Here is a 56,664-nt window from a genome sequence, read left to right as displayed (position 1 = left end):
AGTGCCGCGCAACATGGTGACCACCAGCCGGCGGCCGTCGCGTTCGGCGGCGCCGACAAAGGTCTGTTGCGCGTCGTCGGTGTATCCGGTCTTGCCGCCGAGCGCGCCGGGGTAGTTGTAGAGCAGCTTGTTGTCGTTCGTCATCTCGTATGCCGGATGGTTGTCGGGCTCACCGGGTTTGGCGGGATGACCGGGGAACGTGGCCTTCGGCTCCGATACCAGATCGGCGAAGGTGGGGTCGGCGAACGCGTATTTGTAGAACAGGCCGAGGTCGTAGGCGGAGGTGCTCATGCCGGGGCCGTCGAGGCCGGACGGGGTGGCCGCGCGGGTGTCCCGTGCGCCGAGTTTCTGCGCCATGTCGTTGATCTTGGCGACGGTCTCGTCCATCCCGCCGAGCTGTACCGCCAGCGCGTGCGCGGCGTCGTTGCCCGAGTTCATCAGCAGGCCGGTCAGTAGCTGCCGGACCGTGTAGGTGCCGCCGACATCGACCCCCACCCGGGTGCCTTCGCTGTTCGCGTCATCCTGGGTACCCACCACCGCTTGGTTGAGGTTCAGGTTGTTGATGGCCTCCATGGCGACCAGCACCTTGATGACACTGGCGGGACGGTGCCGGGCATGAGGGTCCTTGGCGGCCACCACATTGCCGGTGTTCAGATCGGCGATGAGCCACGATTCCGCGGAGACGTCATTGGGTACCGGGCCGGCCCCCTCCGGAGTGATCACATCGCAGCGTCCGAGCATCTCGCCGCCGATGGGCTTGGCCGGTACCGGCAGTGGAGCGGGCGGGTCGCCGCCGGCCTTGGGTACCTCGGAGGTGTCGACGGCGGGCGGGGTCACCACCTTGTAGGGGCAGCCACTGGTGTCGGGCGGCGTGAATCCGGGCTCGGCGCTGGCGAGTGGAGTGCTCAGCGGCAGGGCGGCAACGATCAGCCCGGCGGCGGTGGCAGCGGCAAGACGAGTCGCAGCTGATCGCATGGCCTGGCGGCGCTGTGGCACTGAGGTCCGGGTGGTCATCGCTTCGTCACAGTAAGCGAATGCCACCCTGAACTGGGGGATGTTACGGCTGTGTCGGATGTGACTTACTGGCTTAGCGCCCCGCCGGTGCGATATCGGCCAGGCTGATGTGACCGACGGCGGCCGACCCGATGCAGCCCATCCACAGCCGCCCGCCCGATTCGACGACGCCGGTGACGGTGCGCAGGTCCCGCGACGCGCCGCTGACGTTGGATACCACCTCGCCGGTGTCCGGGTTCACCGCGATGACCCACGGATCGGTGTCCGTCCCCGGCAGCAGGGCATCGGGCAGCTGCCACAGCGCCTTTCGGATGGCGGGCGAGCGAGGGAGTAGCCATTCGGCGAGCGCATTGCGCGGGCTGGCCAGGGTGACCCAGATGCGGCCGTCCGCGCCGGTGCTGATGTTGTCGGGCATGCCCGGGATCTCGTCCAGAATCGGCGTCAGCGTGCCGGCACCCGCGCCGGTGAGCGGATACCGGCTTATCCTGCGGCCGACGGTCTCGGCCACGATCAAGGCGGACTCGTCGGCAGTGAGCGTGACCCCATTGGTGAAGGCCAGTCCGGTGGCGATGGTTGTCACGGTGCCGTCCGGGTCGCGCCGGAACACCCGTCCGGTGGGGCGGCCCTCCAAGATAGCCGCCATGAACTGCTCGAACGGGAAACGCGCCGTCGATTCACTGAAATATATTGTCCCATCCGATGATTCGGTGACATTGGAGCAGAAGATGAGCGGTGGCCCGTCGACCGTGGTGACCACTGGCTCGATATCGCCGGTGGCCGGATCCAGGGCCAGTAGCTTGTCGCGGCTGCATATCAGTAACCGGCCGTCGCGCGCGACGTGCAGGCCCAGGGGCGGATGCTCGGTGGTGGCGACATGCGTGACCTCCGCGCCGTCAGTGCCGCGGGGTGAGATACGAAAGATCCTTCCGTCCGCCACCCCCGCCCAGATGTTTCCCGCGGCATCGGCCACCACGTCTTCGGGGCCGTGCCCGGGCAGCGCCACGATGCTCAGCGGCGGCAGCTGCTGAGCGTTCAGGGAAAGCGCCCGCACTCCGGGCGGTTGCCAGCGGATGGGATCGATCGACGGCTTGGCCATGGGGATGATTATGGCCCCAGCAGATGCTCTCGAATCCGCCAACAGGTGACCACTAACCGATTGATCGTGTACATATCTGAGGTGTGTGGGGGTGGGTTCTTTCGAATGTTCTCGAGATGCCGGATGAGCGATTCCGGGCATGAGCGGCCATCAGCACATCGAGGCGTTGCTCGACATCGGCCGTCCGGCGGACGCGAAGCGTCTTGTCGAAGAGGCGTTGGCGGCCGACCCGGACGATACTCCGCTGCGGATTCTGCTGCTCCGCTGTTTGATCGCCATGGACGACATGGAGACGGCCCTGTCGCTGGTGGACACACTGGGCGCCGAAAATCCGGATTGGGACTGGCTGTACCGGATGCGCGCCGTCGTGCTCATCGGATTGGACAAGCCCATAGCGGCCACGAAGGCCGCCAGGCACGCGGTCGCCCTGGACCCCGAGGACGCCTGGAACCACTACCAGCTGGCCGTCGCACTCAATTCCGCCGCCAGCCGACAGCCCCCGGGCTCCGAAGCCGGTGAGAAGAAAAAAGACGCGGCGCGTAAGGCGGCCGAGCACGCGGTGGCACTGGAGCCGCAGGAACCAGCGCTTCATCGGCTGATCGGCTATCTGCACAGTGAGCCCGAGCATCGCGAGATCCGGGAACGGGCGTGGCGCAAGGCCCTTGAGCTGGATCCGGAAGACACTGCCGCGATGACCGAGCTTGCGGGAGACGAAGCCGTCCGGTCTCTTCGAAGCTCCGGTCTTGACAAGTTGGGTCAAGCGTTGCGCATTGACCCGCAGGGCGCTCCGCATGCCCGCCAGATCGTGGCCGATGCGTTCAAGCGTGCCCTCATGCTTCCGCTGCTGCTCACCGTGCCCAGCGAAATCGCCACCATCGTGTTGGCCCTCGGCTGGGTTCCCGAGACCTGGTGGTCCAGAGCCGTGCCCATTGGATTCGCGGCAGCAAGCCTGATGCTGCTGGCGGAAGCGTTGTTGCGGGTGCGGACCTCGCTCCGCGCGATGGTCATGGGGACGTTGAAACTGACCGGCTGGTTGGTGGCATGGGTTGTGGTCGCCGGCTTGTTGCCGATCCTGTGGTTGGTGACACGCCATTTGATCGTCATGGTTTGTCTGGTGCTGGTACTCATTCCGGGTGGATGCATGGCCGCGGTACTGGCCTGGACCTGGGTCAAGTGGGTGTTCACGCTTGGATGGCGCACCGCGTCGAGCGAGCCGGCGCCGGCGTGGGACGTATATCTGGACAATCAGCTGGGTTCAGCCGGAGGCGCGACATCACAGACGCGGAATCAGAAGTCGCAGAACCGGAATCAGAAGTCGGGGCGGAAAAAGTCCGGAAATTGGCTGGTGTACGCCACGGTCGTCTTCGTCCTTTCGCGGGTTGTTTCCTGTATCGCGCACTCGGGTGACGATCCGTCTCCTCGGCCCCACAGTTCCTATGACGCCGCCCATTTCTCAGCCAGGGATTTCCGGGTCGGTGAGTGCGTCAAGACGGTCGGTGGATATCTCTGGGCGCCGATCACGGTCACGGATTGCGCCGACCCGCGTGCGATCTTCCGGGTCGCCTCGTTGTCCGGGCGGGTCTGTCCGAATGCGGACTATCACCGGTATCAGCCGGTAGCGGTCGAGGTTTCGACAATCTGCCTGGCGAAGAATCTCGGCCAGGGACTGTGCTACTCCTGGCCGGGCTACCGATCAGACCCCGCGGCGCATGTGGCCGCGAAGACGGCGTCGTGTACGGATCCCCGGGTGCATCTCAAAGTGGATAAACGAGTCGACGGCGAAGCGTCGCCGCTGGTGTGCGCGCCAGGTCAGTCTGCGGAGACGTTCCCGATACCGGCGCCGGGCGTCGCCTATTGCTTGAGTGATCCCAATCCGTAGTCGCGGGCTGGCCTAGGCTCAGGTGATGGCGGTTCACGCTGGCGATCGCACCAGTGAGTTCGAGGCGCTGCGCCCGCGACTGCAGGCGGTGGCATACCGGCTCACCGGGAGCGTGGCCGATGCCGAGGACATTGTTCAGGACGCTTGGCTGCGTCTGCATTCCGCGACCGCCGAGATTGAGGACTTGCCGGCCTGGCTGACCACCGTTGTCTCGCGGCTTGGGCTGGATCGACTACGGTCGGCCGTGTACCGCAGGGAAACCTATGTGGGGGAATGGCTTCCGGAGCCTGTGGTGACCGGTTTGGACGGCAGTGACCCGCTGGCCGTGTTGGTGGCCGGCGAGGACGCGCGTTTCGCGGCCATGGTGGTGCTGGACCGGTTGGCGCCCGATCAGCGCGTCGCCTTTGTGCTGCACGACGGATTCTCGGTGCCGTTCAAGCAGATTGCCGAGATTCTCGGCATCGGCGATGCGGCCGCGCGCCAGCTGGCCTCGCGTGCCCGGCGAGCGGTGACGGCCACCCCCGAACCGGCGGCCGATGCCGAACACAACGAAGCGGTGGGTCAGCTGTTGGCGGCCCTCATCTCCGGGAGTATGGAAGCGGTTGTGCGGGTGCTGCATCCGGACGTGACGATGACGGGAGACTCCGATGGCAAGGCGCCGACGGCAGTACGCGTCATCCATGGCCCCGACAAGGTGGCCCGTTTCCTGCTGGGCTTGATGGAGCGTTACGGGCCGCACATGACGCAGGCCATGAACCCCGCACTGGTGAACGGGCAGTTCGGCATGTACCTGACCGCGACGCCGGCAGATACGGCCGACTCCGGTTATTGGCCGGTGCTGCCCCGGGTGAGCGCGTTCACTGTGCACGACGGCAGGGTGCTGGCGGTCTGGGATGTGTGTAATCCCGACAAGTTCACCGGTACCCCGCTACGTAACGCCTAGGCGCCCGGTGAGTCCTGGGAGGTGGCCCACGGAACGCGGCAGGCGTCACCGGAATTGAAGCCCTGCTCGGTGATTCCCAGTGCGGCATAGGTGCGGGCGCGCATGTTCTCGACGCCGATCTGGTAGGACAGCTCGATCACCCCGGCGTCACCGAACCGCCGTCGCAGATCGGCGACCTGCTCGTCGGTGATGTCGTGCGGATTTCCGGTCATCGCATCGGCGTAGGCGATCGCGGCGCGCTCGTCCCCGGTGAATAGCGGGGAAGTCGCGTAGTCGTCGATGGCCTTGAGGCGGTCCACGTCCAAGCCGTCCAGGCGTTGCAGCATGGAGCCGAAGTCGACGCACCACGAGCAGCCCACGGTGCGGGCGGTCCAGAACACCGCGAGTTCGCGCACGCTGGCCGGTAGGACCTGCGAGGCGCTGCCCAGCATCTGCTCGTGCACCGCGGCCGCGACCATCAGCTTGCGATGGTGGGCGATGACGGTAAAGGGCTCGGGCACTTGACCGAAACGACGCTTGGTCATCCGGTACATGATGCGGGTGAGCAGTGAGGCGTTCGGCGGGGCGATGGGTGCGATACGTGATGTGGTGGTCATACCCCTATGACGGGGCAGCGCCCGGATGTGTGACAGGGCCGGGGAGTCTGGTCATCGAGTGTGAGTGCCAGTGCGACAAAATCGCCGAGTGTGAGCAGCAGGGCTCACACTCGGCGAAAGGGTGGGGCAGGAGGGGTCAGCGCGCGAACATCAGGGCGCGCTTGACCTCTTGGATCGCCTTGGTCACCTCGATACCGCGCGGGCAGGCGTCGGTGCAGTTGAACGTGGTGCGGCAGCGCCACACCCCGTCGACGTCGTTGAGGATGTCCAGGCGCTCGGCGGCAGCCTCGTCGCGGCTGTCGAAGATGAACCGGTGCGCATTGACGATCGCGGCCGGGCCGAAGTAGCTTCCGTCGCTCCAGAACACCGGGCAGCTGGTGGTGCAGCAGGCGCACAGGATGCACTTGGTGGTGTCATCGAAGCGTGCGCGGTCGGTCTGGCTCTGGATGTACTCACGCGTCGGCTGGTTACCGCTGGTGATCATGAACGGCTTCACGGCGCGGTAGGCGTCGAAGAAGGGCTCCATGTTGACCACGAGGTCCTTTTCCACGGGCAGGCCGCGGATGGGCTCGATGGTGATGGTGAGCGTCTTCTTGGGGTTCTTGGGCAGCAGGTCGCGCATCAGCACCTTGCACGCCAACCGGTTCACGCCGTTGATCCGCATGGCGTCCGAACCGCACACACCGTGTGCGCAGGACCGGCGGAAGGTCAGCGTGCCGTCCAGATAGCCCTTCACATACAGCAGCAGGTTCAGCAGCCGATCCGTCGACAGGCAGGGCACCCGGAACGTCTGCCAGCCCGCCGCGTCGGGGTCTTCGGGGTTGAAGCGCTGGATCTTCAGATCCACCATGACCGCACCCTCGGGGACCGGAGGCAGCGGCGGGTCGCCTGCTTCGGCTTTCTCGATAACCGCAGTCATCTCAGTACTTCCGTTCCATCGGCTCGTACCGGGTCTGGACAACGGGCTTGTAGTCCAGCCGGATATCGGACAGCAGCTCGGCACCCTGCTTGTACGCCATGGTGTGTCGCATGTAGTTGGTGTCGTCGCGGTTCGGGTAGTCCTCACGGGCATGTCCGCCGCGCGATTCCTTGCGGTTGAGCGCGCCCACCACGGTCACCTCGGCGAGCTCCAGCAGGAAGCCCAGCTCGATGGCCTCGAGCAGGTCGCTGTTGTAGCGCTTGCCCTTGTCGTGCACCGTGATTCGGCTGTACCGCTCCTTGAGCGCGTGGATGTCGTTGAGCGCCTGCTTGAGAGTGTCCTCGGTACGGAACACTGCGGCGTTGTTGTCCATCGACTGCTGCAGCTCGGTACGGATGTCGGCCACCCGCTCGTCACCGTGCTCGGAGAGGATGTCCGCCACCCACTGGGTGACCATCGTCGCCGGGGTCTCCGGCAGGTCGATGAAGTCATGGGCCTCGGCGTACTCGGCCGCGGCGATACCCGCCCGGCGACCGAACACGTTGATGTCCAGCAGCGAGTTGGTGCCCAGGCGGTTGGCGCCGTGCACCGAGACGCAGGCGCACTCGCCGGCCGCGTACAGGCCGGGGACCACGTTGTCGTTGTCGCGCAGCACCTGGCCCTTGATGTTGGTCGGAATGCCGCCCATCACGTAGTGGCAGGTGGGGTACACCGGAACCAGCTCGGTCACCGGGTCGACACCCAGGTAGGTACGGGCGAATTCGGTGATGTCCGGGAGCTTGGCCTCCAGCACATCGGCACCGAGGTGGCGCACGTCGATGTAGACGTAGTCCTTGTTCGGTCCGGCGCCGCGGCCTTCGAGTACCTCGAGAACCATTGACCGGGCCACGATGTCGCGAGGCGCGAGGTCGACGATGGTGGGCGCGTAGCGCTCCATGAAGCGCTCGCCCTCCGCGTTGAGCAGGCGGCCGCCCTCACCGCGCACGGCTTCCGAGATCAGAATTCCCAGCCCGGCCAGGCCTGTCGGGTGGAACTGGTGGAATTCCATGTCCTCCAACGGAAGTCCCTTGCGGAACACGATGCCCAGACCATCGCCGGTCAGGGTGTGCGCGTTGGATGTGGTCTTGTACATGCGTCCGGAACCACCGGTGGCGAAAACGATTGCCTTGGCGTGGAACACATGGATATCGCCGGTCGCCAACTCGTAGGCGATGACGCCGGTGGCCACCGGGCCGTTCGGCGTTTCGGTGAGTGCGATGTCCAGTGCGTAGAACTCGTTGTAGAACTCGACATCGTGCTTGACGCAGTTTTGGTACAGGGTCTGCAGAATCATGTGTCCGGTGCGGTCCGCCGCGTAGCAGGCCCGGCGCACCGGCGCCTTACCGTGATCGCGGGTGTGACCACCGAAGCGGCGCTGATCGATTCGGCCCTGGGGTGTCCGGTTGAACGGCATACCCATCTTCTCGAGATCAAGGACGGCGTCGATCGCCTCCTTGCACATGATCTCCACGGCGTCCTGGTCGGCGAGGTAGTCGCCACCCTTGACGGTGTCGAAGGTGTGCCATTCCCAGTTGTCTTCCTCGACATTGGCCAGCGCGGCGCACATGCCGCCCTGGGCGGCGCCGGTGTGGCTACGCGTCGGGTACAGCTTGGTCAGCACCGCGGTACGGGCCCGGGGTCCGGCCTCGACGGCGGCGCGCATACCCGCGCCACCCGCGCCGATGATGACGACGTCGTACCGGTGTTCCTGGATGGTTGCCTCAGATTTAGGCGAAGACATTAACGAAGCCCCTAACCGATGTTCGGGTTGAAGGTCAGCAGGACGTAGGTGCCGAGCACCACGGTGAAGATGATCGACAGTGCCAGCAGGCAATTGAGCCAGAACCGGGTCGAGTCCTTGCGGGTGTAGTCGGCAATGATCGTGCGCATCCCGTTACCGCCGTGCAGCTGCGCCAGCCACAACATCGTCAGGTCCCAGGTCTGCCAGAACGGGCTGGCCCAGCGCTGCGCCACGAAGTTGAAATCGAGGCGGTACACGCCGTTGTCCCACATCAGCATGATGAACAGATGGCCCAGAGCCAGGAAGATCAGGACGATGCCGGAGAGTCGCATGAAGATCCACGCGTACTTCTCGAAATTGGGCATGCCCGACCCGCGCCGGGGGGCACGTGGATTGTCCAGTGCGGCAGGGCGGTCGTAGTTGCGCTCCATCACGGGAGCGGGGCGGCCGCTGGCGCGAACGCTCGTGTGCGAACCGGTCTGAGGAGATGTCATAGGAAACGCTCCGCCATGTGCATGAGGATTCGGGTCACTGCGGGAACCATCACCACGAACCAGACCGTGCCGATGATCCACAGCATGAGGCGCTGATAACGCGGGCCCTTGGACCAGAAATCGACGAGGATGACTCGGACACCGTTGAGCGCGTGGTACAGGACCGCCGCGACCAGGCCGAGCTCCATCAGACCCACGATCGGGGTCTTATAGGTCTCGATCACCGAGTTATAGGTCTCGGGGCTAACCCGCACCAGGGCGGTATCCAAGACGTGGACAAAGAGGAAGAAGAATATCGTGGCACCGGTAATGCGATGCAGGACCCAGGACCACATTCCTGGATCACCACGGTATAGCGATCGCTTGAGGCGATTACCTTCGCGGCCAGAGCTGGCCGTATCGGGCGTCGCAGTCGTCACGTGGGCCTCCAACACCAATGGTGGACTGGGGCCAAACGGTGCGGTAAATGGGGGCGTCCATGACGCGCATCCGATGGCCCAACGGTGGTCGGCGAACCGTCATCCGAACTCTAAACCCAATCCGAGGTGGCGCCGAAATCGCATGAGCGCGAAAAGGCGCCGAAATGCACCGTACTCCAAAGTAAGTTAGGTAAACCTTGCACGAGCAAATGATGAGCCGATGCGATTCTCATGGGGTCGACAAGGAGGTCTCCGGGTTATGAAAATCAATTGGAATGAATTGCGGGACAACGCATACGCGATAACCAAGCACGCGTATGCGCCGTACTCGAAGTATCCGGTGGGGGCCGCCGCGCTCGTTGATGACGGCAGGGTGATCGCCGGCTGCAATGTGGAGAATGTCTCATATGGGCTAGGTCTCTGCGCGGAGTGTTCTGTGGTGTGCGCGCTGTTCTCCACCGGAGGCGGCCGGTTGGTGGCGCTGTCCTGCGTCGATTCCCGGGGTGAGCCGCTGATGCCGTGCGGCCGTTGTCGCCAGTTACTTCTTGAGCATGGCGGCCCGGAGCTGCTGATCGATCACGCCGACGGGCCACGAGCCCTTGCGCAGCTGCTCCCGGAGGCATTCGGGCCCGACGACTTGGACCGGGGGCGCATCTGATGGCAAACACATATCGGTTCGATATGCCCTCGATCATCGCGACCAAACGCGACGGCGCAGAGCTGAGCCCGGACGCCATCGATTGGCTGATCGAGGAGTACACCGGCGGCAGCATCGGCGAGGAACAGGTCGCGGCCTTGCTGATGGCGATCTATCTGCGCGGGATGAACAGCGCGGAAACGGCGGCGTGGACGGCCGCGATGCTGGCTTCCGGCGAGCGGCTGGACCTGTCCGGGCTCTCCCGGCCGACTGTCGACAAGCACTCCACCGGCGGGGTGGGCGACAAGATCAGCCTGCCGTTGGTCGCGGTCGTCGCCGCGTGCGGCGCGGCGGTGCCGCAGCTCTCGGGCCGGGGTCTCGGACACACCGGTGGCACCCTCGACAAACTCGAATCCATCGCGGGCATCCGCGTCGATCTGACCAATGACCAGATACGTCAGCAGCTTTCCGATGTCGGGGCCGTGATCTGCGCGGCCGGAGCGTCACTGGCGCCCGCCGATCGCAAGCTGTACGCGCTGCGCGATATCACCGGCACCGTCGAGTCGATACCACTCATCGCCGGGTCGATCATGAGCAAGAAGCTGGCCGAAGGCACGGCCGCACTGGTTCTGGATGTGAAAGTCGGTGCGGGCGCGTTCATGAAATCTGAACAGCAGGCCCGCGAATTGGCCTTGGCGATGGTTGATCTGGGCACCGCGCACGGGGTCGCCACCCGCGCCCTGCTCACCGCGATGGACACGCCGCTGGGGATGACCGCGGGTAACGCGGTCGAGGTGGAGGAATCACTCGAGGTGCTGGCCGGGGGAGGGCCCGAGGACGTGGTCGCCCTCACCGTGGCACTGGCCCGCGAGATGCTTGCCGCCGCCGGTATCGACGCCAAGGACCCGGCCGCGACGCTGACCGACGGCACGGCCATGGATGTGTTCCGCGCGATGATCCGCGCGCAGGGCGGTGACCTTTCGGTGCCGCTGCCGCTCGGACAGTGCCAGGAGACGGTGCTCGCCCCGGCCGGCGGGGTCATGCGCCGCATTGACGCGATGCCCGTCGGGATCGCGGCTTGGCGTCTCGGCGCCGGACGCAGCCGTCCCGGAGAGACGGTGCAATACGGCGCCGGGGTACGTATTCACCGTCGGCCCGGAGAGTCGGTTGTCGCGGGAGAACCGCTGTTCACGCTGTATACCGACACCCCGGAGCGAATGCCCGCCGCGCTCGCTGCCCTGGACGGTGGCTGGGAGATCGGTGCGGCGCCCACCCTTACACCCCTCATCGTCGATAGACTTTCGGTGTGACGGCCGAACTTGATTTGGTGTCAATCACCCAGGCTCCCAAGGCGCTTCTGCACGACCATTTGGACGGGGGGCTGCGCCCCGGCACCGTCCTGGATCTGGCGCGAGAATCCGGGTACGAGAACCTGCCGGCCGACGATGAGATCGCGTTGGCGTCCTGGTTCCGTACCGCCGCCGACAGCGGTTCCCTGGAGCAGTATCTGGAGACCTTCGCGCACACCGTGGGGGTCATGCAGACGGCTTCCGCGCTGCACCGGGTGGCCGCCGAATGCGTGGAAGACCTTGCCGCCGACGGCGTGGTGTACGCCGAGGTGCGTTTCGCGCCGGAACTTCACATCGACGCGGGACTGAACCTCGATGACGTCATGGATGCGGTGTTGTCCGGGTTCGCCGACGGGGAGCGGCAGGCGAGTGCCGCGGGCAAGCGCATCACGGTGCGCACGCTGGTCACCGCGATGCGGCATGCCGCACGGTCGCGAGAGATCGCCGAGCTGGCCGTGAGGTTCCGCGACCGGGGTGCCGTCGGGTTCGATATCGCGGGAGCCGAGGCCGGATACCCGCCCAGCCGCCACCTGGACGCTTTCGAATACATGCGGAATGCCAACGCCCGGTTCACCATCCATGCCGGTGAGGGATTCGGATTGCCCTCGATCCACGAGGCGATCGCCTTCTGTGGGGCCGATCGGCTGGGGCACGGGGTACGCATCGTCGAGGATATCGACATCGACCCCGACGGCACGGCACACCTGGGCAGACTGTCTTCGCTACTGCGCGACAAGCGGGTACCACTGGAGTTGTGCCCGAGTTCGAATGTGCAGACCGGCGCCGTCGACAGTCTCGCCAATCACCCCTTTGATCTGCTGGCGCGGCTGCGCTTTCGGGTGACCGTCAACACCGACAACCGGCTGATGAGCGACACCTCGATGAGTCGCGAGATGCTGCGCCTTGTCGAGACGTTCGGATATGGCTGGAGCGACCTGCAGCGATTCACCATCAACGCCATGAAGTCGGCCTTCATCCCGTTCGACGAGCGGTTGGCCATCATCGATGACGTGATCAAGCCCGGGTACGCGATCCTGATCGGCTAGCCGCGGGCTTACTCGCGCCGGAGCCGCGCCTCCATCGCGCGCTCCAGGGTCCGCCAGCGCTCGGCGGCGTCCGCGAACGGGCCCTTGGGCTCATCGTGCTGTTCCGGCTCGAGCAGATGCCCGACCAGCTTGCCCAACGGGGTGTCGCTGTCCAGCTCTGCGTCGACGCTGTCGTCCTCTGAGTATTCGGCGACGTCGGTCAGCAGCTCGACAGCCAGCTCCAGCTGATCGCGGTCCACCTCGTCGACGCCGTCCTCCAGGTCGTCGGCGAGCCCGGTGAACACGTAGATGTTGTCGTCGGTGATGTCGATGCGCAGCGAGCCATCGGTGGCGGCGGTGCGGATGTCGTCGTAGGTGCTCAGGTCGGCCAGATCGTGATCGTGCTCATCCGCCAGATACCGGGCCAGCGCCCGCTCGGAGCCGAACACGCTGATTCTTCCGTTGCGTCCCAAGAAGATCGGCTCGTCGTTCAGATAGCAGCGCAGCGTGTAGAAGGTTCCCGAGTTGGTGATCATCTGAATCGGGTCGATGCCGACCTCCAGCCAGAAGTCCTCGTCACCGCCGAGAACGACATCGTCGTCCGCGGTCTCCTCCTCCTCGCCGTCCTCTTCGTCCTCGTCTTCGTCTTCGTCGGTGGAGTCGTCTTCGGCATCCTCGGAGCTCTCGTTGTCCGAGCCAGAGTCCTCGTCGAGCAGATCGAGTTCGTCGTCGTCTTCGAGGTCGTCCTCGTTGTCGACGGCGTTCTCGGCGGCAGCAAGCAGTTCGGCGTCCGCGGCGGCGGAGAGCTCCTCATCGACGTCGGGAGTGGCGGCGATCTCGTCGATGGCGTCGATGACGGAGTCCCACGACTTGCCGACGATGGCGCCGATCTGGTTCCACCGCTTCAATCCGTCTTTACCCGTGAAGCTTTCGGCCCCTCCCGACAATGTGCCGAGCACCGGGTTGCCGTTGATGAGTTTGTTGATGGCGGGCAGTTCGCACACCGCGCCGATGGAGGCCACGATCGCCAACGTGGCGCGCAAGGTATCGACAGCATCCTCGCTGGGCTTGTCGGCTACCAGCTCGGGGACGCCGATCAGGTCGTAGCGGTTGTCGTCGTCCGGCTCCAGCTCGTCCGCCGACAGCGACGCCAGCGTGGACCACGCCGGGTGATCGACAAGATCGTTGTCGTTGTCGGTCCGCACGAAGGCCACCAGATCGGCCACCGACTCGAACACGTACAGGTCGTCGTCCTTGCCCAGAAACGCTTCCCATTCGTCTCCGGCGTCGCGCCACCGCGGGGCCCACAAGGTGACCACGTCACCTTCGGTGAGCCCGAGTTCGATGGGGACGATGTCAGCAGCCATGCGGCAAGCCTAGCCAGAAGGCAGGGCGTGAGGGAAAGACCCACCGCCAGAATCGGCGTGACCGAGGCAACAAGAGTCTTCCGCGTGCGGGTGCGCTATGAATCCGGGTCCGCCGCCGTCACCGGTGTCAGGGTGACGAGTGCGGCGAAAGCGTTGTCGCGCAAAGCAAATTTTGTCGCAGCTGCGTGCAGGCGGAGCCACCCGCCGGAGATGGCCCGTACCCGCAATATCCCGGCGGTCGAGCCGGCCCGCAATTCATCGCGCATCGTGCGTGCGGTCGCTTCGTCGTCCGGGTGGATGCCGTCGGGCCGATCCGGGTCGTAACGCCAGGCCAGATCCGGAAATGGCTCGTCGATCCACTTCAGGACGGCGAAGGTGTCGACGTTCATCAACAGCCGGTGCACGCCGGGGGCGGCCACCGCTTCCAGGATCTGCTGCGCCAACCCCGCCTGAGGCTCGGCGGGACGGTTCTCCACCCGGGTGCACACGATCCTGTTGATGCGCCGCACTGCCCCCAAGGGATCTGTTTCCTTGGATGCTCGTCCGGCATAGTGCACTTGGAGGGTGTTCCCTTGATGGTCGGCCGCCAGGCAGGTCCCGCTGTATGTGGAATCAAGCTCGGGACTCACCACGTGCGCCATCAATTCGGCGTTGCGCGGGCTCGGCAGCACCGGCGCGAGCCCTTCGGCGATGGCTTGCCGTTCGGATCTGTTCTGTGGGTCGAAACCCATCACCTCGAAGTACTCCGGGGTGAGCGTGGTCAGTGAGGTATCCAGGTCTCCCAGGCAGGCCCCGGCGATGGGCCGGGGTGGCGGCTCGGCCTCTGCCGGTCCGAACCACACATGCACGCCATGGATCTTCGTCGCGCTCATGGCTATCGGATGGACGCGTACCACGCGGTCGCGCGCGGGGGTGTGGGCCACGGTGAGTTCACCCGTGCGCCGGCAGTCGGCGATCGCCGATTCGATCAGGGGCCGATGCCGATTGCGGCGCAGCACCGACTCCAACGGCGTCAGGTTGCGTGCCTGCGATCCGATCGCTATCACCGTGGGCTCGTCTCCCAAGGTTTCCAGCAGCATCCATTCGCGCGACATGCGCGGATGTTAGCAATTTACGGCGATGTCGCGCCGCGCCATGTTTGTTCCCGCCGCGGCCAGCTAACGGCGCCGGAAGGTGACCAGTGCGACGGTGGCATTCTCGTTGAGCTTGACTACCTGAGTGGCGCAGTGCAGTGATTCCCAGCTGTCGTCGTGGCAACGGAACCTAACTACCGCTTCGGTGGCGCCGAATACGGAATTGTCGAGCATGAAATTCAGATTCGCCTCGTCCTCGGGGTGAATCTTGGCGCGTCCCAGCGGGTCGTGTTCCCAATGCCATTCGGGGGCAGGCGGGTCGATCCACTTGATCAGCCTGCGTGCCGCGATCATGACCAGTGCGCGATATGCGCCGGGTTCGGCGGCGGCTTCGAGGACCTGTTGCTCCAGCAGCGGAACCGGTGGGGCGGGCTGGCCGACGCGCAGATTGATCGCGCGTCCCAGACGCTCGGGGACGCCGTCGTTGTTGGGCTCGAGAACCAGCCGGCTGGCGAAGTGGCACAACGTGGGGTTTCCGTCGCTGTCGACGCCGGGCCAGGTCGCGCTGTAGGTCATGCCTTCCGTCGCCGTCACGATGAGCCCCAGGACGTCCGTTTCGCCGGGGTTCGGCGACAGGTATCGGTAGAGCTCCGGCATGCTGATTTCGGCGTGCGGTTGGCCCGCGGCCATTCCCATTGCCGTTGCGGCGCCGTCGCTGATGTACAGCAGACCGGTATCGGCGTTGAGAACCACCGCTCCGCCCTCGGCAGGCGGGTCCGAGGGCGGGGGAGTCGAACCTGTCCACAGCCAGACGCCATGCACCCGACCGTCGGGCATGGCGACGGGGCGGACGTCGATGAACGAATCTGAATCGGGTGGGCCGATCGTGCCGGCTTTGTTTGCTTTGGTCGCGGCGGTGATAACTCGGCGAAGCAGGCCGAGATTTCGATTGCGCCGAAGGAACGTACTCAGCGGAACCATGTTCCGCGGCTGATTGCCGGACGCGATGACGGTTGGCTCGTTGCCGAGTGTTTCCAGGAGAAGCCACTCGCGCGCCACCTTCGGATGCTATCAGCGGTGTACCGGCGGTACGCATTCGGCGAGACGGCGCTGGACACCGTTGCGAGTATTCGTAAAAGGTTGCGAAGACCAGGTCAGAAGCGATATTTTCGGCTGGCTCCCGCGATCGGCGGGCTAAGTACGGACCCTGTCTCTTCGGGCCGTGCCCGCAGCGTTGATGAGCCATGTCTGACGGTTGAACTACCCCACACGCAACTCATCGCGCTGGTCGCCGCGAGCACCTACCGGTGCATAGACGAGGGGTCGGTAGGTGTGACGGTGACCGTAAATAGTGGTGGCGCTAATCTGCCCACGTGGGCATGCCAGCGCTGAGGTCGGCGCAAACCTATCTACCGTTTCTGCGGCCGCTCAAATTCGGTGCGTACAACCTGGGCACCCGCCTCTTCGGATGGCGCGTCGACCCTGAGTTCCATCTCCTGAAACGGGTCGGCCCGATATCGGTGGCGATCGATGTCGGGGGCAACTGGGGCCAGAGTATCTGTGCGCTACAGCGCACGGTGTCGCCCGGGCAGATCGTCAGTTTTGAGCCCAATGCCATTCTGGCGCAACGACTCAAGCGTCGATTCGAAGGCGATGCCGTACGGGTGCACGCGTGTGGCCTCTCCGACGCGGACGGAACCTTCGATCTGTTCATTCCGCGATATCGCAACTTTGTGTACGACGGTTTGGCCTCGCTCGACGAGAACGAGGCGCGCGACTGGCTCAACGCCGAAACGATGGCCCGCTTCGACGAATCCAAACTGACGATCGAACGGCACCCGGTGCAGGTTCGCCGGCTGGACGATTTCGGGCTGGAGCCTCAGGTCATCAAGATCGATGTGCAGGGGATGGAGGCAGCGGTGATTCGCGGCGGGCTCGCGACCATTACCGCGTCGAAGCCGGTGTTGATCGTCGAGACGCCGTCCGACGAGGTGGTGTCACTGCTGGATCGCGCCGGGCTGAAACCGTACGCATACCGCGACGGTCGGCTCCAGCACGATTGGCGTAACGCCGAAAATACGGTGTTCCTGAGCGATGCGCATCGGGACCGCGTTGGGTTGTAGCGCTGAAACCTGTTACGGCTGCGGGTTTTTGAGATCTACCAGTAGCTGTGCCAGCACGCGTTCGCGGTGATCGAACGCCTGACCCGCGGCTGCGGCCGCCGTGGCCACCACGATCTGCCCGACGATCTTGGGGGACAGCTTGGTGACCGAATCGTCGAGCCGCAGGTTGGTCAGCGCACCATTGCCGTTGGCTTCCGCCTCGACATGTCCCTGTGCCGAACGGGCCCATCCACGAAGGCCTTTCAGCTCCTCGACGGCGCTGTTCAGGATGTGGCCTCCGGCACGGGCCTTTGTCATGGTCTCTTGATACTGCTGTTCGAGCGCCCGGAAGAAGGTGAGGTCAGGCTCGGTCATCAGGATCTCCGTTCCATCTGCTCTTCGGACTGCCGCAGCTCGATATCGGCGACTTGAGCGGGTGTCGCCAGACCGATCCTGTCGAGGAGGTAGTCGGGTATGCCGCTCTCGGCAAGCTCCTCGCGTCGCGCCGCTCCGCAGCGCGCGGCACCGAGTTCGCACAGGTTTTTGATTTCCCGTGCCAGTGCCGACGCGCCGCGATTGAGCATGTCGGGTTCGATGTGAACCTCAAGCGGCAGCCCGAATTCGGACACCTTGACCCGCAGCGTGCCAGCACGATTCGTCATATCGATGCTCGCACGCGGCTCGGGCCGCGGTACTCCCGAACTAGGAAGTGGGTCGGTAGAATCCATGGAATCCCTGTCCGGCGTTGGTGGTTCGGATCGGGGAGATCTGGACCGGATCACCGGCCTCGACCATCATGCCGTTGCCGATCACCATGGCGACGTGGCCATCCCACACCGCGAGATCACCCGGCATCACCGAGCCCTGGTCGACCTTGACGCCCACACCCTGCTCCTGGGCAAGCCGCGGGATGTCGACGCCGGACTCGCCGTACGCCCACTGGGTCAGGCCACTGCAGTCCAAGCCGACCCCGGGCTTGGTGCCGCCCCACTCGTAGGGCACACCCACCTGGCTGAGGGCTTTGCGCACGGCTTCGGCCGCGGAGGCATTCGGAGCCTGGCTGGTGCTGCCGTCGGGAAGGAACAGCTGCACGCCCTTGCCCATGCTGCGCGGGTCGAGCAGCATCTTGGCCACGGCGGGCTTGGCGCCACCCAATCCGCCATGTCCGCCATGCAGGGCGGCCTGCAGGCCGGCACCCAGGCACTGTCGGGCGCCGCCAGCGGCGTCACCCAGACCATGAGCTCGATGGGCCAGGGCCTCGGCCAGATTCCGCAGGCGCTCACCGGCATGTTCAGCGGCGCCGGCAGCGGTTCGGCCAGCGCGCTGGCCGAACCGCTGCCGGCGCCGCTGAACATGCCGGTGAGCGCCTGCGGAATCTGGCCGAGGCCCTGGCCCATCGAGCTCATGGTCTGGGTGACGCCGCTGGCGGCGCCCGACAGTGCCTGGGTGCCGGCCTGCAGGCCGCCCTGCATGGCGGACATGGCGGGGTGGGGGGGCCCGGGGGGGGGGGGGGGGGGGGTTGCCCCTGCCGGCACCCGCCATGCCGGTCAGTTCACCGGCCTGTCCGGCCAGCTCCCCTTCAAGCTGTGCGGTGTGCTCGGCGACGCGGGCCGTGCAGCGGCTGGCGGCTTCCGCCAGCTCGCCGGCGACGCCCGGAACCCAGAGCAACGGTGTCAGCGCCTCGGAGGTGTGCTGGAACTCCTGGAGGGCTTCGGTGATCAGGCTGGTGGCACGAGCGGTCGACTCGGAGGCCTGCCCAACGTTGGCGCCCATGGCGCCGCTGCGGGTGGCCATGCTGCTCAGTGCCTGGCCCGCCATGCCGGCGAACTGTCCCAGCGCCTGTGCCGCCGCACCGGCGAAGGAGCCGATGAGTGAGCTGCCTGCCTGCATGCCCTGTTGCATGACCTGCTGCATGACCTGCATGCCGCCCTCCAGCATCTTGCTGGGGTCTTGGCCCTCTTTGAACTGACCGGGGCCGACGGTGCCTGCCATGTCCATGGCCGGTCCGATGAGGCCCGAGGAGAAGGGGTTGTTCTCGAAGCTCGGGTAGTTCGTGTTGGTTGCCTCGGCCATACGGCTGGGCGAGATAGGACTTGTCTCAACCATGATCAGGCCTCGATTCCTTCAACAGTGGTGGTGAAACCTTGGCTGAAGTGGTCTTCGGTGTTGTCGTAGTCATTGCTACCGACTGTGGTGCTGACACCGGACTCGGTGACGCTGGTCGCGAGCTGGCCGACATCCATCCCTTGCTTGGCTGAGGTCGCCGCGAAGGCGCCCAAGTAATGCGCGCCGATCGGGCCAAAGACCGGTGCCAGCGCGGCGACCGGAAAGATGCTGACGGCGGTGCCGACCGCCGCGAGCGTTCCGCCCATGCCCATCTGCACCCCGGCAACGCCACGCAACATGTCTGTGTTGGCCGACAATTCCTCTGGCATGTCCCCTCCATCTCCTCGGTGGTTCGGCTACCGCCTGTTTTCGGGCAGTTTTCGCCTTGTACTTGGATACGACGGGTGTAGTCGCGATTCGGTTCCATCTTTCTCAAACTTTTTGAAAGATTTTTTGGCAACGTGGCCACCCCGTCGTATTACCTGCTCAGCATAGCTTGCCCGGCTTTGCAGGGAACGATATCGAGGCACCTGTCCGGGAAGTGCCAGAAGTGACGCCCGTCACATTTGAGGTGATGGGGATCGATGCTTGCTGCTTTAGGGTCGGTCCATGCATGTGCACGTAGTTGAGCATCCGCTTGCCGCGGCCCGATTGACCACCCTTCGCGATGCCCGCACGGATAACGCGGCCTTTCGTGCTTCGCTGCGGGATCTGACGCTGATGCTCGTCTACGAGGCCACCAGCTCGGCGCCGGTGGAGTCCCTGACGGTGCACACGCCGGTGGCGGAGACGACGGGCTATCGATTGGCCAATCCGCCGTTGCTGGTTCCGGTTCTTCGGGCCGGACTGGGCATGGTGGATCAGGCGCACGCCCTCATTCCCGAGGCGCGTGTCGGATTCGTGGGCATGGCGCGCGATGAGGACACCTGGCAACCCACTCCGTACCTGGAATCGCTTCCCGCAGACCTGTCGGCGCAGCCGGTGTTCGTGCTGGATCCGATGCTCGCCACCGGAGGATCGATGGTCTACACCCTCGATCTGCTGCATGCGCGCGGCGCCGCCGATATCACCATGTTGTGTGTGGTCGCCGCGCCGCAGGGGGTCACGGCGGTTCGGGAGTGCGCCGAGCGTTTCGGTCCGTCCACGTCCGTACGGCTCTTCACCGCGACGATCGACGAGGGACTCAACGAGGAGGCATACATCGTGCCCGGCCTCGGTGACGCGGGCGATCGCCAGTTCGGGCCCAGGTAGTCGGGCCCGGCTAGATGCTGCGGGCGTAGGCCTCCAGCTCGGAGACCACGACACCCGCCCAGATCCGCGCGACGGTCGGATCGGTGATGACGGGCTCGCGGACCTCGATGTAGCACTTCACCTTCGGCTCGGTTCCCGACGGGCGGATCACCAGCCGGATGGATGACCCGCCGATCTCGCCGGCGAGAATCACCGCATCCGTACGCGCCTGGCCGCGTCGCTCCAACAGGTCTTCCGCGGTGATGGGAAACCCGGACAGGGCGGTCGGGATGTTCGTGCGCAGCCGGTCCATCATCGCGGAGATGTCCTCGAGCGACTCCATGCGCCGTGACACCTGCGAGGTCACATGGATGCCGTGTCTGATGGCCAGATTCTCGAGCTTTTCCTCGACGCTGCTGCCGAGTTCACGCAGATGAGTGACCAGATCGCAGGCCAGTACCGCCGCGGAGATGCCGTCCTTGTCGCGGACTGCGGCGGGATCGACGCAATGCCCGATGGCCTCCTCGTACGCGTAGACGAGGTCGGAATCCGCGGCCCGGGCCAACCATTTGAACCCTGTCAGCGTCTCCACGTAGCGGGCGCCGAGCGATGCCGCGATCCGCGCGAGCATGCGTGAGGAGACCACCGTGCTGGCCACCACCGGGGGAGTGGATGACGCCAGTTGCGTGGAAAGGATGTAATCGCCGAGCAGCCAACCGGTTTCATCCCCGGACAGCATGCGCCAGCCCGTGGTGGTGGGCACGCCGATGGCGCATCGGTCGGCATCCGGATCGAGTGCGATCGCCAGGTCCGCGTCGACCTCGGCGGCCCGTGCCAACACCGCGTCGGAAGCCCCGCGTTCTTCGGGGTTCGGGAATGCGACGGTGGGAAAGTCCGGATCCGGTTGGAACTGCTCGTCGACCACGTGGATGTCGGTGAAACCCGCGGCGTTCAGTGTGGCCAGGGCGGTGGGTCCACCGACTCCATGCAGTGCGGTGAGTGCGATGCGCAGGCCACCGGAGCCCCGGCGCACGGTTGCGGCGCGTTGGATGTACGTGTCCACCAGCGCGTCGTCGGTGGCCTCGATCGGGGTTCGGCGAATCTCATCGGCGAAAGGCGCGGCGGCCGTGGCTACTTCGATTTCACGATCGGTGGGGGAGATGATTTGCGCGCCGCCCGACCAGTACACCTTGTAGCCGTTGTCGGCGGGCGGGTTGTGGGACGCGGTGATCTGGATGCCCGCTGCCGCGTCGAGATGCCGTACCGCGAAGGCCAGCACCGGCGTCGGGAGTGGCCGGGGCAGCAACACCACTTTGAATCCCTCGGCGGCCAGGACCTCCGCCGCGCCCTGCGCGAACTTCGCGGAGCCGTGCCGGGCATCGCGGCCCACCACCACGGTGGAGCCGCCCAGGCATCGATCCTTGAGGACCTTGGCCAGCCCGTAGGTGGTGCGCAGCACCACGGCCAGGTTCATTCCATTGGGGCCGCCCCGGACGGGGCCGCGCAGGCCCGCCGTGCCGAACACCAACGGATCGGAGAAGCGCTGCGCGAGTTCGTCTTCGGAGCACGCGCGTAGTTCGGCGACGGTCTCGGGGTCCGGGTCGTGGTCGATCCATTCCTGGATTGTGTGTGCTGCCAGAGTCATAGCCGACCAATCACCGAGCGTAGAAGTTGGCCCATGCGAGTCGCCGACGCGCGACCGGCCGCCAGCACCTCCTCATGATTGAGGGACTCCCCGGTCATTCCGGCCGCGAGGTTGGTCACCAGGGATACACCGAACACCTCGGCCCCGGCCGCGCGTGCCGCGATGGTTTCATGCACCGTCGACATACCCACCAGATCCGCGCCCAGGGTGCGCAGCATCCGGATTTCCGCGGGAGTCTCGTAATGCGGTCCCGGCAGACCCGCGTACACCCCTTCGGCGAGGCTGCCGTCGATCTCTCGGGCCAGGGCCCGCAATCGCGGCGAATACGCATCGACAAGGTCGACGAATTGGGCTCCCGTCAGCGGTGAGCGGGCGGTCAGGTTGAGATGGTCGCTGATCAATACCGGCTGGCCCACCGAGTAATCCTCGCGCAGCCCGCCGGCCGCGTTGGTGAGAACGATGGACTTCGCGCCCGCCGCACAGGCCGTCCGCACCGGGTGGACGACGTGGCGCAGGTCGTGGCCCTCGTACGCGTGGATCCTGCCCAGCAGCACCAGCATCCGGTCGTCGCTGTCGCCGATGGGCACGGACAACACCGAGCCGCCATGACCGGCCGCACTCGGCGGGCTGAATCCGGGTAGGTCCGCCATGGGGATCGTGGTGGCCGCGGTGCCGAGTTCCGCGGCGGCCGGGGCCCAGCCCGATCCGAGGACCACCGCGACGCGATGGCAGGCGATACCGGTCCGCTCCGCGATTGCCGCGGCTGCCAGAGCCGCTGCGTGCTCCGGGGACTGAAACTCGTCGGTGCTGTCGCCTCTTCGCGTAAGCCGCTCATCGGTCACAGCTACGGAGCCTAACCATGATGGGATACTCGTCTAATGCCCTTGACCACCGGAGCGTCGCCTGTCGCGCCTGCCGAGGCCGCCAGCGCGGTCGTCGATGCCGCGGCGACGGATCTGGTCGCGCTATCACATGACATTCATTCCGAGCCCGAGCTGGCCTTCCACGAGGTTCGCAGCGCGTTGAAGACGCAACGGCTACTCGCCGAGCGTGGCTTTGAGATCGTCACCGGTCAGGGCGGTATGGACACAGCGTTCCGGGCTACCTACGGTGACGGACCACTGGTCATCGGAGTTTGCGCCGAATATGACGCGCTGCCCGGAATCGGCCACGCCTGCGGGCACAACATCATTGCGGCCTCTGCCGTGGGCACCGGGTTGGGGCTTGCCGAAGTCGCCGATGCCCTCGGGCTCACGGTGGTGGTCATCGGCACGCCCGCCGAAGAGTTCGGCGGCGGTAAGGCACTTCTGCTCAAGGCGGGTGCCTTTGACGACATCGCCACTGCGGTGATGCTGCATCCCGGCCCGATCGATATCGCGGGCGCCCGGTCGCTGGCATTGACCGACGTGATGGTCACCTACCACGGCAAGGAGTCGCACGCGGCGGTCGCGCCGCACCTCGGCATCAACGCCGCCGACGCGGTCACTGTGGCTCAGGTCTCGATCGGTCTGTTGCGCCAGCATCTGTCGCCGGGGCAGTTGATCCACGGCATCGTCACCGAGGGCGGCGAGGCGGCCAACATCATTCCGGGGCGGGCCGCCATGCAGTACACGATGCGTGCCGTCGAAACCGCGTCCCTGCGCGAGTTGGAAGAGAAGGTTTACGCCTGCTTCGCGGCCGGCGCCATGGCCACCGGCTGCAGTCATGAACTCGTCGAATCCTCGCCCCCGTATTTGGAGCTGACTCCGGATCCGTGGCTGGTGTCGGTGTTCCGTGAGGAGATGGAATCCTTCGGCCGGACGCCGGTTCCCGCCGAGTTCGAGGCCTCGGTGCCGCTGGGTAGCACCGATATGGGCAACGTGACGCAGGTGCTGCCCGGCATCCACCCGGTCGTCGGTATCGACTCGGGCGGTGCGGTCATTCATCAGCCCGATTTCGAAAAGGCGGCCAAGGAACCGGGCGCCGACAAGGCAGTGCTCGAAGGAGCGAAGATGTTGGCGCGCACCGTAATACGGCTGGCCGAAGATGAAGCAGAGCGAGCCAGGGTGCTGGATCGGCTGGCACGCAGGACGGTGAAGGTATGACCCAGTCCCTGTCAGCGGTAGCCGAGCAGTGGCTGGCCGAGAACACCGACTCCCTGGTCCGGTGGCGCCGTCACATCCATGCCCATCCCGAACTGGCGCGCCAGGAGCACGCCACCACCGAATACGTGGCGGCGCGGCTGGCCGAGGCAGGGCTGAATCCGAAGGTCTTGCCCGGCGGGACCGGTGTCACCTGTGACTTCGGGCCCGAGGACGGGCCCCGGGTGGCGCTGCGTGCCGATATGGACGCGTTGCCGATGCAAGAGCGGACCGGTGCCGCGTACTCGTCGACGGTGCCGAATGTCGCGCATGCTTGCGGGCACGACGCGCATACCTCGATCTTGTTGGGCGCCGCGATGGCGCTCAACTCGGCGCCGTCGCTGCCCGCGGGTGTGCGCCTGATCTTCCAGCCCGCCGAAGAGGTGATGCCCGGCGGTGCCATCGATGTGGTGGCCACCGGGGCGATGGCGGGTGTCACGAGAATCTTTGCCCTGCACTGCGATCCACGCCTGGAAGTGGGCAAGGTGGCGATCAGGGCGGGCGCCATCACCTCGGCGGCGGACACCGTCGAAGTCACGCTGCATTCCCCGGGCGGGCACACCTCACGGCCACATCTGACGGCCGACCTGGTGTACGGACTCGGCACCGTCATCACCGGACTGCCGGGGGTGCTGAGCCGCCGCATCGATCCGCGAGCCGGCACCGTGATGGTGTGGGGCGCGGTCAACGCGGGCCAGGCCGCCAACGCCATTCCGCAGATCGGCTCGCTGGCGGGCACGGTGCGAACCGGCAGCCGTGACGTATGGATCACGCTGGAGGACACCGTCCGCGATGTGATCGCCGGGCTGCTGGCGCCGCTACGCATCGATTACACCCTGAATTATCGGCGCGGTGTTCCGCCCGTCATCAACGAGGCGGAATCCACCCACATCTTCGTGCGGGCGATTCAGGACATCGGCTTGGACGCGCTCGCCGAAACCACGCAGTCGGGCGGGGGCGAGGACTTCTCCTGGTACCTGGAGGAGGTGCCCGGCGCCATGGCGCGGCTGGGTGTGTGGTCGGGAACCGGGCCGCAGCTCGATATCCACCAGCCCAATTTCGATATCGACGAGCGGGCGCTGGGTGTCGGGGTGCGGACGCTGGTCAACCTGGTCGAACAGAGCGCGGTTCAGGGGCTCGGCTAGCTGGTTCCCGGGCCGATGTTGCGGGACGCGCGGGTGCGCAGGCCGTGCACGTAATCCTCTGGCGCCCCTGCGATTTCGGCCGCATCGGCCATCACGCCCAGGTACCGGGCGGACGGTAGGCCGCCCTCGTAGGCGTTGACGACGTAGAGCCACGCGAGTACCGGATCGGTGGTGGTGTCGGACGACTCGCGGTCGATCCGGCAACGGATCTTGGTGTGGATGCCGAGTTCGGAGCCTTCCCAGCGATCCAGGTTCGTCTCGTCGGCGCCGGTCATGTCGTAGAGCACCACGAAGACCTTCGAATGAGGATCCTGCACGACGGTGGCCAGTGCGCCTTCCCAGCCGATGTCCTCCCCGCCGAACGTCAGCCGCCAGCCGTGCAGCCAGCCGGTGCCGGCCATGGGGGAGTGCGGCGCGCGCTGCAACATCTGCTCGGGATGCATGTTGGAGCCGTAGGCGGCGTAGAGCGGCACGGGGGCAACTCTAGTGGTCCTCGATCCACGGTGATGAGCCACTCGGGCGAAGAACCCGCGACCGGGATGGCAAGCCGGGGTCTGGGAGTGCTTGTAGGTTATTTGCGTGGCTACGCGCATCGTGATCATTGGTGGAGGACCAGCGGGATACGAGGCGGCACTTGTGGCCGCTGCTCATGAGCGAAGCACCACCGAGGTGACGGTGATCGACTCGGACGGGATCGGCGGCGCCTGCGTGCTGTTCGACTGTGTGCCGTCCAAGACATTCATCGCCTCAACCGGTGTGCGCACCGACCTGCGCCGCGCCCCCAACCTGGGCTTTGACATCGATGTTGAGCACGCCAAGATTTCGCTGCCGCAGATCCACAGCCGCGTCAAACGCCTCGCCTCCGAACAATCGGTAGATATCGCCGAGCGGCTCCGCAGCGCCGGAGTACGGCTGATCTCCGGGCGTGCCGAGCTGGTCGATCACGTGGTCGGGATGGCGTTCCACCGGGTCAAGGCGACCGCGCCGGATGGCACCAGCACCATCCTGGAGGCCGATGTGGTGCTCATTGCCACAGGTGCCAGCCCGCGTGTGCTGCCTCACGCTCGGCCCGACGGTGAGCGGATTCTCACCTGGCGCCAGCTGTATGACTTGGAGGAATTGCCCGAGCATCTCATCGTGGTCGGTTCGGGTGTGACGGGCGCCGAGTTCGTCCACGCCTACACCGAGCTGGGGGTGCAGGTGACCGTCGTCGCCAGCCGTGACCGCGTGTTGCCGCACGAGGACGAGGACGCCGCCCTGGTCCTGGAGGACACGCTGGCCGAGCGTGGTGTGACGTTGGTGAAGAACGCGCGAGCCGACTCGGTGACCAGGACGGACACGGGCGTGCGGGTTTCCATGGCCGACGGCCGCGTGGTCGACGGCAGCCATGTGCTGATGACGGTGGGATCCATTCCGAACACCGCCGGCCTGGGCCTGGAGCGCGTCGGTATCACGCTGGGCTCTGGGGGCTATCTCACCGTCGATCGGGTGTCGCGTACCTCGGTGGCCGGCATCTATGCCGCGGGAGACTGCACCGGGTTGCTCCCGCTGGCGTCGGTGGCGGCCATGCAGGGCCGCATCGCCATGTATCACGCCCTCGGTGACGCGGTACAGCCCATCAGGTTGAAAACCGTTGCCGCCGCGGTATTTACCCGCCCGGAGATTGCCGCCGTGGGTGTGTCCCAGGCCGCCATCGACAACGGTGAGGTGCCCGCGCGCACCGTCACGCTGCCGTTGCACACGAACCCGCGGGCAAAGATGTCAGGCCTGCGCCGCGGTTTCGTGAAGATCTTCTGCCGCCCGGCCACCGGTGTGGTGATCGGTGGTGTGGTGGTGGCCGCGAATGCCTCCGAGCTGATCCTGCCCATCGCCCTCGCGGTGCAGAACCTACTCTCGGTGAACGACCTGGCGCAGACGCTGTCGGTCTACCCGTCGCTGTCCGGTTCGGTGACCGAGGCCGCACGGCAGCTGATTGCCCACGACGACCTGGACTGACCCGTGTCGATTTGCGCCATAGCGGCGTGCATCACTGACGAGAGCGCTACCGTCCGGTAACGTGGCTGTCCGGAAGGAACTCCGGGGCCCGTTAGTGGGCGTGGAAGGGAGTAGCCGTGAGTGACGCAACCAGCTCGTCGGGATCGAGTGGGCCCACCTACACGTTCCTTGGACCGCAGGCCCGTGCACTGAACTGGGAACGCCTGGGATCTGAGCAGTTCGATGTCATCGTCATCGGTGGTGGTGTCGTGGGCGCCGGGTCGGCGCTGGACGCGGCCACCCGTGGGCTCAAGGTCGCGCTGGTCGAGGCCCGTGACTTCGCGTCGGGAACATCAAGTCGCTCATCGAAGATGTTCCACGGCGGCCTGCGCTACCTGGAGCAGCTCGAATTCGGCTTGGTCCAGGAGGCTCTGCGCGAGCGGGAGCTGTCTCTCTCCACGCTGGCGCCGCACCTGGTCAAGCCGTTGCCGTTCCTGTTCCCGCTGACCAACAGATGGTGGGAGCGGCCGTACATAGCGGCGGGCATCTTCCTGTACGACCAAATGGGTGGCGCGAAATCTGTTCCCGCCCAGAAGCATCTGACCCGTGCGGGCGCGCTGCGGCTGGCGCCGGGTCTCAAGCGCAATTCGCTCATCGGCGGTATCCGGTACTACGACACCGTGGTCGATGACGCGCGGCACACCATGACCGTGGCCCGTACCGCGGCGCACTACGGTGCGGTGGTTCGTGCCTCCACGCAAGTGGTCTCGCTGCTACGCGAGGGAGATCGCGTCATCGGTGTGGTGGTGCGTGATACCGAGAGCGGCGCCGAAACCGAAGTTCGTGGGCACGTCGTCATCAACGCCACCGGGGTGTGGACCGATGAGATCCAGGCGCTGTCCAAGACGCGCGGGCGTTTCCGGGTCACCGCCTCCAAAGGTGTGCACATCGTGGTGCCACGCGACAGGATTGTCAGCGAGGTCGCGATCATCCTGCGCACCGAGAAGTCGGTGCTGTTCGTGATTCCGTGGGGCAATCATTGGATCATCGGAACCACCGACACCGAGTGGAATCTGGATCTGGCGCACCCCGCCGCCACCAAGGTGGATATCGACTACATCCTGGATCACGTGAACACTGTGCTGGCAACACCGTTGACGCACAACGATATTGACGGAGTGTACGCGGGATTGCGCCCGCTGCTGGCGGGCGAGAACGATGACACGTCCAAGCTGTCTCGCGAGCACGCGGTCGCCGTGGCGGCTCCGGGCCTGGTGGCCATCGCGGGCGGCAAGTACACCACGTATCGGGTGATGGCGTCCGACGCCGTGGATATGGCAAGTGAGTTCGTGCCGGCGCGGGTGGCGCCTTCCATCACCGAGAAGGTGCCGCTGCTGGGCGCCGACGGGTATTTCGCGCTGATCAATCAGACCGAGCATGTGGGGGAGACCTACGGTCTGCATCCGTACCGGGTGCGGCATCTGCTGGACCGGTACGGCTCGTTGATCGGTGAGGTGCTCGCCTGCGCGGGCACCGATCACAGCCTGCTGCAACCGATTACCAAGGCGCCGATGTACTTGAAGGTTGAGGCGCTCTATGCGGTGGCGGCCGAGGGTGCGCTACATCTGGAGGACATTCTCGCGCGGCGCATGCGTATCGCCATCGAGTATTCGCACCGTGGTGTCGACTGTGCCCAGGAGGTCGCCGAGTTGGTGGCGCCGGTGCTGGGCTGGTCGGCGGAGGACATTGAGCGCGAAGTGGATACCTATCGAGCGCGGGTCGATGCCGAAGTGCGTTCACAGCGCCAGCCCGATGACGCGTCGGCGGACGCGCTGCGAGTGGCGGCGCCCGAGGCCCGGTCCTTCATCGTCGAACCGGTGACCGAAACCGGCACCGTGCTCTCGCCCACCAAGTAGGCCGCGCCGATGAGCCCCAGGCGTAGGGCTCCTGAGCCACCACTACCGGTGCGAGACGGCTTGGGGCCGGTGCGAATCCGGATCCGCACGGGTGGCCGTGTTCTTGATGAGCTGGTCGCCCGATTCGGTGCGGTGGCCGCCGCTCAGGTGGACCGGGGCGAGGTCGTCGATGTCGCGGGTGTGCGCGTCACCGCCGACACCCGGCTACCTGCCGGTGCCGTCGTGTACACCTATCGCGAACCGGCGGTGGAGACGCCCGTGCCCTTCGCCATCGACGTATTGCATTGGGATGAAAACGTTCTGGTGGTCGACAAGCCGCATTTTCTCGCCACCATGCCGCGGGGGCGGCATGTCACTGAGACCGCGCTGGTGCGGCTGCGCAAGATGCTGAACCTACCGGAGTTGGCACCCGCGCATCGTCTGGACCGGCTCACCGCAGGCGTGCTGTTGTTCACGGTGCGCCGAGAAGCGCGCGCGGCATACCACGCGTTGTTCGCGCAACGGCAGGTCGTCAAGGTCTATGAGGCATTGGCCCCGGTGGACCCCGGGCTGTCTCTGCCGGTGACGTTGCGCAGCAGAATCATCAAGCGGCGCAGTATTCTTCAGGCAGTGGAGGAACCGGGCGCGGTGAACGCCGAGACCCACGTCGAGCTGGTCGAGCGGGACAGGTCAGTGGGCAGGTACCGCCTGACCCCGAGCACCGGCCAGACGCATCAATTGCGCGTACACATGAACAGCCAGGGTGCTCCGATTCTCAACGACCCGCTTTACCCGGACATTGTCGAGGTAGCGCCCGACGACTTCACGCGGCCCCTGCAATTGTTGGCACGCACATTGGCATTCCGGGACCCGTTGAGCGGCAAGGATGTTCGTTATGAGTCGGTGCGGGCGCTAGGGCGCTGACGCCCCCCACGCTGCTCGAGCTGGTCGATCCGCGCGTGCAGCCGCTCGATCTCGGCGGTGAGCTCGGCCTCCTTGGCGGCAGCCTTGTCCTGATAGGCCTTACCGAGATCGGTGAGGTACTGCTGGTCGTACCGGGGAATGATGCTGCGGGAGCAGTTCCAGTCAAATGCCTCCACCGTCACGTCGATCTCCCGGCGTTCGCCCTCCCGCACGCTGCCACGGCCAAAGACTTTGAGGCGCTGCTTACGCGGGTAGTCGACGAAGAACATCGCCAGCCGATCGTCGGCCGTGAGGTTGCCCAGCGTCACAAATTGGTTGTTGCCCGGCAGGTCGATGAATCGCACGGTGTTGCCGCCGAGATGACGCACGAATCCGGCCGGCCCGCTGCGATATTGCAGGTACGGCCAGCCCGTCGGCGTCACCGTGCCCAGATAGAACTGGGTCGCGTCGGCGATCATCCGTAGTTCCCGGCTGCCCAGCTGGTCGGGGCCGTCATCGGGGCGTTCCAGGTGTGTGCCGTAGGCGACGTAACTGCCGTTGGCCCGCTGCCGTTCGATCGCGGCCGGGCCGAAGGCGAGGTGGTGGTAGTGGTTGTTGATCACGGGTATACCGCGATCTCAACAAGATTTCCGTCCGGGTCGCGGCAGTAGTGCGAGGTCATGTCGCCCAGCGCGCCGACCTTGGTGACCGGTCCCTGCTCGATCGGGACGCCGCACGCCTCGAGATGCTGGCGCACCTCGCCTGGCGAGGCTTCGGTGATGAAACACAGATCGTCGGAGCCGGCCGCCGCGGCGACGCCGGTGAACCATTCGCTCTGGGTCGCGGTGATGGGCCGCAGGTTGATCTTCTGTACGCCGAACGTGAGGGCGGTACGTCCCGCGGGCCCGAAGGTTTCGCGGGACATGCCGAGTACCCGCTCGTACCAGGCCGCGGTGGTGTCGACGTCATTGCAGTTGACCACGATGTGGTCGAAGCGGGTGACTTTCACTTGCGAATCCTCAATCCTCGCGGTGTCCGGGCGAATCCCGCTTCCAACAGTGCCGCGATGACCGCCGAATCGCCGAGGTCGAAGACCGATCTGCCGTCGGCTCTTTCGATCACCAGAGCATCGAGGGCGCCGTCGCGCACCAATTCCATCGTGCCCAATGCCGCGGCGTGCAGCACCGTGGGGTCGGTCACGAAGCTCAACAGTGACTTACCGCCCCGTTCGATATAGAGGGCGAGGTCGCCATCGACGAGCACCGCGAGAGCGCCGGCCTTCCGGCCCGGGCGATGGCCGGACTCGGAGGTTGCCTGCGGCCACGGCAGGGCCGCGCCATAGGGGTTGGCCGGATCGGTCGCCGCCAAAACCGTCGCCCGATACGGCTTGCGCGCGTCGTCGACGGTGTCGAGATACTCGCGCAACCTGTCGACGGTCGCCGGGGAGGCGAACTGTGCGCCGCCCAGCGATTCGACGAAGTAGCCCCGGCGACAGCGCCCGTTGTCCTCGAACGTCGACAAGACCTTGTAGAGCCAGGCGAAACCGCCTGCGACCCCCTCGGCGACGACGCTGCCCTTGGTTACCACGCCGTACCTGCCGAGCAGCAGCTCGGCCTGCATGTGCGAACGTTCAGTGCCATCGGGGAGTCTTTCGGGAAGCATCGACCAGCGCCCGGCGACGGCGGGATCGACGGGTGCCGCGGTGGGGATCGGGGTGTAGGCCCGCAGCCTCGGTGCTCGCCGGCTTCGGTGTGTAGTACGCGAGGTGGCGCTGGCGCCGAGCAGGGCCCGCACCGGTGCGAAGGTGTCTCCCGTGATCAGGCCCGCCCACACCAGATCCCATAGCGCCGGTCTTGTCGCGCCCGCACCGAACTGCCGGAAGAAGTAGCCGCCGCCGGCGCCGAGACTGTCCAGGATCGTTCGATGTGCGTCATCCAGCGTGACGGGACCGGAAGCGGTGAGCGTGGCGGGAGCAATACCGCTGGGGTGCAGCGCGATCCAGCCGTCCTGCGCGGTGATCGAGCCGTGGCCCGACCACACTGCCTCGCCGGAGGCCAGCAGCTCGTCGAGCATCTGCGGGGAGTAGTCGCGGACACGTCGTGCCAGGATCAGCGGCTCCCACGCGGACGCGGGTATCGGCACCCCAGCAAGTTGGTCGATGACAGTGGCCACTCCGTCGACACCGCGCAGATTCGAATCGAGGTATTGCCACGCGGGCAGGAACCGCGCGAACGCCGAAGTGCTGACCGGCTCCACCTGTGCGCGCAGCGCGGCCAGCGACCGCCTGCGCAGAATCCGAAGGACCTCCGCATCGCACCACTGTTCGGAATCTGTGGCATCAGAGGTGAATTCACCACGCACCAGCTGACCGCGTGCCGCCATCGCCGAGAGGGCATCCGCGGCAACACGGACACCGATGCCGAACCGTCCCGCGGCCTGCCCGGTGGTGAACGGGCCGTGTGTCCTGGCGTACCGGCTCAGTAGTTCACCGAGCGGATCGGCAGCCGCGTCGGTGAACGCCGCGGGCACGCCCGGTGGCACCGGCACTCCCAGAGCGTCGCGCAGTCGCGCCACGTCCTCAACGGCCGCCCACCACACGCATTGCCCATAGCTGGTTTCCACCACCCTTCGCGCGGCGACCAGCTCATGGAGCCAGTCGGTGCCGGGGCCGGCGCAGCGTGCGGTGATTTCCTCGATGGTCAGAGGACCGAGAATCCGAAACAGATCGGCGAGGGCTTCGGCGTCGCGGGCCTGACGTTCCTCGGCAAGGTGTTGCAACTGGCGTTCGGTGGTGTCGATGACTGCCGGGTCGAGCAGCTCGCGCAGCTCCACGCGCCCCATGAGCTCGGCGAGCAGATTGGTATCCAGCGAGAGGGCCGCGGCACGCCGCTCGGCCAGCGGGCGGTCCTCGTCGTACATGAATCCGCCCACGTAACTGAATAATTGGGCGGCCGCGAAGGGAGAGGGTGTGTCGGTCTGGACCTCGACGATCCGGATTCGGCGCTGCTCGACGCTCGACATCAACCGCACGAGGGTTTCGATGTCGTACACATCCTGCAGACATTCGCGCAGTGCCTCCAAGACCATCGGAAAATCGGAATGTTTACGCGCGACATCCAGCAGCTGCGCGGCCCGTTGGCGCTGCTGCCACAACGGTGATCGGCGTCCCGGCGTGCGGCGCGGCAGCAGCAGCGCACGTGCCGCGCATTCCCGGAATCGTGCCGCGAACAACGCCGAGCCGCCGACCTCGCGCGTCACGATCGCCTCGATCTCCGCCGGATCGAAGACGAAAATATTCGCGCCGGGTGGATTGTCGTCGGTATCGGGAAGCCGCACCACGATGCCGTCGTCGGTGGCGGTTGGCGACTCGCTGACGCCGTAGCGCTGCTGGAGCCGGTCGGCGACCGCCAGCGCCAGCGGTCCGTTGACCCGCAGGCCGTACGGCGAGTGCAGCACGATGCGCCAGTCGCCGAGCTCGTCGCGGAATCTTTCCACGATCAGAGTGGTGTCGGTGGGGACCGCGCCGGTCGACTGCACCTGATCGGTGAGCAGCCGGCGTAGGTTTCCCATCGCGAAATCATCGAATCCCATCGCGGCGCAGCGCTTGTCGAAATCGTCATCGCGCGCGGAGGCCAGCTCTCCGGTGAGCCGCCCCAGCGCCATACCCAGTTCGGCGGGGCGTCCTACCGCGTCGCCGCGCCAGAAGGGCAATCTGCCCGGCTGGCCGAACGCCGGAACCACGATTACCCGTTCATGGGTGATCTCGGTGATCCGCCAGCTGGTGGCGCCCAGTGAAATCACGTCGCCCGGCCGTGACTCGTAGACCATTTCCTCGTCGAGTTCACCGACCCTGGAGGGCTTTTCGCCCTCGGATCCGGTGTACATGTAGACGGTGAACAGGCCGCGATCGGGAATCGCGCCACCCGATGTCACCGCCAGCCGTTGTGCCCCGGGGCGCCCGGTGAGGGTTCCCGCATCCCTGTCGTACACCACCCGCGGACGCAGTTCGGCGAAATCGGTGGACGGATACTTGCCGCTCAGCAGGTCGAGTACCGCGTCAAACGCACTGCGCGGCAGGGCAGTGAAGGGAGCGCTGCGCCTGACCACGTCGAACCACGTCTCGACGTCCACCGGGTCGAGCGCGCAGGCCGCCACCGTGTGCTGGGCGAGGATGTCAAGCGGGTTGGCGGGCACCCGGAGAGTCTCGATATCGCCGTCGAGCATGCGCCGCACCGTGACCGCGCATCCCAACAGGTCGGTGCGATGCTTCGGGAACAGCACGCCCCGGGACACCTCGCCCACTTGGTGTCCGGCCCGGCCGATGCGCTGCAGTCCACTGGCCACCGATGGTGGTGCCTCCACCTGGACCACCAGATCCACAGCGCCCATATCGATTCCGAGTTCCAGGCTACTGGTGGCCACCACGCATTTGAGGCGGCCGGTCTTCAGATCGTCTTCGATGTCGGCGCGTTGTTCCTTGCTCACCGAGCCGTGGTGCGCGCGCGCCAGCAGGGGTGCCGCGCCGTAGGTCTGCCCACTGCCCATGATGTGCGCGGGGGGCCCGCCGGGCACCGCCGGATTGGCCGTGGGTGTGAGATCTATGCCGAGGCGTTCGGCGTGAATCTCGTTGAACCGGGCGGTGAGCCGCTCGGCGAGTCGGCGTGAGTTGGCGAAAACGATGCTTGACCGGTGAGCCTCGATGAGATCGACGATGCGCTGTTCGACATGGGGCCAGATGGAGGTTCCGCCGGCGTTACTGGCTTCGGGGTCTGGATAGTTATCGGGCGCACTCATATCCGAGACCGGCACGACCACCGACAGGTCGAAGGTTTTGGGACTCGCGGGGGCCACGACGGCGGCGGGGGCGCGGCCGGACAGAAACCGGGCGACCTCAGCCGGGGGCTTCACCGTGGCGGAGAGGCCAATTCGCTGTGCCGGTTGGGAAAGCCGTTCGTCCAGCCGCTCCAGTGAGAGCGCGAGATGGGCGCCCCGTTTGGTGCCGGCCACGGCGTGCACCTCGTCGACAATGACGGTCCGTACCGTGTCCAGGGTCTCGCGCGCGGCGGAGGTCAACATCAGGAACAGCGACTCGGGCGTGGTGATGAGGATGTCCGGCGGAGACGAAATCAGCGTGCGGCGCTGTTGCGCGGGGGTGTCACCGGATCGGACGCCGATCGTGATCGAGGGTTCGGGCAGGCCCATCCGTGCCGCGGTTCGGGCAATGCCGGCCAGCGGGGCACGCAGGTTCCGCTCGACGTCGACGGCCAGTGCCTTGAGGGGCGAGATATATAGGATCCTGGAGCCGCGGGGGCGGCGAGATTCAGCGTCTGCCCCGGCCTCCCTTTCCTGAACCAGGGTGTCGATCGCCCACAGGAACGCCGCCAGGGTCTTGCCGGATCCGGTGGGCGCGATGACAAGGGTGTTATCGCCGTTGGCGATGGATTGCCACGCGCCGGACTGCGCCTGCGTGGGTGCCGGGAATGATTCGGTGAACCATTCCCGGGTGGGTGCCGAGAACCGGGCGAGCGGTACGGGCTCGCTGCTCATCTGGTCATCGTGCCAATAGGGACCGACAACTACTAATCGGCGCCCATCAGATCGGCCACCGCCTGCGGGATGTTGGATACCCGGCGTACCGCGTCGATCATGGCGTGCGCCGAGGTATCGGCGAGCCAGTCGACGTCCAGCTCGGGATTGAGGGCACGCTGCCGGGCCAATTCCTGATTGAACGCCAGCCAGGCGCGGATGACCACTTTCAGGTCGGTCACCAGCGCCGGAGTCATCTCGTCACCGGCCACATGATCGACCACCGCCATGATGCGATCGGTCTGCTTGTCGTATTCCTGCTGCTCGATGGCCATGACGGTGGGGTCGGCGGAATCGATCATCCGGAAGACCGTGACCGGCGCGAACGGATGTTCCTCCTGGTAGTGCAAATACACCAGCAGAGTGCGCCGCAGCCGCTCGAAACCGGAAAGACTCTGGTCCATATCGAGGGAAATCGTGGCGTCGTACAGCCGGTCATACTCGGCCTGCATCACCGCGGTGTAGAACGAGCGCTTGTCCGGAAAGTAGCGGTACAGCAGCGCCCGGGACACACCGGCCTGTTCAGCTACCTCATCCATGCGCACGTCGTCGTAGTGACGTTCGCCGAACAGCTGAGTGCCGAACTCGAGGAGCTCGGCGCGCCGATCCTCGGGAGTGAGCCGACGACGAGCCGATGCGCCGCCGGGGCGAACGGCATCGGAGTCGTCGGTCATCTCGCCGATTTTACTAGTCGAGCACGTCAGACTTGGTGAGATCGGTCAGCCCGGCCGATCAGCCGAAGTGAACGCCTTGGGCCAACGGCAGTTCCGTGGAGTAGTTGACGGTGTTGGTGGCGCGTCGCATGTAGGCCTTCCACGAGTCCGAGCCCGATTCGCGGCCGCCGCCGGTTTCCTTCTCGCCGCCGAATGCTCCACCGATCTCGGCCCCCGAGGTGCCGATGTTGACGTTCGCGATGCCGCAGTCGGAACCGTCGGCGGCCAGGAAGCGCTCGGCCTCGCGCATGTCCAGGGTGAAGATCGCCGAGGAAAGCCCCTGCGGTACCGCGTTGTTCAGCGCGATCGCCTCGTCGATGGTGTCGTAGTCGAGCACGTACAGAATCGGTGCGAAGGTTTCCCGGTGCACCACATCGCCCTGCTCGGGCATCCGCACCACGGCCGGGGTGACGTAGAAGGAACCGTCACCCAGTTCGCGGCGTTCGCCACCGATCACGGTGCCGCCTTGTGCGCGAGCGGTTTCCAGCGCGTCCTGCATGTCCCGGAATGATTTTTCGTTGATCAGTGGGCCCACCAGCGTCTGCTCGTCGAAGGGGCTGCCCACCGGAAGCTGGCCGTAGGCGTTGACGATGCGCTCGACCAGTCCGTCGGCGATGGAGCGGTGAACAATCAACCGGCGCAGGGTGGTACACCGTTGACCCGCGGTACCCGCGGCGGAGAACACGATGCCCCGCACCGCGAGATCCTGGTCAGCCGAGGGGGTGACGATCGCCGCGTTGTTGCCGCCCAGTTCGAGCAGTGACCGGCCGAAGCGGGCGGCCACCCGTGGGCCGACCTGCTGGCCCATCCGCACCGACCCGGTAGCGCTCACCAACGCGACACGTGGATCGTCGACGAGTTGCTCACCCACCTCACGCCCGCCCTGGATCAGTCGACTGACCTGCGGGGGCGCGCCGACGTCGGCGGCCGCGCGCTCCAGAAGTGCCTGGCAGGCAACGGCTGTCAGCGGCGTCAGTTCGGAGGGCTTCCACACCACGGTGTCGCCGCAGACCAGGGCGATCGCGGTGTTCCACGACCACACAGCCACGGGGAAGTTGAAGGCCGAGATGACACCGACGACGCCAAGCGGATGCCAAGACTCCATGAGTCGGTGCCCGGCACGCTCGGATGCCATGGTCTTGCCGTACAGCTGACGGGACAGTCCGACAGCGAATTGGCAGATGTCGATCATCTCCTGCACCTCACCGAGTGCTTCGGAGACGATCTTGCCGGCCTCGATGGTCACCAGCTCGGCGAGATCCTTCTTGTGCTCGGTGAGCAGCTCTCCAAGTCGGGCCACCAAGGCGCCGCGCACGGGCGCGGGCGTGGTACGCCACTGTGAAAAGGCCTGGGCGGCTTCGGAGATCGCCTTATCGACATCTTCTGGTGAGCTGGCCGCGAAGGTGAAGAGGATATCGCCGGTGATGGGGGAGCGGACCGTCACACCGTCATCGCCAACGGCAGGCTCGGTGCCGAGTTCCAGATCCGCACCGAGCCATCGCAGCGCGTTCTGGGCCCGGGTGCGCAATTCATCGGCCGAGGGCAGTGTGCCGGAGGCAGAGGTAGGCAAGGTGGTGGTCATCGGTGTGCTCCTGTCACGAGATCGGATTGTGCGGCGATGGCTGCGTACAGCATGTACGGATCGTGGATGTCCCGGCCTATGGCGCCGGCCATCCATTCCTTCGAGTAGTCGGTGGCTGATGCGTCGGCACTGTCCCCGTAGGCGCCGTCGTCATCAAGGTTGGATCGGAAGATTCCGGCGGCCGAGCGCGGCAGGAAATCCTCGTACACGACGGGAGTACGGACGATCTCTCCCGCCGGGCCGGTATCGGTGCGGAAGTACGCGAGTTCCTGCTCGGCCAGCCCTGCTTCGGTATCCGGAAAGTGGTCCGCCCAGATGGTCGCGGCCTGTTCGGGATGTGCTTGGGCGGCGTCGATCGCGGCCATGGCCTTGTCGTAGCGGGAGCGACCCGCGGGGGTGAGCGCTATGCCCCGGGCTTCGACCTCGCCGAACCGGACCCGTAGTGCGTCGCTCACCACGGAACCGTCGCTCATGCGGAAATGGCGCGGTTCTGCCAGCGCCCGGAACGACGTCTGCCGCAGCAGCACATCGGGGCCCCGCCATCGGGGCGGGCCTTGGATCGCGTCGATCATGGTGATCCCGCGTGCCGTCATGCGGTGGTAGAGGTCGTCTATTTCGAGCACGCGCGGTGTGAGGTGGTTGATGTGGGTGCCGTCCACGCCGGCGATGTCGGCGGCGACCGGTGAGATCGCGGAAAGCTCTTCGTACCAAGCGCGGTCGATGGGCTTGGTCGAGAGCGCGAAGGCCTTGACCGCCTCGGCGATGAAGTCATCGGCCTGTGCGGGAGTGGAGCCGCCCGCGGCGCTGATCAGCCGTGCGTGCGCGAGCAGGGCTGGGTCGAACAGCTCGCGACGTTGCACGAAGTGCTCCACCCTGGCACGCAAATCCGCATCGAAGAATCGGCGATCACCGGTTGCCAGCATCGAGGTGAATACCCGGAATGGGTTGAGTGCCAGCTCATTTTCATCGATCGGCCGGAATGCGGTGGAGACGACGGGTACCGGCGACGCGGCGTCACGCAGGTCATAGAAATCGACGGGGTACATCCCGAATGCTTCGAACAGCTCGGCAACAGCGGCCAGTTCCCGGGGGCTGCCGACCCGGATCGCGCCGTGACGCTCGGCGGTCACCCGCTCGACAGACCCGAGTCGTTCGGCATCGGGATGTGTTGTGGCGTAGCTCTGGTTCACCGCGCTACTCACCTCTACCAAGGTGTTGTACGCGGGAACCTCTGTGCCGTACATCTGCGAGAGCGCTGCGGCGAAACGGGCCCGGAGCTCCCAGCATTGGATGAGAGCTGTCATCGAATTCGTCCCTCGGTTCGTCTCGCAGTTGACGTGATTGGCCTGCGCAAGTCCGTTCCCTGTTCTGCCTGGTCGCGGTACTCTGCCCCCGTGACTGTGGATACCGAGAGGACGCCAGAGCGCCCACTCGACGATGTCGATCGAATTCTGGTGCGCGAGTTGGCTCGCGATGGCCGGGCGACTCTTGCGCATTTGGCCGCCAAAGCGGGACTGTCGATCTCGGCAGTACAAACCCGGGTGCGGCGGCTGGAGGCCCGTGGGGTTCTTGCCGGGTACGCGGCACGCGTCAACCCCGAGTCGGTCGGCCAGCTGCTGTCGGCGTTCGTGGCCATCACCCCTCTCGATCCTTCTCAACCTGATGATGCTCCGGCGCGGCTCGAGCACATCGACGCCATTGAGTCTTGCTACTCGGTGGCCGGCGAGGAGAGCTACATCCTCCTGGTACGGGTGCCGTCACCGCGTGCGCTCGAGGAACTGCTGCAGCTGATCCGCAGCACAGCCAACGTCCGCACGCGAAGCACCATCATCTTACAAACTTTTTACGATGGTCGCCAGCTCGTGCCGTAAATATTCTTGTTGATGTGTAGATAAGTCGTAAATACTGCGTTAGTGTGGCCATATGACCGCACTGATGTTCCCTGGGTCCCAGACTGGCTCGACGACCGACGACGTGGCTACGCACCCGGATCCGGTGACGCCGGATCGGGTGCATGAAGTGCTGCGGCGCAGCATTCTGGCCGACGGAATGGACCTGGTGCTCGATCTGGAGCGTTCCCGTGGGGCGCACCTGGTGGACGCGCGCGACGGGACCACCTATCTGGACATGTTCACGTTCTTCGCGTCTTCGGCGCTGGGCATGAACCACCCGATGCTCGCCGAAGACGAAGAATTCCTGGCGGAGCTTCGGGTGGCAGCCATCAACAAGCCGAGTAATTCCGACATATACACCGTCGAGATGGCCCGATTTGTTGACACATTCGCGCGCGTACTCGGTGACCCGGCCCTCCCGCATCTGTTCTTCGTCGACGGCGGAGCACTTGCCGTTGAGAACGCGCTGAAGGTGGCCTTCGACTGGAAGAGCAGGTGGAACGAGGCGCACGGGATCGATCCGGAGTTGGGCACCAAGGTGTTACACCTACGCGAGGCATTCCATGGCCGCAGCGGATACACGATGTCCTTGACCAATACCGACCCCAACAAGGTGGCGCGGTTCCCTAAGTTCGACTGGCCGCGAATCGACACTCCGTACGTGCGTCCCGATGCGGATATCGAGGAGCTGGAGGCGCTGGCGCTGGCGCAGGCGCGGCGTGCATTTGCCGAAAACCCACACGACATCGCATGTTTCATCGCTGAGCCAATCCAGGGTGAGGGGGGAGATCACCACTTCCGCCCGGAGTTCTTCCATGCCATGCGGGCGCTCTGCCACGAGAACGACGCCCTGTTCATCTTTGACGAGGTGCAGACCGGATGCGGGCTCACCGGAGCCGCCTGGGCATTCCAGCAACTGGGGGTGACTCCGGACATCCTGGCCTTCGGTAAGAAGACCCAGGTGTGTGGTGTCATGGCAGGAGGCCGGGTCGACGAGGTGGCGGACAACGTCTTCGCCGTCAGCTCTCGGATCAACTCCACCTGGGGTGGAAACCTCGTCGACATGGTGCGCTCCCGTCGCATCCTGGAAGTGATTGAGTCGCAACGACTTTTCGGGAACGCCATGCGGATGGGTGAGTATCTGCTGGAACGCCTGCTGACTCTCGCGATGCGGAATGACGAGATCAGTGACGTGCGGGGCCGCGGGTTGATGTGTGCGTTCAGTCTGCCCACACCCGAGGAGCGCGACCGTCTAGTCGAACGACTGTGGGCCGATGAGCGGGTGATCCTGCTGCCCAGCGGCACGAACAGCGTGCGGTTCCGGCCGCCGCTGATCGTCAGTGCCGAGGAGATCGACGCCGCGGTGGCCGCGGTGTCGAGGGTGTTGTCTCACCAGGCATAGGGGGCGTCCTGCCGCGCTGTCCGCAGCGCGGCACCCCACCACGCCAGTTCGTCAAGCATCGTCTTGGCGGCGGTCTCGGCGTCGCGGCTGTCGATAAGCCGGCCCTCATCGTCGAACTGGCTCCAGACGCCGTGGAAGCTCACCACATCCCGGGTTGTCACGGCGTGCAGTTCGGCGAACACCAGCCGCAACTGTTCGATGGCACGCAATCCTCCCGATATCCCGCCGTAGGAGGTGAATCCGACCGGCTTGGCCTGCCATTCGCTGTGGTGCCAGTCGATCAGATTCTTCAGCGGTGCCGGGAAGCTGTGGTTGTACTCCGGCGTGACCACGAGAAAGGCATCGGCGATGCGCAGGCGCGCCGTCACTCTCGCCAGCTGGGCGGCGTCCTGGGCCTCCGGCCGTCTGGAAAGGTGAAGGGGCAGCGGGTAGTCCGCGAGGTCGATGTAGCCGACGTCAAAGGCCGGGTGGACGCGAGCACTCTGTGCGATCCAATTCGCCACGGTGGGGCCGAATCGGCCGTCGCGAGTGCTGGCGCAGATCACGGCAAGGCGCAACGGGGTGGTCGACGTGTTCACGCGCCTATCGTCGTACCTAAAGTGCACTCGAGGTCAAGTGGCGTATTTCCGTCACGCGGATAGGTAGTTCCCGTACGCCTTCAGCACCCCGAAGTCGTAAATGAGGAGCTCGGTGGCGCGGGCATGTGCCAGATACTCGGATTCTGTGTATGGACGATCGTGTCCGAGCTCGTCGTCATGGGCCAGCACGGTGCCCCCAGGGTCGATGCCGTGGCGGGCGCGCAGCAGCCGGATCAGATCGTCACCGACCTCGCCCTCGACGATGGTTGCATCGGTCTCCAGCCCGAGCCATAGCGGATGTGGGCCGAACACGAACAACGAGCAGCGAGGATCGCGGCGGAGATTTCGCGTTCGCACCAGCGTGGGTGCGCCGGTGGCGCGCAGCCGACCGTCGACAACGCAGATCTCGATGCGCGCCATGTGTGGTGTTCCGTTGTCGCGCAACGTAATCATCGCGGCGTCGGGATGCGTGGTGACGAAGTCGATAAGCTCCGCGGCTAGCGCCATGCCGATAGTATGTCAATGTCGCTGACATGGACGCAAGCTCAATCAGAGCATGGCGTCGGCGAAGCGCCGCACTGCTGCCACGGCCTCCTGTTCGGCATTCTGCGATCCGGGGTAGTCGGTGCGGGCCCGCGACTCGATCTGCGCCGTGGCCGGGTCCAGCCGTACCTCGGCCACCATCTCCGCGGTGGTGGGTTCACAGACGGCCCAGCTGTAGAGGCGATCGCGGTCCCAATCGTCGGCGCGCGCGGCCACGTAGTCGGCGTCATCGACACCCAAGGACGTCAGCGCCGGACGGTCGTCCATGCGTTCGTCGGCGCGCAGGGCGCGCAAGTACCACGTGCCCGCGTTGATCTCGATGGGTTCCATGTGTGCTGTCTCCTCGCGCCGAGTGTGAACGCCAGACCACGAAAAACGCCGAGTGTGCGCACAGGTGCTCACACTCGGCGTCTTTTGTAAGACGTGTTACTTGATTTCGGCGATGACCGTGCCCTGGGTGATGGCGGCGCCGGCCTCGACGCTCAAGCCGGTGATGGTGCCGGCCTTGTGCGCGGTGACGGGGTTCTCCATCTTCATGGCCTCCAGCACCACGATCAGCTCGCCGGCCTCGACCTCTTGGCCCTCTTCGACCGCGACCTTGACGACGGTGCCCTGCATCGGTGCGGTCACCGAATCACCGGTGGCAGCGCCGCCGCCGTGGCCGCCGCGCTTGCGGGCCTTGGGCTTCTTCTTGACAACGCCGTTGGCGCTGCCGCCACCGCCGCCACCGAGCGAGATGTCACCGGGCAGCGACACCTCAAGGCGGCGGCCGCCGACCTCGACAACCAGCTTCTGCCGGGGCTGGGTCTCGTCCTCTTCGGCCGCCTCGCCGTCAGCGGTGAACGGCTCGACGGTGTTGTTCCACTCGGTCTCGATCCAGCGAGTGTGGACGGTGAAGCCGTCCTCGTCGCCGATGAAGGCCGGGTCGGAGACCACGGCGCGGTGGAACGGGATGACGGTGGCCAAGCCCTCGACATTGAATTCGGCCAGCGCACGACGCGAACGGGCCAGGGCCTCGTTGCGGTCGCGGCCCGTCACGATGAGCTTGGCCAGCATCGAGTCGAACTGACCGCCGATCACCGAACCGGCCTGCACGCCGGAATCCAGGCGCACGCCGGGGCCGGTGGGGGTGTCGTACACCTTCACCGGGCCGGGGGCCGGCAGGAAGTTGCGGCCGGCGTCCTCGCCGTTGATGCGGAACTCGATCGAGTGGCCACGCGGCTCGGGGTCCTCGGTGAACTGCAGTGCCTCGCCGTTGGCGATCTTGAACTGCTCGAGCACCAGGTCGACGCCCGCGGTCTCCTCGGTGACCGGGTGTTCCACCTGCAGACGCGTGTTGACCTCAAGGAACGAGATCAGGCCGTCCTGGCCCACCAGGTACTCGACGGTGCCGGCACCGTAGTAACCGGCCTCCTTGCAGATGCGCTTGGCGGACTCGTGGATCTCCTTGCGCTGAGCGTCGGTCAGGAACGGCGCGGGGGCCTCCTCAACGAGCTTCTGGAAGCGGCGCTGAAGTGAGCAGTCGCGGGTACCGGCGACCACGACATTGCCGTGGGTATCGGCGATGACCTGGGCCTCCACGTGGCGCGGCTTGTCCAGGTAGCGCTCCACGAAGCACTCGCCGCGGCCGAAGGCGGCGACGGCCTCGCGGGTGGCGGACTCGAACAGCTCGGGCACCTCTTCGAGGGTGCGGGCGACCTTCATGCCGCGGCCACCACCACCGAAGGCGGCCTTGATGGCGATCGGCAGGCCGTGCTCCTTGGCGAAGGCGACGACCTCGTCGGCGTCCTTCACGGGGTCCGGGGTGCCGGGTACCAGCGGGGCCTGTGCGCGCGCCGCGATGTGGCGGGCGGTGACCTTGTCGCCGAGGTCGCGGATGGACTGCGGGCTGGGCCCGATCCAGATCAGCCCGGCGTCGATGACGGCCTGGGCGAAGTCGGCGTTCTCCGACAGGAAGCCGTAGCCGGGGTGGATGGCGTTGGCGCCCGACTTCTCGGCGGCCTCCAGGATCTTGCCGAAGTCCAGGTAGGACTCGGCGGCGGTGTTACCGCCGATGCCGAAGGCCTCGTCGGCGAGGTGGACGTGGGGGGCATCGGCGTCGGGTTCGGCGTAGATCGCGACGCTACCCAGTCCAGCGTCCTTCGCCGCGCGGATCACCCGAACCGCAATCTCGCCGCGGTTGGCGACGAGTACCTTGCTGATCTTCGAGCTGGCGTGATTGGGCACCTGGCCTCCTGGTTTTAGTGCTTTCTTAAAGTCTCGGCAGTGAGTTTATGCATCCGTGGCGTCAAACACACATCCGGGATGGGGTGTGCCGCCCCTGTTTTTACTTACTGATGAGTAGCTTCAGGACAGTCTCCGCTTGATTCGGGTCAACATCGCCGACATCCCACGCAGCCGTAGCGGGCTGATCAAGTCCGCCAATCCGAGATCGGTATAGAAGTCGTCGGGCACCGCCAGAATTGTGTCGGCCGGTTGACCGTCGAGCCCCTGCTGCAAGATCGAGGCGAAGCCACGCGTCGTCGGGGCCTCGGCGGGTGCGCTGAAGTACAGCCGGACCTCGTCGCGGTCACTGGCATCGACGTCCAGGAACAACGGTGACTGACACTCCGGCACCGGCTCCATCGCCGCCTGCTCTAAATGTGATGGCAACTCGGGCAATTCGCTGGAGAACTCCAGCAGCAGCTGCAACTTGTCCTGCCCGTCGACGGCCTTGAAGTCGGCGACGATCTCGGCGAGCGCGGCGGGCAGCGTCACGGTGTCAGTGTGGAGGGCACGGCGCCGGGCTTGTCGCCCTTGACGATCGGGGTCCGTACCCGGTTGCCCCATTCGGTCCAGGACCCGTCGTAATTACGGACACCTTCGACACCCAACAGATGGGTCAGGACAAACCAGGTGTGGCTGGAACGCTCGCCGATGCGGCAGTACGCGACGATGTCGCCGTCCGCGGCGATGACGTCACCGTAGATCTCGTCAAGTTCACCGCGGCGGCGGAACCGGCTGTCTTCGGCAGCGGCCTTGGCCCAGGGGATCGAGACGGCGGTGGGGATGTGTCCGCCGCGCAGCGCACCCTCTTCCGGGTAGTCGGGCATGTGCGTGCGTTCGCCGGTGTACTCCGCAGGTGAACGCACATCCACCAGCGGACCGCGGCCGAGATGGGCCAGCACGTCATCGGCGTAGGCGCGGATGGGGGCGTCGTTGCGCTCCACCACGGGATATCCCTCGGTGTACTTGCTCGGGACATCGAGCGTGGTGTCGCGGCCCTCGGAAATCCAGAGGTCACGCCCGCCGTCCAGCAACCGGACGTCGGGGTGCCCGAACAAGGTGAACACCCACAGCGCGTATGCCGCCCACCAGTTGGACTTGTCGCCGTAGATGACGACGGTGTCCTCGCGACGGATTCCCTTGCGATTCATCAGTTCTGCGAACTGGACGCCGTCGATGTAGTCGCGGACCGTGCCATCGTTCAGGTCGACGTGCCAGTCGATCTTCACCGCGCCGGGTACGTGCCCAATGTCGTAGAGAAGGACATCCTCATCGGACTCCACGATGGACAGTCCGGGGGTGCCCAGGTGTCCCGAGAGCCAGTCGGCGGAGACGAGGCGTTCGGGATGGGCGTAGGCGGCGAATTCGGGGCTGGGGTCGGCCGGGAGGGTCACCCTTTGAGACTAGTCGCGTTCGCGGGCAGTCGGCTCATCGAGCCGGATACCGCGTTCGGATCGGCGGTGCGTTGCTGGTCGCGGTGCGAGAATTCGCCAATGCCGGATTGGACATATCACCCGCTGCGCCCCATTGCCTCGTCGGTTCTGGGCGAGCACCGGACGCAGGTGTGGGCGATGAAGGTGCTGGCGGCGCTGGTAACACGTGCCGGCGGTAGGCGCTGGATTCCCCGGGTGTTCGATCACGCACCGGTTCCCCCGCAATGGCAGGGTCGGTTCGGGGCCACGGTTCCACCTTCGATCGCGCGCGAGGCCGTGGCGGTGTTGCCGGTGCAGGGCGCGGGAGTGGTCGAGATCGGTCCGGTGAGTATCGACGATGTGCAGACCGTGCGTGCGGCGACGGCCGATCGCCGGTGCCGGGTGATCGCGGTGGCCGACACCGCGGAGGCGGCCGCGGCGGTGACACCGTATGTCGACGCGGTATCCGTGGCCGGCGACGCCGGGGTGATCCGGCTCGCCGAACCCTCGATCGAGGCAGCCGTCGGCGCACTGGCTGATCCGTCCGCGACGGTGCTCGCCACACCGGCGGTGCTGATCGATGCCGGACCAGGCTGGTTCAACCGGGTGATCGAAGCCGCTGCTCCGACCACACCACCAAAGACATTGCGCGATATCGGGTTCGATCCGCGCGGCTGGCCGGCCTGGGTATGGGGTGCGCTGGTCGGGCTGGGCCTGATCGTGGCGGGCATCGGTGCGGCGGTGATCGCATTGGGGCCGGTGTTGTTGTGGTATGACCGCGACTATCTGGGCCTGTCCGTGCATGACTTACATGGCGTGAACCATCATCTGGTCGGATTTCTCCAGCATGATCGGCTCACCATGGCGGGCAACATGATTGGGATCGGGATTCTGTACCTGGGGCTGGCCTGGGGCGGAATCAGGGGAGGGCACCGATGGGCCCGCAATGCGCTGTTGATCTCCGGGCTGGTCGCGTTCCTGACGTACTTCTATTTCCTGGTGACGGGATTCCTTGAGCCGTTGCACACGCTCGTGGTGGTCACGCTTTTTCCCATGCTCATACTCGCGGTCTGGCGGGCGCCCTCGGCGGCGCATTGGCCACCCATTGTCGAGGGGCCGGAATCGCAACGGCGACGTGCGTTGTGGGGACAGCTGCTGATGATTGCGGTAGGTGGAGGCCTGTTCGTTGCCGGAGCGGTGATTTCGACGGTCGGGCTGACAACTGTCTTTGTTCCCACCGACCTGGATTTCCTGGGCACCGGGTCATCGCAGCTGCGTGCCGCCAATCAACATCTGTTGCCGTTCATCGCCCATGACCGCGCAGGTTTCGGTGGAGCGCTGATGGGGGCCGGGCTGGCGGTACTGCTGATCAGCATGTGGGGCTGGCGCCGCGGTGAGCGCTGGGTGTGGTGGTCGCTGCTGCTGGGGTGTGCGTTCGGCACCGTGCCGGTCTTGGCGGTTCACTTCTCCATTGGTTACACGCATTTCGAGCACTTGCTACCCGTGTATGTGTTGGTGGTGGTGACCGTGGTTGCCCTCGCCTTGTCGAGGGCATACCTCACCGCGTCGCCTGATCAGTCGCCGCGGATCAGCCGGTAGCTGCTCACGATTTCACCGCGTTCATCGCTGGCATCGATAGCTCGCCGCCACATCGATTGTGCGGCATGGGAAAGTGTGGCATCGACGCCGACTTCCTCGCTGGCGTCGATGATGTGCTGGGCTCCGGCGTCCATCATTTTGAGCATGGCGACGTCCTCGACGCCGCCGATCTTGGCCGCCGCGGCGAACTGTACGAGGAATTCCTTCATCGAATCCATGAATTTCACCGCGTATCCGACGTAGCGCTCGGTGTCGCCACCGGAGCGTTCCACCATGGCCAGTGCCTGTTCGAAGGACAGCATGACGGGATGTAGCAGGGTCAGCCCCGCTTGGTAGTACACCTGCGAGAAGCCGTAGTCGGGTCCGACGTAGTGCACCGGGCTCAGCGCGTTGAGTAGTTCTTCGTGGGCCGTCACGAGCTGATGTGGTCCGCTGACGAGGAGGTACGACAGCGGATGCGAGATGTCGTCCCCCTGAGACATGTATCCGGCCGATACGAATGCGGCGCCGCGCGCGGTGACCCAGGCCGCGCCCGCGCGGGCCTTCTCTGGCGAGTCGGAAGACAAGTTGATGATGGTCTTGCCGTCGAGTGCGGCCTGGCTCAGCACGTCGTACATCGCCGCGTAGTGAGTAAGGCTGAGGAGCGTCACCGCTCCGGCATCGAGTGCCTCGGCGACATTCGACGCCTTTCGTGCGCCGAGCTCCACCATCGCGTCGGCCTTGCCGGAGCTGCGATTCCACACGGTGACTCTGTATCCGGCCTTGAGGAGCGATTTCACGGTGGCCTGACCCATCGGGCCCAGCCCGATCACGCTCACGGTTTGTGCCTCAGACATCTTGTCTCCCTTTCGGATTGAATGTTCTTCGGTGGATTCCCCGGGGCCCATAGTGTCCGCGTCGGTAGGATCGCGCTAGAACGCACTTTGTGGTGGGTCACTTACCGCGAGGTTGGAAATATCGTCAGGAGGCCGCCATGACCGCGAGTAGTGGCACAGATCATCTCTGCGGAATGTCGTTGGCCATCGACGCCGTGGGCGGCAAGTGGAAGCTGCACCTGATGTGGGTGTTGGCCGACGGGCCGGTGCGCTTCGGCGAGATCCGGCGCAAACTCGACGGCGTGAGCGAGAAGGTGCTCTCGGAGAACCTGCGGCAGATGGAGGCGAGCGGCATCGTGCACCGCGAGCTTTATCCGGAGATTCCGCCGCGCGTCGAGTACTCCCTGACGGAGCTCGGCAAGGATTTGAGCGCCGCCTTGGAGCCGCTAGAGAAGTGGGGCGACCGGAACCGCGCCGAACTGCTCGACCGAAACTGCCTCAGCTAGAGCCCGTAGCTCTTTCCGATGAGATCCAGGCAGATCTCGTCGGTACCGCCACCGATGCGATTGATGCGGGCGTCGCGCCACATCCGTTCGATTTCGTATTCGGTCATGACTCCCGCGCCGCCGTGTATCTGCAGGCATTCGTCGGCGACTCTCCACGTGACCTGGCTGGCGAACAATTTTGCCTGCGAGATCTCGCGGACCGGATACTCGCCGTTGGCGAATCGCAGCACGGTCGCATACGTGAGCTGGCGCGCCGCGTCGATTTCGGTGGACATCTGGGCGAACTTGTGGCGCAGCGCCTGGAATTTCCCGATCGGTTTTCCGAATGCCTTGCGCTCCGAGGAATAGCGCAATGTCTTGTCGAACATTGCCTGGGCGGCGGCCACTGCGCCCGCGGCCATCACGAGGCGCTCCGCTTGTAGTTCAGACATGATGTGGAAGAAACCTTTGCCTACCTCGCCGACCACCGCGGTGGCGGGCACCCGCACGCCATCGAAGCTGAGCAGGCCGGTATCGGAGGACCGCAACCCCATCTTCGAGAGCGCACGCGCCTTGGTGACTCCCGGCAGTGACAGATCGACGAGGAAGAGGGTGAATCCGTGGTGTCCCGCGTCGGGATCGGTCTTGGTCAACAGCAGGATGTAGTGGGCGCGAATACCGTTGGAGATGAACATCTTGGATCCGGTGATGAGGTAGTCGCCGGTGGATTCCTCACGTACGGCGCGGGTCCGGATGGAGGCGACATCCGATCCGCCTTCGGGTTCGGTGATGCCCAGCGCGAAGATGACGGTGCCGGCACAGGCGCGCGGCAGAAACTGCTGCTTCTGTTCGTCGGTGCCGAGTGCGTTGAGCACCGGCATCACCAGTGAGGTGTTGACGCCGATCCCGGTACTCACGCCGACGGGGCACGCCCGCGAGAGTTCCTCGGTCAGCACCAGTGCGCTGTAATAATCTCCGCCCTGTCCGCCGTATGTTGCCGGCACGTTGATCCCGAGGAATCCCGCCTTGCCCATCGCGGTGAAGACGCTATCGGGGAAGGTGTTCTCCTCCCACTCTTGGTTGTGGGGGACAAATTCGCGTTCGAGGAATCCGCGGATGGATCGACGTAGGGCTTCGTGATCCTCGGTGAAAAGGAAATGCCTTCTCGCGCTGTCGAAATTGGGCTTGAGAACGGCAGTCATCTGGTTCCTCTCGGTCTGGCGCGGTGAGGTCCACCGATCATGGCATTTGACTGTACGGACGGTCAAATATAGCTTTGGCGATCACACGCTCCGGAGCGGGAGGGCCTGAACATGGCAACGGCGAGTGACCTCGATGCGGTTCTTAGCGACCTGCAGATGGAGACGGAGGATCTGAAGGCGCTTATAACGCCGATGACCTCGGACCAATGGGCGCTTCCGACGCCGGCGGTCGGCTGGAACATCGCCCATCAAATCGCCCATCTCGAGGCTGGGGACCATGGCGTGTTGTTGTCCATTCGCGCACCGGATGTCTTCGCCGAGTACGTGGCCGAGGCATTGGTGGATCCGATCGGTGTCATCGAACGCCAGACCGCGGACGCGGCCAACAGGCCGAGGGAACAGCTGCTGGCGAAGTGGCTTGCCCAGCGCGCAGAACTTGCCGAGGCGCTTCGGGGGTATCCGGTGGGGCAGAAGATTCCGTGGTTCGGGCCACCCATGAGCCCTACCTCCATGGCGACAGCCCGGCTGATGGAGACCTGGGCGCATGGGCGCGATGTCGCCGATGCCCTGGGGGTGAGACGGCCTGCGGGTTCGGGGCTTCGGCATATCGCCAACCTCGGGTATCGCACCCGTGACTTCGCATTCTTGATCAACAACCTCGCGCCGCCCGCCGAGGCCTTCCGGGTGGAGATCACCGCCCCCGACGGAGATCTGTGGGCATGGGGACCCGGGGATGCTGCACAGCGGGTGACGGGGGCCGCCGAGGACTTCTGCCTGCTGGTCACCCAACGTGCGCATCGGGACGACCTGGACGTGACGGCGGAGGGCGACGACGCGTTGCGCTGGCTCGGCTTTGCGCAGGCGTTCGCGGGCCCTCCTGGTGTTGGGCGCCGAGCACTTCGGGCGAATTAATCTTGACTGTACGGACGGTCAGTCGTATGTTGGGATGAATTCACCCCAACCAGAAGGACCGCGGGCATGGGCTATTTTGCCGATTCGCAAGAGGTTTACCGGTACATCGGCCAGGCATTCCGCCTGGCGCAGGAGGATGCGCAGGCAGGGCCGAAACTGCGTGCCGCCAACGTGAAGGTCAGGCTCGACTTCACCGATCCGCAGGCCACCTTGAACGTGCGGTTCGCGGAGCCGGAGATCCAGGTGATCGAGGGTGGGAATGACACCGAGCAGCCCGATATCCTGCTGCGGATGTCGGCCGATAACGCCGACAAATTCTGGCGGGGCGAATACAACGCGGCACTCGGACTTGCCAAGGGTGAGGTGAAGGCGCGCGGACCGGTCAGCAAGGTGCTGCGCCTGCTTCCGTTGGCCAAACCCGTCTTCCCGCTGTACCGGACGCTGGTGGCGGAGAAGGACGCCCGGAAGAGCGCGCAGTGAGTATCACGACCATCGCGGCGGTGCTGAGGTCCGCCGACGGGCCGTTGACGCTCGACGAGGTCACCCTCGACGATCCCGGGCCCGGTGAGGTGGCGGTGCGGATCGCAGGCGTCGGCGTGTGCCACACCGACTTTCTCGCGCGGACTCCGGTTGCCGCCCCGCCCCTTGTCCCGGGGCACGAGGGGGCCGGAGTCGTGGAGGCCGTCGGAGCCGGAGTCGCCGGACTGACAGTCGGTGATGCCGTGGTGCTTTCCTTCGACTCCTGCGGGCACTGCCACAACTGTCGCGGTGCACATCCCGCCTACTGCGACACCTTCTGGGTTCGGAATCTGTCCGGCTTTCGGGCCGATCGTCCGGTCACCGCGCGAGACGGCGGTGGAAATCCATTGGGAGCCAATTGGTTCGGTCAGTCGTCGTTCGCCGAGGTGGCCGTGGTGAAGGCGGGCAACGCGATCAAGGTCGATAGTGATCTGCCCGTCCACCTTCTCGGCCCGCTGTCGTGCAGCATCCTCACCGGTGCAGGCTCGGTCTTCAACGTGCTCGCGGTCGAGCCAGGTTCGAGTGTCGCCATCTATGGCGCCGGCGCCGTGGGTCTGGCCGCCGTCATGGCCGCAAAGGTTGCGGGAGCATCGACCATTGTGGCCGTCGATAAACGACCCGAGAGGCTCGCACTTGCCGAGAAGCTGGGTGCCACACATGTACTCACCGCAGAGGAGGGCGGAGTCGCCCGCAGCATTCGGACCGTGGCGCGCGGGGGAGTGCAGGCGGTTCTCGATACCACCGGAAACCCGCGGGTAGTGGCCGATGCCGTCGACGCCCTCGCCATGCGAGGTGTCTGCGGTTGCGTCGGCACGCAGCTCCAACCGTTCTCGCTCAACCCGGGCCAGATGGTCGGCAGGACCATCACGGGCATTCTGGAGGGGGACGCGGTACCGAATCTGCTGATTCCCAGGCTCATTCGCCTCTGGCGGGACGGGAACTTTCCGTTCGACGAGCTGGTCACCTTCTTCCCGTTCGACGAGATCAACGAGGCCGAGGCCGCAACTCGGCGCGGCGATGTGGTCAAACCGATTCTGCTGCCGACAGGAGACACACGATGACATCCGACTACGACTCCCTGTACATCGGAGGCAAGTGGCGCACTCCGGCCTCGGAAGACCGGATTGAGGTGTGTTCTGCCGCTACTGAGGAACGCATCGGAAGCGTTCCCGCCGCCACGGTCGTCGACGTCGACGCGGCGGTGGACGCGGCGCGCAATGCATTCGACGACCCGACGGGGTGGAGCACCTGGCTGCCCCGGGAGCGCGCCGACGTGCTGCGTACCTTCGCCTCCGAGGTGAAGAGTCGTGCCAAGGACATCGTGACGGCCGTCAGCAGTCAGAACGGTATGCCGGTCGGGATTGGCCGGTTCAGCGAGGGGGCCGTACCCGCGAAGATGCTGCGGTACTACGCGGATATGGTCGAGCAGACCCCCGCCAGCGACATGCGGGTCTCACTTGTCCAGGGGCGCACCGAGGTTCGTCGTGTGCCGGTGGGTGTGGTCGGGGCCATCGTGCCGTGGAACTTTCCGCAGATCCTCACCTTCTTCAAGCTGGCACCCGCGCTGGCTGCGGGGTGCGCGGTGGTTCTCAAACCTTCCTCCGAGACTGTCCTCGATGCCATGCTGATCGCCGAGGCCGCCGAGGCCGCGGGGTTACCGGCCGGAGTGCTGAACGTCGTCCCCGGGCCGGGCCGCACTGCCGGGGCGCGGCTGGTCGAGCATCCGGGCATCGATAAGATCGCGTTCACCGGGTCCACGGCGGCGGGGCGGTCGATCGCTGAAACCTGTGGACGACAACTCAAACCAGTGACTCTCGAGCTCGGTGGCAAGTCGGCGGCGATCATTCTCGACGACGCCGACCTGTCCACTGTCATGGCGGGGTTGTTCGCCGTGACGCTCATCAACCAGGGGCAGGGGTGCTATCTGTGCACCCGCATCCTGGCTCCGCGGTCTCGGTACCAGGAGGTGGTGGATGCTGTCACCGATATGGCCAAGTCGCTGAAGATCGGTGACCCGCTGGATCCGTCGACCCTGATCGGTCCGGTGGCCAGCTCGGCCCAGCGGGACACGGTGGAGAGCTACATCGCCAAGGGGCTTGCCAAGGGTGGGCAGGTCACCACGGGCGGCGGCAGGCCGGCGGGCTTCGATCGTGGCTGGTATGTGGAGCCCACTGTCTTTGCGGGCCTTGATAACTCGGCGGTGGTATCGCGCGAGGAGATATTCGGCCCGGTGCTCACAATCATTGAGTACACGGACGACGACGATGCGGTGCGCATCGCCAACGACTCGGACTACGGTCTGGCGGGCACGGTGTGGACGCGAGACCTCGATCGTGGCATCGCGGTCGCCGGCCGGATCCAGAGCGGATCAGTTGGTGTCAACGGTTACACCATGGATCACGGCGCACCGTTCGGGGGCCTCAAGGACAGCGGTATCGGCAGGGAACTGGGTCCGGAGGGACTCGCGGCATACCAGCAGTACAAGTCCTTGTATTTGCCGTGACGAGGTAAAATCGACCGATCGTACGGTTAGTCGAGCGAAGGCACAGGTATTCAGATGGCGGGTAGGCGCGACGAGATTCTCGAGACGTTCATCCGTCATGTTGCCGAACGCGGTTATGACCAGACGAATCTCGGCGACATAGCCGGCGAGCTGGGTATGTCCAAGGGCACCATCGTGCATCACTTCGGCACCAAGGCTCAGCTGCTGCGTGAGCTCGAAGAGACCTACATGACCAACCATCTCGAAGCGGTTCGAGTGATGTGGGAGCAGTTGCCGTCCCCTGCGGAACGAATTGCCGCGATGATCTACGCCTCCACCATGGTGCAGGTCTCCTCGCGGGCCGCCACCGTCGCCAGCCAGCGCGAGGTGGTCAAGCTCTCGGACGATCCGGCCATGCAGGAGGTACGCAAGATCCGCGGGGAGCTCCAGGCGAACGTTGCCGAGGAGATTCGGAAGGGCGTGAAGAGCAAGACATTCCGGAGGATCGACGCAAATCTGGCCACCCTGCAACTGCTCGGTTCGTTGCAATGGATGTGGGTGTGGTTCAACCCTGACGGTGCGCAGTCCACCGAGGAGGTCGGGGCCTCCTTCGTCGACATATTTCTGGGTGGCCTACTGGTGGACCGCTACGGTTTGCCCTCGCTGGCCGATCCCAAGGGGCATGTCGTAGACGTCGTGCGCAAAGCGCTGGCGAGCGCGGCAGGCGGTCAGGAATAGCCGACGCCGCCCACGTGAATCTCGTTGTTCTTGTGAGGGATTGACGACATCGCACGCTCGGCCAACGCGGTGATGGTGAGGCTCGGGTTCACTCCGGGGTTGTAGGGCACCGCCGAACCATCGGTGACCAGCATGTTGTGATACCCGTACACGCAGTGGTCGGCATCGATGACGCCGGTTTCGGGCGTGGCACCGATCACCGCACCTCCCAGGATGTGCGCCGTGAACGGGATGTTGAGCGCCTCGGTGGTCCACAGCGAGGGGATGGCGTCGTACTTGGCTGCCAACGATTCCAGCATGTCGTACATGGCAGGAATGTAGGTGGGATTGGGGATTCCGGTGTCCTGCTGGGTCTGCAGCCGCACTCCCCGGCCGAACCGCTTGCGTTTCGGCCGGAGCGATATGACTCCGTCGCGGTTCCACATCGTGCCCAGCAGCATCGAACGCCGCGACCATCCGCGGAAATCATGGGAGCGGATCGCGGCGAGCGGATGCCGCAGTATCGTTCCGAGTAGCTTGAGCGGCCGGGTGAGCTGAGTGCCGTCACCGCTGAGTGGCGAGAGTAGCAGGCTGTACGCATCGCCGACGCCGCCCAGGGTGAAGGCCTCGAAATGGATCTCGTCACCCGAGAGCAGGCTGCCGGTGATGGCGACGCCATCGGTGAGGTTGGTATTCCTGTCGCGCAAGGTGATTGCGCCGACCGACTCGGCGTTGGTGCGCACATCGCGTCCCACACGCGGGCTCAGGCGGGGGAGCGCGCCCGATGCACGGCAATCGGCCAATAGTTGGTTGGTGCCCACCGCCCCTGCGGCGAAAACTACTCCGCGCGCGCGAATTTTCCGCGGGCGACGGCGCAGCCACGAGCCGGGGTTGCGGACCGAGACGATGTAGCCCTCGCTTCCATCGGCGGCGCCCGCCGGACGAACCTCGGTGACGAGGCTGTCGGGGAGAACCCGCACTCCTCTGCGCTCGGCGAGGTGCAGGTAGTTCTTGTCCAGGGTGTTCTTGGCGTCGTCGCGGCAGCCGATCATGCACTTGCCGCAATGAGTGCAGCCACGTCGATCCGGTCCTTCGCCGCCGAAGTACGGATCGGGGACCAGCTTTCCGGGCTCACCGAAAAAGACACCCACCCGGGTGGGGTGGAAGCCGTCGGGCCCGATGCCGAGGGACTGGCCGGCCGATATCAGCATCGCGTCGCGGGTGGATCGACGCGGCTGGTCGGCGACGCCCAGCATGCGCTCTGCCACATCGTAATATGGTTCGAGATCCACTGGTATGCCTGCTGATTCGCTGAGACTGGCACGAAACTTCGGGGTGGCGCGATACAGGGTCTGGCCGTAGACAAGGCTGCCACCACCGACCCCGGAGCCGCTGATGATGGAGATGTCCTTGAACATCGTGATCCGCAGCATGCCCCGCAGCCCGAGCTTGGGCATCCATACGTATTTACGCAGATTCCAGCTGGATTTGGGCAGGTCCTCGGGGCGGAAACGGCGGCCGCATTCGAGCACTGCCACCTGGTAGCCGCGTTCGGCCAGCCGGAGCGCGGCGACGCTGCCGCCGAATCCCGACCCGATGACCACCCAGTCGACTTCGGCACCGTCGGTGGTCGTGTCCATGTGGTCTCCTCGGGCTGTGTGGTGGCCAAATTTCGGTATTGACTGTACGGCCGGTCAGTACGATAGTGTAGACAAGGTTTGGCGAGGAAGAAAGGTCCGAAGTGACGGAGATCGACACCATCGAACGATTCGATACGGGCGTCACGAGGGTTCCGCACTATGCAATGTTCTTGGGCGGCAAGTGGATCGACACTGCTGATCGGTACGAGATCCGCAGTCCGGCATCCGAAGAGGTGATCGCCACGGCCGCGCGCGGATCGGTGGCCGATGCTGATGCCGCGGTGGCCGCGGCGGTGGCGGCCCATCGTGACGGTGCGTGGCGGACGACGTTGCCGGCACGTCGCGCCGAGATCCTGCGTTCAGTGGCCGACCGCTTCGCCGAGCGGAGCTACGATCTCGCCGCGATCCACGCCCAGGAGATCGGTGCCACCATCAGGGCGGCCGAGCCCTTCCATTTCGGTGCGGCATTGGGCTACATGAACTACTTCGCCGACGCGACGGCGAGCTACAAATTCCAGCGCGGTGGGCCGATGATCAGCCCGGTCCTGGCGACCGGGATCATCAGGCGCGAGCCCATCGGCGTGTGTGCAGCGATCGTGCCGTGGAATA

General features: G+C 65.5%; 53 protein-coding genes and 1 pseudogene (2 of these 54 running past the window's edge). 22 read left to right on the top strand and 32 right to left on the bottom strand.

Annotated elements, in window-relative coordinates; genetic code table 11:
• On the bottom strand, positions 1-1,014 hold the 5' portion of the coding sequence (locus ABG82_RS20870) for a D-alanyl-D-alanine carboxypeptidase family protein (protein ID WP_043076567.1). It extends 273 nt beyond the left edge of the window; the window shows 1,014 of its 1,287 coding nt (coding positions 1-1,014); its start codon is at positions 1,012-1,014; the stop codon falls past the left edge of the window.
• 73 nt (positions 1,015-1,087) lie between these two features.
• Positions 1,088-2,110 carry an SMP-30/gluconolactonase/LRE family protein gene (locus tag ABG82_RS20865; protein WP_043076568.1) on the bottom strand — a complete coding sequence of 341 codons (1,023 nt, stop codon included), beginning with the start codon at positions 2,108-2,110 and terminating at the stop codon, positions 1,088-1,090.
• A 139-nt stretch (positions 2,111-2,249) separates the two neighbouring features.
• Here ABG82_RS20865 and ABG82_RS20860 point away from each other — a divergent pair, with 139 nt between their 5' ends.
• Both ABG82_RS20860 and ABG82_RS20855 read left to right on the top strand, forming a co-directional pair.
• Positions 2,250-3,989: a tetratricopeptide repeat protein gene (locus ABG82_RS20860; protein WP_043076569.1), complete on the top strand. Its 1,740-nt coding sequence runs from the start codon at positions 2,250-2,252 to the stop codon at positions 3,987-3,989.
• Positions 3,990-4,014: 25 nt separating this feature from the next.
• Entirely contained in the window at positions 4,015-4,932 is a 918-nt protein-coding gene (locus ABG82_RS20855) for a sigma-70 family RNA polymerase sigma factor (protein ID WP_043076660.1), read from the top strand.
• On the opposite strand, the gene ABG82_RS20850 is transcribed toward ABG82_RS20855, so the two are convergent.
• From ABG82_RS20850 to sdhC, 5 genes are all read right to left on the bottom strand, one after another.
• Complete coding sequence (locus ABG82_RS20850) at positions 4,929-5,528, bottom strand: carboxymuconolactone decarboxylase family protein (RefSeq protein WP_043076570.1); 600 nt, start codon at positions 5,526-5,528, stop codon at positions 4,929-4,931. The genes ABG82_RS20855 and ABG82_RS20850 overlap by 4 nt on opposite strands.
• A 136-nt stretch (positions 5,529-5,664) precedes the next feature.
• Positions 5,665-6,447 carry a succinate dehydrogenase iron-sulfur subunit gene (locus ABG82_RS20845; protein WP_043076571.1) on the bottom strand — a complete coding sequence of 261 codons (783 nt, stop codon included), beginning with the start codon at positions 6,445-6,447 and terminating at the stop codon, positions 5,665-5,667.
• Between the two features lies 1 nt (position 6,448).
• Positions 6,449-8,227, bottom strand: coding sequence for a succinate dehydrogenase flavoprotein subunit (sdhA, locus tag ABG82_RS20840; protein ID WP_043076572.1), 1,779 nt, complete (start codon positions 8,225-8,227; stop codon positions 6,449-6,451).
• A gap of 11 nt (positions 8,228-8,238) precedes the next feature.
• The gene (locus tag ABG82_RS20835) at positions 8,239-8,721 is read right to left on the bottom strand and encodes a succinate dehydrogenase hydrophobic membrane anchor subunit (RefSeq protein ID WP_043076573.1); all 483 of its coding nucleotides are present in this window, start codon (positions 8,719-8,721) and stop codon (positions 8,239-8,241) included.
• Positions 8,718-9,056 carry a succinate dehydrogenase, cytochrome b556 subunit gene (sdhC, locus tag ABG82_RS20830; protein ID WP_043076574.1) on the bottom strand — a complete coding sequence of 113 codons (339 nt, stop codon included), beginning with the start codon at positions 9,054-9,056 and terminating at the stop codon, positions 8,718-8,720. The genes ABG82_RS20835 and sdhC overlap by 4 nt, the downstream gene beginning before the upstream one ends.
• 343 nt (positions 9,057-9,399) lie before the next feature.
• Between sdhC and ABG82_RS20825 the strand changes: the two genes are divergently transcribed.
• Genes ABG82_RS20825 through ABG82_RS20815 form a run of 3 tightly spaced genes read left to right on the top strand, consistent with a single transcriptional unit; the run spans position 9,400 to position 12,172 of the window.
• Positions 9,400-9,798 (top strand): cytidine deaminase, encoded by a 399-nt coding sequence (locus tag ABG82_RS20825; RefSeq protein WP_043076575.1) that lies wholly within the window; start codon positions 9,400-9,402, stop codon positions 9,796-9,798.
• Positions 9,798-11,087 carry a thymidine phosphorylase gene (locus ABG82_RS20820; protein WP_043076576.1) on the top strand — a complete coding sequence of 430 codons (1,290 nt, stop codon included), beginning with the start codon at positions 9,798-9,800 and terminating at the stop codon, positions 11,085-11,087. Before ABG82_RS20825 ends, ABG82_RS20820 begins: the two co-directional genes overlap by 1 nt.
• Positions 11,084-12,172 carry an adenosine deaminase gene (locus ABG82_RS20815; protein WP_043076577.1) on the top strand — a complete coding sequence of 363 codons (1,089 nt, stop codon included), beginning with the start codon at positions 11,084-11,086 and terminating at the stop codon, positions 12,170-12,172. The genes ABG82_RS20820 and ABG82_RS20815 overlap by 4 nt, the downstream gene beginning before the upstream one ends.
• An 8-nt stretch (positions 12,173-12,180) precedes the next feature.
• Here the strand turns inward: ABG82_RS20815 and ABG82_RS20810 are convergent, their stop codons facing one another.
• The 3 genes from ABG82_RS20810 to ABG82_RS20800 all read right to left on the bottom strand — a co-directional run bounded on the left by ABG82_RS20810 (position 12,181) and on the right by ABG82_RS20800 (position 15,650).
• A complete protein-coding gene (locus ABG82_RS20810) occupies positions 12,181-13,518 on the bottom strand; it encodes a hypothetical protein (RefSeq protein WP_043076578.1) in 1,338 nt (445 codons plus the stop codon).
• Between the two features lie 95 nt (positions 13,519-13,613).
• Positions 13,614-14,612 (bottom strand): GAF domain-containing protein, encoded by a 999-nt coding sequence (locus ABG82_RS20805; RefSeq protein ID WP_043076579.1) that lies wholly within the window; start codon positions 14,610-14,612, stop codon positions 13,614-13,616.
• Positions 14,613-14,675: 63 nt separating this feature from the next.
• A complete protein-coding gene (locus tag ABG82_RS20800; protein ID WP_043076580.1) occupies positions 14,676-15,650 on the bottom strand; it encodes a GAF domain-containing protein in 975 nt (324 codons plus the stop codon).
• Positions 15,651-15,970: 320 nt separating this feature from the next.
• Here ABG82_RS20800 and ABG82_RS20795 point away from each other — a divergent pair, with 320 nt between their 5' ends.
• Entirely contained in the window at positions 15,971-16,714 is a 744-nt protein-coding gene (locus tag ABG82_RS20795; protein ID WP_043076581.1) for an FkbM family methyltransferase, read from the top strand.
• Between the two features lie 12 nt (positions 16,715-16,726).
• On the opposite strand, the gene ABG82_RS20790 is transcribed toward ABG82_RS20795, so the two are convergent.
• The 4 genes and pseudogenes from ABG82_RS20790 to ABG82_RS20775 form a co-directional block, all read right to left on the bottom strand.
• Positions 16,727-17,068, bottom strand: a complete 342-nt coding sequence (locus ABG82_RS20790; protein ID WP_043076582.1) for a YbaB/EbfC family nucleoid-associated protein — start codon at positions 17,066-17,068, stop codon at positions 16,727-16,729.
• Complete coding sequence (locus tag ABG82_RS20785; RefSeq protein ID WP_043076583.1) at positions 17,068-17,421, bottom strand: hypothetical protein; 354 nt, start codon at positions 17,419-17,421, stop codon at positions 17,068-17,070. The genes ABG82_RS20790 and ABG82_RS20785 overlap by 1 nt, the downstream gene beginning before the upstream one ends.
• Positions 17,396-18,799 (bottom strand): annotated as a pseudogene (locus tag ABG82_RS20780) (C40 family peptidase). Before ABG82_RS20780 ends, ABG82_RS20785 begins: the two are co-directional and overlap by 26 nt.
• A 2-nt stretch (positions 18,800-18,801) precedes the next feature.
• Complete coding sequence (locus tag ABG82_RS20775; protein WP_043076585.1) at positions 18,802-19,128, bottom strand: type VII secretion target; 327 nt, start codon at positions 19,126-19,128, stop codon at positions 18,802-18,804.
• A 280-nt stretch (positions 19,129-19,408) separates the two neighbouring features.
• Here ABG82_RS20775 and upp point away from each other — a divergent pair, with 280 nt between their 5' ends.
• Entirely contained in the window at positions 19,409-20,050 is a 642-nt protein-coding gene (upp, locus tag ABG82_RS20770) for a uracil phosphoribosyltransferase (RefSeq protein ID WP_043076586.1), read from the top strand.
• Between the two features lie 10 nt (positions 20,051-20,060).
• Here the strand turns inward: upp and ABG82_RS20765 are convergent, their stop codons facing one another.
• Positions 20,061-21,674, bottom strand: coding sequence for a phospho-sugar mutase (locus ABG82_RS20765; protein WP_043076587.1), 1,614 nt, complete (start codon positions 21,672-21,674; stop codon positions 20,061-20,063).
• Positions 21,671-22,516: a purine-nucleoside phosphorylase gene (locus tag ABG82_RS20760; protein WP_043076588.1), complete on the bottom strand. Its 846-nt coding sequence runs from the start codon at positions 22,514-22,516 to the stop codon at positions 21,671-21,673. Before ABG82_RS20760 ends, ABG82_RS20765 begins: the two co-directional genes overlap by 4 nt.
• Positions 22,517-22,552: 36 nt before the next feature.
• Between ABG82_RS20760 and ABG82_RS20755 the strand changes: the two genes are divergently transcribed.
• A complete protein-coding gene (locus tag ABG82_RS20755) occupies positions 22,553-23,758 on the top strand; it encodes a M20 family metallopeptidase (RefSeq protein WP_043076589.1) in 1,206 nt (401 codons plus the stop codon).
• Complete coding sequence (locus ABG82_RS20750) at positions 23,755-24,939, top strand: M20 family metallopeptidase (RefSeq protein ID WP_043076590.1); 1,185 nt, start codon at positions 23,755-23,757, stop codon at positions 24,937-24,939. The genes ABG82_RS20755 and ABG82_RS20750 overlap by 4 nt, the downstream gene beginning before the upstream one ends.
• Here the strand turns inward: ABG82_RS20750 and ABG82_RS20745 are convergent.
• Positions 24,936-25,412 carry a gamma-glutamylcyclotransferase gene (locus tag ABG82_RS20745; protein ID WP_043076591.1) on the bottom strand — a complete coding sequence of 159 codons (477 nt, stop codon included), beginning with the start codon at positions 25,410-25,412 and terminating at the stop codon, positions 24,936-24,938. The two genes, ABG82_RS20750 and ABG82_RS20745, sit on opposite strands and share 4 nt — an antisense overlap.
• 106 nt (positions 25,413-25,518) lie before the next feature.
• Between ABG82_RS20745 and ABG82_RS20740 the strand changes: the two genes are divergently transcribed.
• From ABG82_RS20740 to ABG82_RS20730, 3 genes are all read left to right on the top strand, one after another.
• Positions 25,519-26,934: an NAD(P)H-quinone dehydrogenase gene (locus ABG82_RS20740; protein WP_043076592.1), complete on the top strand. Its 1,416-nt coding sequence runs from the start codon at positions 25,519-25,521 to the stop codon at positions 26,932-26,934.
• Positions 26,935-27,050: 116 nt separating this feature from the next.
• Complete coding sequence (locus ABG82_RS20735) at positions 27,051-28,829, top strand: glycerol-3-phosphate dehydrogenase/oxidase (RefSeq protein ID WP_043076593.1); 1,779 nt, start codon at positions 27,051-27,053, stop codon at positions 28,827-28,829.
• Between the two features lie 9 nt (positions 28,830-28,838).
• Positions 28,839-29,732: a pseudouridine synthase gene (locus tag ABG82_RS20730; RefSeq protein ID WP_162269200.1), complete on the top strand. Its 894-nt coding sequence runs from the start codon at positions 28,839-28,841 to the stop codon at positions 29,730-29,732.
• Here ABG82_RS20730 and ABG82_RS20725 read toward each other — a convergent pair.
• Genes ABG82_RS20725 through hglS form a run of 6 tightly spaced genes read right to left on the bottom strand, consistent with a single transcriptional unit; the run spans position 29,702 to position 38,896 of the window.
• On the bottom strand, positions 29,702-30,334 hold the full coding sequence (locus tag ABG82_RS20725) for a pyridoxamine 5'-phosphate oxidase family protein (RefSeq protein WP_043076595.1): 633 nt from the start codon (positions 30,332-30,334) through the stop codon (positions 29,702-29,704). The two genes, ABG82_RS20730 and ABG82_RS20725, sit on opposite strands and share 31 nt — an antisense overlap.
• Positions 30,331-30,720 carry a VOC family protein gene (locus ABG82_RS20720; RefSeq protein ID WP_234707983.1) on the bottom strand — a complete coding sequence of 130 codons (390 nt, stop codon included), beginning with the start codon at positions 30,718-30,720 and terminating at the stop codon, positions 30,331-30,333. Before ABG82_RS20720 ends, ABG82_RS20725 begins: the two co-directional genes overlap by 4 nt.
• Positions 30,717-35,258 (bottom strand): ATP-dependent helicase, encoded by a 4,542-nt coding sequence (locus tag ABG82_RS20715; protein ID WP_043076597.1) that lies wholly within the window; start codon positions 35,256-35,258, stop codon positions 30,717-30,719. Before ABG82_RS20715 ends, ABG82_RS20720 begins: the two co-directional genes overlap by 4 nt.
• Before the next feature lie 32 nt (positions 35,259-35,290).
• On the bottom strand, positions 35,291-35,971 hold the full coding sequence (locus tag ABG82_RS20710; protein WP_043076598.1) for a TetR/AcrR family transcriptional regulator: 681 nt from the start codon (positions 35,969-35,971) through the stop codon (positions 35,291-35,293).
• Between the two features lie 58 nt (positions 35,972-36,029).
• Positions 36,030-37,592 carry an L-piperidine-6-carboxylate dehydrogenase gene (gene amaB, locus ABG82_RS20705; RefSeq protein ID WP_043076599.1) on the bottom strand — a complete coding sequence of 521 codons (1,563 nt, stop codon included), beginning with the start codon at positions 37,590-37,592 and terminating at the stop codon, positions 36,030-36,032.
• The gene (gene hglS / locus ABG82_RS20700) at positions 37,589-38,896 is read right to left on the bottom strand and encodes a 2-oxoadipate dioxygenase/decarboxylase (protein WP_043076600.1); all 1,308 of its coding nucleotides are present in this window, start codon (positions 38,894-38,896) and stop codon (positions 37,589-37,591) included. The genes amaB and hglS overlap by 4 nt, the downstream gene beginning before the upstream one ends.
• A gap of 90 nt (positions 38,897-38,986) precedes the next feature.
• Here hglS and ABG82_RS20695 point away from each other — a divergent pair, with 90 nt between their 5' ends.
• Both ABG82_RS20695 and lat read left to right on the top strand, forming a co-directional pair.
• Positions 38,987-39,463 (top strand): Lrp/AsnC family transcriptional regulator, encoded by a 477-nt coding sequence (locus ABG82_RS20695; protein WP_043076661.1) that lies wholly within the window; start codon positions 38,987-38,989, stop codon positions 39,461-39,463.
• 124 nt (positions 39,464-39,587) lie between these two features.
• A complete protein-coding gene (gene lat, locus ABG82_RS20690; protein WP_211278475.1) occupies positions 39,588-40,886 on the top strand; it encodes an L-lysine 6-transaminase in 1,299 nt (432 codons plus the stop codon).
• On the opposite strand, the gene ABG82_RS20685 is transcribed toward lat, so the two are convergent.
• The 6 genes from ABG82_RS20685 to ABG82_RS20660 form a co-directional block, all read right to left on the bottom strand.
• Positions 40,874-41,464 carry an NADPH-dependent FMN reductase gene (locus tag ABG82_RS20685; protein WP_043076602.1) on the bottom strand — a complete coding sequence of 197 codons (591 nt, stop codon included), beginning with the start codon at positions 41,462-41,464 and terminating at the stop codon, positions 40,874-40,876. The genes lat and ABG82_RS20685 overlap by 13 nt on opposite strands.
• 51 nt (positions 41,465-41,515) lie before the next feature.
• The gene (locus tag ABG82_RS20680) at positions 41,516-41,971 is read right to left on the bottom strand and encodes a pyridoxamine 5'-phosphate oxidase family protein (protein ID WP_043076603.1); all 456 of its coding nucleotides are present in this window, start codon (positions 41,969-41,971) and stop codon (positions 41,516-41,518) included.
• 42 nt (positions 41,972-42,013) lie between these two features.
• On the bottom strand, positions 42,014-42,337 hold the full coding sequence (locus tag ABG82_RS20675) for a hypothetical protein (RefSeq protein WP_043076604.1): 324 nt from the start codon (positions 42,335-42,337) through the stop codon (positions 42,014-42,016).
• 96 nt (positions 42,338-42,433) lie between these two features.
• Entirely contained in the window at positions 42,434-44,233 is a 1,800-nt protein-coding gene (locus ABG82_RS20670) for an acetyl/propionyl/methylcrotonyl-CoA carboxylase subunit alpha (protein WP_043076605.1), read from the bottom strand.
• A 120-nt stretch (positions 44,234-44,353) separates the two neighbouring features.
• Positions 44,354-44,764, bottom strand: a complete 411-nt coding sequence (locus ABG82_RS20665) for a SufE family protein (protein ID WP_043076606.1) — start codon at positions 44,762-44,764, stop codon at positions 44,354-44,356.
• Complete coding sequence (locus tag ABG82_RS20660) at positions 44,761-45,666, bottom strand: sulfurtransferase (RefSeq protein ID WP_043076607.1); 906 nt, start codon at positions 45,664-45,666, stop codon at positions 44,761-44,763. The genes ABG82_RS20665 and ABG82_RS20660 overlap by 4 nt, the downstream gene beginning before the upstream one ends.
• A 99-nt stretch (positions 45,667-45,765) precedes the next feature.
• On the opposite strand from ABG82_RS20660, the gene ABG82_RS20655 reads away from it, so the two are divergent.
• Positions 45,766-47,283, top strand: a complete 1,518-nt coding sequence (locus tag ABG82_RS20655) for a hypothetical protein (RefSeq protein WP_043076608.1) — start codon at positions 45,766-45,768, stop codon at positions 47,281-47,283.
• Here ABG82_RS20655 and ABG82_RS20650 read toward each other — a convergent pair.
• On the bottom strand, positions 47,259-48,119 hold the full coding sequence (locus ABG82_RS20650; RefSeq protein WP_043076662.1) for an NAD(P)-dependent oxidoreductase: 861 nt from the start codon (positions 48,117-48,119) through the stop codon (positions 47,259-47,261). The genes ABG82_RS20655 and ABG82_RS20650 overlap by 25 nt on opposite strands.
• A 137-nt stretch (positions 48,120-48,256) precedes the next feature.
• Between ABG82_RS20650 and ABG82_RS20645 the strand changes: the two genes are divergently transcribed.
• Positions 48,257-48,604 carry a winged helix-turn-helix transcriptional regulator gene (locus ABG82_RS20645; protein WP_043076609.1) on the top strand — a complete coding sequence of 116 codons (348 nt, stop codon included), beginning with the start codon at positions 48,257-48,259 and terminating at the stop codon, positions 48,602-48,604.
• On the opposite strand, the gene ABG82_RS20640 is transcribed toward ABG82_RS20645, so the two are convergent.
• A complete protein-coding gene (locus ABG82_RS20640) occupies positions 48,601-49,785 on the bottom strand; it encodes an acyl-CoA dehydrogenase family protein (RefSeq protein ID WP_043076610.1) in 1,185 nt (394 codons plus the stop codon). The genes ABG82_RS20645 and ABG82_RS20640 overlap by 4 nt on opposite strands.
• 111 nt (positions 49,786-49,896) lie before the next feature.
• Here ABG82_RS20640 and ABG82_RS20635 point away from each other — a divergent pair, with 111 nt between their 5' ends.
• From ABG82_RS20635 to ABG82_RS20615, 5 genes are all read left to right on the top strand, one after another.
• A complete protein-coding gene (locus tag ABG82_RS20635; RefSeq protein ID WP_043076611.1) occupies positions 49,897-50,697 on the top strand; it encodes a TIGR03084 family metal-binding protein in 801 nt (266 codons plus the stop codon).
• A gap of 66 nt (positions 50,698-50,763) precedes the next feature.
• Entirely contained in the window at positions 50,764-51,177 is a 414-nt protein-coding gene (locus ABG82_RS20630; protein WP_043076612.1) for an SCP2 sterol-binding domain-containing protein, read from the top strand.
• Positions 51,174-52,277 carry an NAD(P)-dependent alcohol dehydrogenase gene (locus ABG82_RS20625; RefSeq protein ID WP_043076613.1) on the top strand — a complete coding sequence of 368 codons (1,104 nt, stop codon included), beginning with the start codon at positions 51,174-51,176 and terminating at the stop codon, positions 52,275-52,277. Before ABG82_RS20630 ends, ABG82_RS20625 begins: the two co-directional genes overlap by 4 nt.
• Positions 52,274-53,719, top strand: coding sequence for an aldehyde dehydrogenase (locus ABG82_RS20620; RefSeq protein WP_043076614.1), 1,446 nt, complete (start codon positions 52,274-52,276; stop codon positions 53,717-53,719). The genes ABG82_RS20625 and ABG82_RS20620 overlap by 4 nt, the downstream gene beginning before the upstream one ends.
• A gap of 54 nt (positions 53,720-53,773) precedes the next feature.
• The gene (locus ABG82_RS20615; protein ID WP_043076615.1) at positions 53,774-54,436 is read left to right on the top strand and encodes a TetR/AcrR family transcriptional regulator; all 663 of its coding nucleotides are present in this window, start codon (positions 53,774-53,776) and stop codon (positions 54,434-54,436) included.
• Here the strand turns inward: ABG82_RS20615 and ABG82_RS20610 are convergent.
• Positions 54,427-56,055: a GMC family oxidoreductase N-terminal domain-containing protein gene (locus tag ABG82_RS20610; protein WP_043076616.1), complete on the bottom strand. Its 1,629-nt coding sequence runs from the start codon at positions 56,053-56,055 to the stop codon at positions 54,427-54,429. The two genes, ABG82_RS20615 and ABG82_RS20610, sit on opposite strands and share 10 nt — an antisense overlap.
• Before the next feature lie 101 nt (positions 56,056-56,156).
• Here ABG82_RS20610 and ABG82_RS20605 point away from each other — a divergent pair, with 101 nt between their 5' ends.
• Positions 56,157-56,664: the 5' end (the start) of an aldehyde dehydrogenase family protein gene (locus ABG82_RS20605; RefSeq protein WP_052510931.1), read on the top strand. Its footprint extends 749 nt past the window's final position; only the first 508 of its 1,257 coding nucleotides appear in the window; its start codon is at positions 56,157-56,159; its stop codon lies beyond the right edge, outside the window.

Source organism: Mycobacteroides immunogenum (assembly GCF_001605725.1).
Lineage (GTDB): Bacteria > Actinomycetota > Actinomycetes > Mycobacteriales > Mycobacteriaceae > Mycobacterium > Mycobacterium immunogenum.
Note: the sequence above shows the minus strand (reverse complement) of the source record. Positions and strands in the feature narration are given on the sequence as shown.

Bases quoted from the DNA above. Each gene is read 5' to 3' on its own strand.
- ABG82_RS20715 (WP_043076597.1), bottom strand. From the start codon at position 35,258: ATGAGCAGCGAGCCCGTACCGCTCGCCCGGTTCTCGGCACCCACCCGG.
- ABG82_RS20630 (WP_043076612.1), top strand. From the start codon at position 50,764: ATGGGCTATTTTGCCGATTCGCAAGAGGTTTACCGGTACATCGGCCAG.
- ABG82_RS20810 (WP_043076578.1), bottom strand. From the start codon at position 13,518: ATGGCTGCTGACATCGTCCCCATCGAACTCGGGCTCACCGAAGGTGAC.
- sdhA (WP_043076572.1), bottom strand. From the start codon at position 8,227: ATGTCTTCGCCTAAATCTGAGGCAACCATCCAGGAACACCGGTACGAC.
- ABG82_RS20775 (WP_043076585.1), bottom strand. From the start codon at position 19,128: ATGCCAGAGGAATTGTCGGCCAACACAGACATGTTGCGTGGCGTTGCC.
- ABG82_RS20865 (WP_043076568.1), bottom strand. From the start codon at position 2,110: ATGGCCAAGCCGTCGATCGATCCCATCCGCTGGCAACCGCCCGGAGTG.
- ABG82_RS20820 (WP_043076576.1), top strand. From the start codon at position 9,798: ATGGCAAACACATATCGGTTCGATATGCCCTCGATCATCGCGACCAAA.
- ABG82_RS20680 (WP_043076603.1), bottom strand. From the start codon at position 41,971: ATGGCGCTAGCCGCGGAGCTTATCGACTTCGTCACCACGCATCCCGAC.
- ABG82_RS20790 (WP_043076582.1), bottom strand. From the start codon at position 17,068: ATGACCGAGCCTGACCTCACCTTCTTCCGGGCGCTCGAACAGCAGTAT.
- ABG82_RS20785 (WP_043076583.1), bottom strand. From the start codon at position 17,421: ATGGATTCTACCGACCCACTTCCTAGTTCGGGAGTACCGCGGCCCGAG.
- ABG82_RS20860 (WP_043076569.1), top strand. From the start codon at position 2,250: ATGAGCGGCCATCAGCACATCGAGGCGTTGCTCGACATCGGCCGTCCG.
- ABG82_RS20655 (WP_043076608.1), top strand. From the start codon at position 45,766: ATGCCGGATTGGACATATCACCCGCTGCGCCCCATTGCCTCGTCGGTT.
- ABG82_RS20855 (WP_043076660.1), top strand. From the start codon at position 4,015: ATGGCGGTTCACGCTGGCGATCGCACCAGTGAGTTCGAGGCGCTGCGC.
- ABG82_RS20850 (WP_043076570.1), bottom strand. From the start codon at position 5,528: ATGACCACCACATCACGTATCGCACCCATCGCCCCGCCGAACGCCTCA.
- ABG82_RS20610 (WP_043076616.1), bottom strand. From the start codon at position 56,055: ATGGACACGACCACCGACGGTGCCGAAGTCGACTGGGTGGTCATCGGG.
- amaB (WP_043076599.1), bottom strand. From the start codon at position 37,592: ATGACCACCACCTTGCCTACCTCTGCCTCCGGCACACTGCCCTCGGCC.
- ABG82_RS20825 (WP_043076575.1), top strand. From the start codon at position 9,400: ATGAAAATCAATTGGAATGAATTGCGGGACAACGCATACGCGATAACC.
- ABG82_RS20650 (WP_043076662.1), bottom strand. From the start codon at position 48,119: ATGTCTGAGGCACAAACCGTGAGCGTGATCGGGCTGGGCCCGATGGGT.
- ABG82_RS20710 (WP_043076598.1), bottom strand. From the start codon at position 35,971: ATGACCGACGACTCCGATGCCGTTCGCCCCGGCGGCGCATCGGCTCGT.
- ABG82_RS20845 (WP_043076571.1), bottom strand. From the start codon at position 6,447: ATGACTGCGGTTATCGAGAAAGCCGAAGCAGGCGACCCGCCGCTGCCT.
- ABG82_RS20620 (WP_043076614.1), top strand. From the start codon at position 52,274: ATGACATCCGACTACGACTCCCTGTACATCGGAGGCAAGTGGCGCACT.
- ABG82_RS20765 (WP_043076587.1), bottom strand. From the start codon at position 21,674: ATGACTCTGGCAGCACACACAATCCAGGAATGGATCGACCACGACCCG.
- ABG82_RS20675 (WP_043076604.1), bottom strand. From the start codon at position 42,337: ATGGAACCCATCGAGATCAACGCGGGCACGTGGTACTTGCGCGCCCTG.
- ABG82_RS20750 (WP_043076590.1), top strand. From the start codon at position 23,755: ATGACCCAGTCCCTGTCAGCGGTAGCCGAGCAGTGGCTGGCCGAGAAC.
- ABG82_RS20805 (WP_043076579.1), bottom strand. From the start codon at position 14,612: ATGTCGCGCGAATGGATGCTGCTGGAAACCTTGGGAGACGAGCCCACG.
- hglS (WP_043076600.1), bottom strand. From the start codon at position 38,896: ATGACAGCTCTCATCCAATGCTGGGAGCTCCGGGCCCGTTTCGCCGCA.
- ABG82_RS20645 (WP_043076609.1), top strand. From the start codon at position 48,257: ATGACCGCGAGTAGTGGCACAGATCATCTCTGCGGAATGTCGTTGGCC.
- upp (WP_043076586.1), top strand. From the start codon at position 19,409: ATGCATGTGCACGTAGTTGAGCATCCGCTTGCCGCGGCCCGATTGACC.
- ABG82_RS20640 (WP_043076610.1), bottom strand. From the start codon at position 49,785: ATGACTGCCGTTCTCAAGCCCAATTTCGACAGCGCGAGAAGGCATTTC.
- ABG82_RS20755 (WP_043076589.1), top strand. From the start codon at position 22,553: ATGCCCTTGACCACCGGAGCGTCGCCTGTCGCGCCTGCCGAGGCCGCC.
- ABG82_RS20615 (WP_043076615.1), top strand. From the start codon at position 53,774: ATGGCGGGTAGGCGCGACGAGATTCTCGAGACGTTCATCCGTCATGTT.
- ABG82_RS20835 (WP_043076573.1), bottom strand. From the start codon at position 8,721: ATGACATCTCCTCAGACCGGTTCGCACACGAGCGTTCGCGCCAGCGGC.
- ABG82_RS20795 (WP_043076581.1), top strand. From the start codon at position 15,971: ATGCCAGCGCTGAGGTCGGCGCAAACCTATCTACCGTTTCTGCGGCCG.
- ABG82_RS20635 (WP_043076611.1), top strand. From the start codon at position 49,897: ATGGCAACGGCGAGTGACCTCGATGCGGTTCTTAGCGACCTGCAGATG.
- sdhC (WP_043076574.1), bottom strand. From the start codon at position 9,056: ATGTGGTCCTGGGTCCTGCATCGCATTACCGGTGCCACGATATTCTTC.
- ABG82_RS20730 (WP_162269200.1), top strand. From the start codon at position 28,839: ATGAGCCCCAGGCGTAGGGCTCCTGAGCCACCACTACCGGTGCGAGAC.